This window comes from Flavobacterium psychraerolatum (assembly GCF_025960985.1).
Classification (GTDB): Bacteria; Bacteroidota; Bacteroidia; order Flavobacteriales; family Flavobacteriaceae; genus Flavobacterium.
Genome location: NZ_JAOQMX010000029.1, coordinates 1 through 57671, shown reverse-complemented (window position 1 = coordinate 57671; position 57671 = coordinate 1). Strand labels below are relative to the sequence as shown.

Below are 57671 nucleotides of genomic sequence, written 5' to 3'. Positions count from 1 at the left end.
GTATACTAGGTAGAGTACAAAAATAGTTTTATTTATTTGACTTTGGAAAAAAAATATATTTTGCATTTTAGATTTTCTTTTTTACTCAACCGTACTATTTGCCTCGATATATTTTTAATACTATAAACTAAAAGAAACTACCCTTTTGCATGTTTTTTGAGAAGCGCTCAAAAAAGTTTACAAAAGGGTAGTTGTAGTGTACAGTTATGCGAATAAATTTACTGCTTATTTATGCATGTTCTCTGCTTTCTCTGTTTTTCCGTTTACTGATTTTTCACCAGCTGCAACGTGCGTTGTTTTTCTTTCAGAAGTGAAACGCATGATACTTTGATAGTTACCGCTATTATAAACATGCGTTAATCCCCATCTCAAAATCTCAGTTGGCTCTTTTTCATTATCTGCTGTTCTGTTCAAACCAATTGCATGTGGTGCATCTTTGATAGACGCCATAATCTCAAAATTAATTCCATCAGGAGACCATTGAATAGTGTTTTTTTCAGGACCATCTGTAGTGATTAATGATGCGATTCCGCCGTTGTAAGGCCAAACGCAAATTTCGTGTCCACTATTACTAATTGGGTTATAAGGTGATTTTACATATGGTCCAAGTGGATTGTCTGCAATGGCAACACCATGACGGATCTGACGACCACCAAATGTCATCTCTTCACCCATTTGCTCTCCTTTGTAGTACAAATAGAATTTACCTTTGTATGGTAATATACATGGATCATGCGTTTTGTGGCTGTCAAAATCTCCTTTTTTCTCTACCATAAAACGGTTGTCCGTAGTACCTTTCCAAACACCATTTTGAGCAGGTGCGATAACGGGAGCATCCAATTTTGTCCAAGGACCATTTGGCGAGTTAGACCATGCCATTCCTACTTTTTCTTGAACTCGTATGTTGTAGATTCCTTCAACAGTTTGGTAGCATAAATAATATTTCTTATCCCATTTCATAATCTCAACTGTGAAAACAGAACGATCATCATAAGATCCTTTTTTACCTCTAGGAATTGCAATTCCTTCTTCTTTCCATGTCCAACCATCTTGAGAAGTTGCGTACCAAATATCGCAACGATCCCAAGGAAATACTTTTTCATTGGCCATATCTCCACCAAATCCTTGTGTTGGACCAGTACTTTTTGTGTACCAAACATAGTATTTTCCGTTTTCTTGGATGATAGCACTAGGATCTCTTCGTACAACACCTTCTTCGTAAGCCAAATCACCTTTAAGCGGTTGTAAGTTTCCAAACTCGATAAACCATTCGTTTCCTAAATCTTTAGGCCATTTTAAGGCTCTTTTTGAAGCGGCACTTAAGTGGTTGACATCCATAATACCTAACTTATCTTTAAGTTCGATAGCATCTTTTTTTAGTTGTTTTTCTTCCTCCATTTTGCATTTTGTTGACTGTGCAATTGCCGAGATTGGCATTGCTAGCGTTAATAATCCAAGGACGCTTTTGTTAATTATATTCATAGTTGTAGTTTGATTGGTATTACAATATTACTTAATTTAATTTTACTAGTGAGATTAGTTTTTTCTGTGAAATTTATTTTATTGTTTTCAAGAACAACTTTTTCAATTTGAACGGTAGCGTCTACTTTTGCTCCTTTTTTCGATTGAACAATAAGCAAACATCTTCCTTGTGAAGTGGTTATAGTATTTGATTGAAAATCCTGAACATTATCGACTGCTCCATTATCTACTCCAAGTAACTTTACGTTTCCATCAATCGAAAATGTGATTGTTGGATTCACTGTTTTTACAGGGTTATTGTCTTTATCAACTACTTGTGCTACGATGTGTGCGACATCATACCCATCTGCAGAAAGGCTAGTTTTGTCTGATGTCAATTGAACACGGTAAGCTTCTGTAGGAGTAACTCTTTCCGATGAGATCGTCTTACCTGATTTTGTTCCTCTTGCAGTTAATTTTCCAGCTTGAAAAGGTACGGCCCATTTGTAAATATGATCGTCAAAATCGTTTATCTTTTTCTTCCCTAATGATTTATCGTTCAAAAACAATTCGACTTCATCGCAGTTAGAGTAGATTTCGACAATTGTTTTGTCTCCAGATTGGTACTCCCAATGTTCGTTGACATCATGCCAAACCCAAAGCGCATTTTCCCATCCATTTTTTGTTTTTTCTACAGGCTCTCCTGTTTGTTCATCAATTTTATAGATTGATTTATCCAGTCTTTGTGTGGCAATATATAATTCAGGAGCATCATTCCATAATGATTTCATCATGTGGTAGGATGGTTTTTCGAATCCAGCATAATCTAATATCCCACTATCGATTCCTTTTTTGGGCCATTGTTTATTGGCTTCGCCCAAATAATCAATACCTGTCCATAAATACGTCCCCGAAATAAAAGGTCGCTCCATAATGGCTTTCCATTCGTGCCATTGCGGTAGATTTTCGGTACCCATTATGATTTTATTGGGATAGTTTTTATGCCCATAATCATACATTACGCGACGATAACTGAATCCAATAATGTCTAATGCATCTGCATATCCAGATTCATAACTTGATGACGGAAGGATACAGTTAGCAATTACATATCTAGTGGTGTCCATTTCTTTAGTCCACTTTGCCAGTTTTTTAGCAGTTTCACCAATATCGTATTTCTCCCTAGGTAGGGTGCGTAAGTTTTCCTTAATTGTCTCAATAGAATTTGGAGGAAGAGACCAGAAATAATTTCCGCTCCAATCCATATTATCAAAGAAACTAGTGGCTTGTGCGTTTCTTTCATATGTCCATTCAATTTCATTTCCAATACTCCATTGGATGATGCTTGGGTGGTTTCTATGTGCTAACATGGTATTTTTTAAATCACGTTCTGCCCATTCTTGAAAATGTTCACCGTAACCGCGAGTAATAGCGTCTACTGATTGTTCTTTCATGTTTTTACGCTTGTCTTTTGGATTGTCCCATTCATCAAAAAACTCATCTTGAACCATTATTCCCATTTCGTCACAAAGCGAAATAAATTCATCAGAACCTGGATTGTGAGAGATTCTGATCGCGTTAACTCCAGCTTCTTTTAGTTTTTCAAAGCGTCTTCTCCAAACTCCTTCTGGTACAGCAGCTCCTACAAGACCAGCGTCATGATGCAAACAAACCCCTTTGATTTTCATGTTTTGACCATTTAGGTAAAAACCAGTATTCGCATCAAATTTGATCGTGCGAATTCCAAATTTAGTCTGATTCTCATCGACTGTTTTTCCGTTTTGTACAATTTTAATTTGTGCCGTGTACCTATTCGGACTTACTACATCCCATAATTTTGGATTTTTTACAGTGGTATCGATGTTGAATTTTGTTTCTTTCTTGGAACTAACTTTTCCTTTTGTAGTTTGCTCGGCTACTTTTTTGCCTTTACCATCAAGTATAGTTGTGATGATGTCAAAAGTCTCATCCTTATCAAAGTTGTTTTTAACCTTAACTTCTAAGTGAACTTTGCTTTCTTGCAAAGACACTTGAGGAGTTGTGATATAAGTTCCCCAAATAGGAATATGTAGGTTGTTTTTGGTTACTAATTTTACATTTCTGTAAATACCAGATCCAGTGTACCAGCGGCTATCAGCATATCTTGAATGATCTACTTTGACCTTGATTTGATTGGAATTGTTGTTTAAATAGGAACTTAAATCATAGAAAAATGGTGAATACCCGTATGGATGATCTCCTAAATTTTTGTCGTTGAGCCATACTGTACTGTTATTGTAAATTCCGTCAAATAGAATATAGGTTGTTTGATTCGGATTGGGATTTTGAACAAAGTCTTTTTTGTACCATCCAATTCCGCCAAGTAGGTATCCAGTTGCTCCTTCACCTTTGTCTCCGTCAAAAGAGTTTTCGATACTCCAATCGTGCGGAAGATTTACTTTTTTCCAATCTTTTGAGACTGGAGATTCTAATTTAAAATTCCAATTAAAATTAAAATCTTGGTATTCGGATGGATTGGTTTGTCCGTACGAACAAAACGAAATCAAATTAAGGATTCCAATTTGAACTACTCTTTTAGTGGATAATTTGGTGGTTATCGATTTTGGTTTTATTTGCATTGTTATCCTAATTAATGAGTAGATGTTTAGTTTTTTAAAGGTGAAATGTTATTTATTTTTTTGATTTAAAACTGAATTATTGCAGTTGGTAAAAAAGGCTTTACATCTTGAAAATGAAACTCATTAGTTTTAATTATTTTTAGGTAAAATCTTTTGAAAAACATGTCGGCTTTGGGTAAACCATTTAGATTACTGTTTATTTATTAAGTATTAGTGATCGTTACTGTTGATAATGAAATAATTAGCACGAATATTTATGAAAGTAATTGTTTGGCAAATATCTTATAATTATAGGTAAAGGACGTTTTTTTGAACTAGACATTAACTGAACAATGGTGATAATTAGTATTTTGTTCCTTAGTTTTACTAGACTATAACTTAATTGTAACTTTAATTATAAATCATTTAAAGTTCAGTTTTGTTTTACCAACTAACAACCAAACTATTTAACCAAAATTGAAAATGCAAAAAATTATTTTAAAAAATAAGCTTTACCATTTATGGGAACACTCTTCAATAACTTATTTTTCTCCTACTATTTTTTCTACCATAGCTATGGTAGTGTTATTTATTTTTTCTAATGCAACATTTGCTCAGAATCATACGGTAACCAATCCGTACGTTGAGAAGGCAAATGAACTACGCTACTCGAATTATGGTAGTGCCGTTTATTATTATAAAAAAAGTATCGAGTACAATACAGAGCGAAAAGATACGGTAAACGTTATAGCTAACCTACGTGATATGTCTGACTTGTTTGCGCATCGTTTGGATTACGGAAAAGCATACGATGGATATTGGAAAGCCTTGTTTTTGGCAGTAGCTTCAAAAGACGATTATTCGAAAGCAATAATTTATCAAGCGCTTGGTTGGCTATTCAGTTTTTATGATCGCGATGTAGAGGCATTACGGTATTATGAAAATTCTTTAAATTTAACAAAAAATAATAAAAAACTGGATGACGTTAAAAAACTGGCATTACTTGAACAAGATTACTTTTCTATTTTAAACTTATATAGGGTAAAGGGGGATTATAAAAAAGCTAGAAAATATTTAGACAGTTGTCAAATCACTTCTAAAAAACTAAATAGTAAAACGCCTAATTATTTTATAAGTACCGAAACGGCTTTCATGAACGCTGTAGATAAAAAATATGAGGTAGCGATCGCAGGTTTGCAAGAGTCAAATACTTATTTCGAAAAGAAAGATCCTTCGTATTTAATCATTGTCAATTACTTGATAGGAGAGGTATATAGAATGAAAGGTGATCTTCCAAATAGTATCACTTATTATGAAAAATCATTTGCTTTTTCGAACAAATATAAGAGTCATGAAAATTATGTGATTATGGTTCATGAAGCACTTGCCGCTACATATGCTAAAATAGGAAACTTTCAAAAAGCATATAACCACTCCAACCTTGCTTTGAAGATTAACGCCAATGTGTTTGGAAAAGGAAGTAAAAATAGTCAACATCTATTTGAAATTAACGATAAATACCGCGTACAAAAGCAAAAAGAACGTGAAATTTTGAATAAGCAGCGTATAGAACAATTGGAAAGTGAAGAAAAAGTTTGGCTTTTAAAATCGGTTTTATTCTCGATTATACTCATTTCATTGCTCTCTTTTGGTTTCTTATTTGTCAAGAATATGAGGAGAAAACACAAAGATGAAAAATTAGCCATTGCAGAAAAGCAAGAAATGGAATTGCAAAAAGGCAAAGAAATATTGGAGTTAAAAAATAAAGAATTAACTACCTCGGCACTACAATTAATTGAGAAAGATGAATTTATAGAACGCTTAAAACTTAATTTAACCGATAATAAGGAAAATGTAGATGTGCGAACGATAAATAAAATGCTAAAAACCATTCAAGGTTCTCCTAGTAGTAACTGGAAAGAGTTTGAAGCACGTTTTACCGCTGTTAATCAAAGTTTTTACACCAATTTAAAAGATAAGTATCCTGATCTAGGCCAAACCGACTTAAAAATTTGTGCACTGATTAAGCTTAATTTTTCAAGTAAAGATATGGCTTCACTTTTGGGAATTTCCTTCGAGAGTGTACACACTTCTAGATATCGCCTTAGAAAAAAGTTTAAATTAGAAAGGAATGATAATTTGAATGAATTTATAAGTACCTTTTAATATAAAATTTAGACACTAACAACTTTATGAAAGAAAGTATTGACACTACTTTTTAAAGTAAAGAAAATATAACTCTGCATGTGTTTCAAAAAAAAAGACAATATCTTTGGCAAAATAAAAATACAAAAATGACAACTCACTTAGCATTACTTCGAGGAATAAACGTATCTGGCCATAACATGATAAAAATGGAGGCTTTGAAGAGTTGTTTGGAATCTGTTGGTTTTCAAAATGTAGTGACTTATGTTCAGTCAGGTAACGTTTTTGTTGATGCTGAAGAAGAAAATGCACCCAAAGTAGGCTTTCTTATTAAACAAGAAATTTTTAAGGTTTTTGGTCATGAAGTACCTGTAATTGTGATTAATAAAGCAGACTTGGTAGCTTGTTTTACTAATAATTCTTTCTTGAAAGAGAAAGATGCAGACATTAAAAAATTATATGTAGCTTTTATTTCGACCGCTTTACGAGCTGATAGTATTAATGATTTAAGAATTAGTCAATTCAAACCAGATGAAGCAAGTATTGATGAAAATCGTATTTTTATTAAATATGCAGTTGGTGCAGGAAAAACTCGTTTTGACCAAAAGTATATTGAGAAAAAATTAAATGTATCGGCTACGATTCGCAACTGGAATACAGTAACTCAGTTGTTGAAAATGTATGAAGAACGATTATAGAATAACCCAAACAGAAGTCAACTATAAGATTTTAAAGTAATTGTATAACACTACTTACTGACTGTGAAAAATATTTGGTCGTTGATTTTAAAGATCTTTACATAACTTAGTAGTAATTGTAATCAATATCATGCTGGGTATTTTTATGATAATTTTTTTGAAAATAGTAGTTTATATTAAGAAGTGATTTTGGAACAATAATCGTCTGTTATGTAGATTTTGCGTGAGGGATAGGTGTGGAAAGCCCGCAAACAAGTGTAGCGATAGCGGAACTTGTTGAGGACTTGTAGCGAATAGCCCGACCCGCTTTTTTTAGCGGGTCACGCCCAAACACTATTATTCTTTTTAGTAAAAATGGATTTATAAACCTATTCGAAACCTTCCATTATTCCTGGGTAAACGCATTCTCCATTTACTACATTCAATCCAAGTGCTAAAGAAGCATTTGTATCGCAAGCATTTTTCCAACCTTTGTTTGCAATTTGCAATACATACGGCAATGTTACGTTTGTCAAGGCCAAAGTAGAAGTATGTGGTACTGCTCCCGGCATGTTGGCTACGCAATAATGAACTACGTCATCAACGATGAAAATAGGGTCTTGATGAGTAGTTGCTTTTGTAGTTTCAAAACATCCACCTTGATCTACGGCTACATCTACAAGTACAGTACCTGGTCGCATTTCTTTTAGCATGTCACGAGTAATTAATTTGGGTGCTTTGGCACCTTTTACTAATACACCTCCAATGATTAAATCATGTGTCTGAATGTTTTTACGAATGTTATATTCGTTCGAATATTCTGTGATAACATTGTTTGCCATTACATCATTGATGTAACGAAGTCTCTTCATATTGACATCCATAACAGTAACTTGTGCTCCTAATCCTGCTGCTTTTTTGGCCGCTTGAATTCCAACAACTCCTGCTCCAAGGATTAATACTTTTGCCGGTGGTACACCTGGTACACCTCCTAATAATATTCCTAATCCGCCATATGTTTTTTCAAGGTATTTTGCACCTTCTTGAATAGACATTCTACCTGCAACTTCAGACATTGGAGTTAATAGTGGTAAGCTACCATCTGGATCCTCTACAGTTTCGTAGGCGATACAAATAGCATTACTTTTAAGCATGGCTCTAGTTAGCTTTTCGCTACCTGCAAAATGAAAGTAGGTAAAAATAATATGATTTGGTTTTATTAAATCATATTCAGACTCAATTGGTTCCTTTACTTTAACAATCATTTCACTTTTTGCATAAACATCTTCAATTGTAGGAAGAATTTGTGCTCCAACATCAGTAAAATCTTGATCCGTAAAACCACTTCCCATACCAGCGGTATGTTGTATGTAAACGGTATGTTTGTTTTTTACTAATTCAAAGACACCGGCAGGTGTCATTCCAACGCGATTTTCATTGTTTTTAATTTCCTTAGGAACACCTACTATCATATAGCTTCATTTAAAATGTTAATTTTTTTATGAGAAATAACCACTATAATTGTGGATAAGCTGATAAATTTACAAATTTATGGTAATAAAAACAATTTATTTTACGAAAAATGTATTTGAAATTTATGTAGTAAGGAATAGGGTATAATTTAATTCTCTTTATAATATTATAGTGAGATGCAAAACTCATTTCGTGACTTTAAACAAGTCAGTCTGTATTGGTAAGATTAATTTACTGTTTTGGAAAATAACAGAATCGTCATCTAAAATAAAACTATTTTTTCTTAGAAAAGTAAAAATTATTTAGTTGTAGTAATTTGTAAAATGTATCAGTATTTTTTATTTCATCTTTTGAAATTATATGTACCATAAAAAGGTTGATTTACTCAATTTTAGGCGTCTTTATCCTTTTTTGAAAATTTCAATCACTGCAGCATCATAATTTCTAAAACTTTGTGCTTTTTTTATTTGTTTAAGCACTTTGTGAGGGTTGGAGAAGGTAGTTGAGAAATATTCCCATAAGTGATACATTTTTAGTAAAATATGTGTTTGTCCTGATAAGGATTCGCTATAGATCTCATATAAAGTATCGTGAAATTCTTTAAAAACTTCAAGTTTATTAGTTGGGTATTCGTGCGTATTATTTTTGATCATTGTTGGTAAAAAAGGATCGGCTATCAACGCCCTACCAATCATCCAATGGTCGATAGAAGGAAAACGTTCTTGCATTTCATGAAACTTGGCTACCGAGGTGATGTCTCCGTTATAATACAATTTGTGTTTGCTGCTATCAATACAATTTTGAAAAGCATCCAAGTGAACACCCCCTTTGTACAGTTGCTTACCCAAACGAGCATGGATGGCAATATTTTTAAGTGGGTATTTATCAAGTATTGGCATTACATCAATAATTTCTTGAGCTGTTTCATATCCCAAACGCATTTTCATTGATACAATAATATCTGTTTCAGAATGAGCTCGGTCAAGTATAAGATTAATTTTTTCGGTATTGCTTATGAGTCCAGAACCCATTCCAGATTTGGTAACCATGGGGTAAGGACAGCCTAAATTCCAATTTAATTCTTTGTATCCTAATTCTTTGACATATTTTGCAACAAATAGAAATTCGTCTACATCATTGGTAATTACTTGCGGAATTACTTCTAATCCAACATTATTTTCAGGCAATAGATCACGTTCATAAGAAGGTTTTACTACCAATTTACCATTTAGTCGAATATAAGGAGAGTAAAAGGTGTCGATTCCTCCAAAAAATTTATTTTGTGCGTTTCTAAATCTAAAGTCTGTGAATCCTTGAAGCGGAGAAGATAATAGGGTGTAATCCATTTTATAGTTTAAGACTGCAAATATAATATTCTTTCAGGTTGTATGTTTTTTTATTTCAGCAACTTTCAAATTGAAACAATTGTTATATTCATTATAAAATTGAGTAGAAATAGAATGTAAGCTGTGACAACTTTGTATATTTGTTTTCTTCAAATGAATACAATGATATACCCAAAAATACCTTTGGCACAAAGCATCATCGAGTTGTGTTTGGCAAAAGGAGTTACACAAATAGTTATTTCTCCTGGATCTCGAAACGCCCCTTTAACGATTGGCTTTGTCAATAATCCAAATTTTACGTGTTATAGTATTGCTGATGAGCGTTGCGCTGCTTTTTTTGCTTTAGGAATAGCACAACAAACTAAGCAAGCAGTGGCGGTAGTTTGTACTTCTGGATCTGCTTTGTTGAATTATTACCCTGCATTTTCGGAGGCTTTTTATAGTCAAATTCCCTTTATTGTTATTTCTGCAGACCGGCCCCAATCAAAAATTGATATAGGAGACGGACAAACTGTTCGACAAGAAAATGTTTATGCCAATCACTCTCTTTACAATGCTAATCTCATTGAAAAAGTTTGTTTGGAAAATGATTTAAAAATAAATGCTGCGATCGATACTGCACTATTTCAAAAAGGACCAGTTCATATTAATGCTCCGTTTGAAGAACCATTGTATGAAATAGTTCAAGAGTTATCTGTTGCTGTAAAAGTAACTTCTTTCGAAAATGAACCTTCGGTAATAGATGAGGAGGTGCTCGATGAAAAAGCTACGATATGGAATAATTCAACCAAAAAGTTGGTCCTCGTAGGAGTGAATAGCCCTAATCAAATTGATGAGAAAATTATTGAGTTTTTAGCAAAAGATCCTTCAGTTGTTGTGATGACAGAAACGACCTCTAACTTGCATCATTCTAATTTTATTTCGAATATAGATACTATAATCACTCCTTTTACGGTTAATGATTTTGTTGACTTTCAGCCAGAAATATTAATTACTTTCGGCGGAATGATTGTTTCAAAGCGTATTAAGGCTTTTTTGCGAAAATACAAACCACAGCATCATTGGCATATTGATAGCTATAGAGCTTATGACACTTTCGGAAGTTTGACGCACCATTTTAAGGATGACCCAAATACCTTTTTCAATAATTTTATTCCGTTGATAATGAAAGTAGAGAGTACTTATTTTTCTAAAATTAGTAAAGTCGTGCTAGTACGAACACAAAGAACAGACGACTATTTGAGGAAAATTACGTTTTCTGATTTTGTTGCTTTCGATAAAATTATGGCTGGTCTACCTCATAATAGTCAGCTGCAAATAAGTAATAGCTCTGCAATTCGATACGCGCAATTGATCGCTATTGATGCGTCTATCGAAGTGTTTTGTAATCGAGGCACGAGTGGGATTGATGGTAGCACCTCGACAGCAATAGGAGCTGCACTGGCAAATGGCAAACAAACGACTTTGATTACTGGCGATATAAGTTTCCTATATGATAGCAATGCTTTGTGGAATAATTATATTCCGAAAAATTTTAAAATTATTATCATTAATAATGGAGGAGGAGGAATTTTCAGGATTTTACCAGGACATCAGGAGACGCCTGTGTTTAATACCTTTTTTGAAACCTCACATCAATTAACGGCAGTAAATTTGGCAAATATGTATGGTCTTGACTATTTTTCAGCAACTGATGTTGATACTTTAGAATCAAGATTAAAATCTTTATTTTTAAATAATGACAAACCATCCATTTTGGAGGTTTTTACACCGACATTAGAAAATGATACCATTTTGCTACAGTTTTTTAAAGAATTATTGTAGTACAATAGTATTGTCGAATAATGGTTATTAGTCAGGTTTACAGTGGTAATTTAGTTTTTTTTGTAAGTTAAAAATTGTTTTTATCAATACGATTTCCTAAATTTGGTATTATTAACTAAATAAAATTACTTTATGAGTGCAAGAGAAGAGCTGATTGTAAAATATGCGGCAGATTTAAAAGATAAATGTGGAGTAACTCCAGATATGGATTTATTAACAAAAGTAACAATCGGTTGTGGTCCATCAATCTATAATAAAGATTCTTCTACTGTTGCAGGTAGTCAACAGTCTGAATTAGATACTGTTAAGAATAATTTTTTGATTAAAAAATTAGGTTTGACAGACGGTCCAGAATTAGACGCAGGAATAGATGCAGTTATTGAAAAATACGGTCGTTCAAATTCTAATAAACACAGAGCAGTTGTATATTACCTATTAGCACTACATTTCAAAAAAGAAAGTATCTATAACTAATTGCAGCACAGAATATATATATTGAAAAGTACCTCATTGAGGTGCTTTTTTTTTGTAAAAAACACAAGGGATACGTGCTTAACTGTTAAGAATATAACAAAAAGTTTTAAATCTCCGTTTTACTTTTTTAGATTTGCTGTCCAAATTGTGACAGAATTAATTAATTTTGCGCACTAGATAAGAGATTATGCTGCGGAATTATTTAAAGGAGTTTTTGGTTAAAAGAAAAGTAAAAAATAGTTTGTTGACTGAAAGAACCCTTGCCTGCTCTGATGTTGTTGAGACAGTTGGTTTGTTAATTGATGAGGATTATTTCTTAGAAAAAAATAAATTAATTGAAGAAATAATATCAAAAGGGATTTTGAAAGAAAATATTAAAGTGCTGGTTTATAAAAACAGAGCAACTAGGAAGGAAGGAAAAGAGTATTCTGTTTGTACACCAAACAACTTGAACTGGAAAGCTGAAATTAATAATAAGGCAGTTGCTGATTTTGTCAATACTGATTTTGATCTATTAATTAATTATTATGATGTAGAAAAAGCAGTATTGTTAGTAATAACCCATCAATCAAAAGCACATTTCAAAGTAGGTTTCTCATCAATAGATAAAAGATTAAATGATTTAACGGTTACAATTAACGCCGATAATCATCAAGTTTTTATTCACGAAATGTTTCGATATTTAAAAATATTAAATAAAATATAACCTAACCATGCAATCATTAATAGGAACTGGAGCCGCACTTATAACGCCATTTAAAGCAGATTTATCAATTGACACAGAGGCTTTGGCTCAAATTGTCAATTTTTCTGTGGATGGAGGAGTAGAGTATTTAGTAGTTTTAGGAACTACTGCAGAGACAGCTACGCTTAGTCCAGCAGAAAAAGAAATAGTAATTAAAACTGTTGTTGACGCAAATAACGGAAGGTTGCCACTAGTTTTGGGGATAGGAGGTAACGACACGATGAAGGTAGCCGATGAATTAAGAACTAGAGATTTATCTAGTTTTGAAGCGATTTTATCTGTTTCTCCATTTTATAATAAACCAACACAAGAAGGGATTTATCAACATTACAAAGTTGTAGCAGAAGCTTGTCCGATTCCGGTTATCATCTACAATGTTCCAGGAAGGACAGCAAGTAATATGTTACCATCAACAGTGATACGATTAGCAAATGATTGCAAAAATATTGTAGCAGTAAAAGAGGCTGCCGGTGATTTGGTACAAGCTATGGAGATCATTAAGAATAAGCCAAAAGATTTTTTGGTAATCTCTGGTGATGATATGTTGGCTTTACCTATTGTTTTGGCGGGAGGAGTAGGGATTATTACCGTTATTGGACAATGTTTTCCAACTGCATTTTCACAAATGATCCGTTTGGGGTTGAATCGTAAGGTAGATGAAGCCTTTGAACTTCATTACCGATTAGCAAACTGTATAGATATGATTTTTGAACAAGGTAATCCAGCGGGTATTAAGCAAGTGTTTAAGGCACAAGGGATTGCTGAAAACTGTGTTCGTTTACCTTTAGTTCCTGTAGATGAGTCATTGGCTTCTAGAATTGATTCTTTTGTAGCTCAATTTGATAAATAAAGCCCACTTTTTTTTGATGTAAAGAAATATTTTGTAATGGCTAAATTAATACCTAAATTTGCACCGAATCTTCGGTGCTATTTTTTGTTTTATAACTAACAATTGAACCGATAAAATTACTAAATGAAAAAAATTGTATCAGTAATACTTCTTGTAGTTGTCTTTACTTCATGTAACGAGTACCAAAAAGCATTGAAAAGTGAAGATATTGGTGTTAAATATGAAATGGGGACTAAATTGTATGAAGCAGGTAAGTATTCAAAAGCAATTCGTTTGTTTGAACAAGTTGCAACAACTTATAGAGGAAAACCTCAAGCAGAAAAGTTATTTTATATGTTTTCACAAGCTTATTTTAAAACCAATCAGTTTTATTTAGCAGGATATCAATTTGAAAGTTTTACTTCTAGTTATCCAAAAAGTGAAAAAATAGAAGAAGCTGCTTTTTTGGGAGCTAAAAGCTATTCTAAATTATCACCAACGTATAGTTTAGATCAAACGGATACTAATAAAGCGATTGAAAAATTACAAATCTTTATTGATACCTATCCAAATTCGACTTACTTGCCAGAAGCTAATATGCTTGTGAAACAATTAGCCGAGAAAATAGAAAAAAAAGTTTTTGAAAATGCCAGAGGATATAATACTATCTCAGATTATAAATCAGCATTAGTCGCTTTGGATAACTTTATAAATGATTTCCCAGGAACCACCTATAAAGAAGAAGCTCTATATTACAGATTTGATTCGGCATACAAACTAGGTGTTAATAGTGTTCCAGACAAAATGGAAGAGCGTTTAATAGTAGCAAAAAAAGCGTATTCAAACTTAATTAATTTTAAAGCGGATACCAAATACAAAGAAAAAGCAGACGAAATGTTGGCTAGAGTGGAAAAAGATTTACAAAAATTTACTAAATAAAATAAAGTCATGGATTTAAAAAAGACAAATGCTCCAGTAAATACAATAACTTATAATAAAACAGTTATTGAAGAACCTACTGGGAATGTGTATGAAGCGATAACAATTATGGCTAAAAGAGCAAACCAAATCAACTCTGAAATAAAAAAAGAGCTGACTGAAAAACTAGAAGAGTTTGCAACATATAATGACAGTCTTGAAGAAGTTTTTGAAAACAAAGAGCAAATCGAGGTTTCAAAATTCTATGAAAAATTGCCTAAGCCACATGCTTTAGCAGTTCAAGAATGGTTAGATGGTAAAATATACCACAGAGATTCAAACAAATAATACGTAGAAAATGTCAGTTTTAAACGGTAAGAAAATTTTACTAGGTGTTTCTGGTGGGATTGCTGCCTATAAAACAGCCTCATTAGTACGACTCTTTATAAAAGCAGGTGCACATGTCCAAGTGATAATGACACCTGCTTCTAAGGATTTTGTAACGCCATTAACTTTGGCTACTCTTTCAAAAAATCCTGTTTTTTCAAGTTTTTATAATGATAGTGATCAAGAAGCCGAGTGGAATAATCATGTTGAATTGGGTCTTTGGGCCGATTTGATGCTTATCGCTCCAGCAACAGCGAACACCTTATCGAAAATGGCAAGTGGAAATTGTGATAATCTAGTTATTGCTACCTATTTGTCAGCCAAATGTTCTGTATATGTTGCACCCGCAATGGATTTGGATATGTACAAACATCCCTCAACAATTTATAGTTTAAAAGAGTTAAACTCTTTTGGTAATCATATTATTCCTGCAGAATCTGGGGAATTGGCTAGTGGACTTTCGGGAGAAGGTCGTATGGCAGAACCGGAAAATATTGTTTCTTTTATTGAAGCTGATTTGGAAAGTAAATTACCATTAAAGGGAAAGAAAATATTAATTACTGCTGGGCCAACTTATGAGGCGATAGATCCTGTTCGTTTTATAGGAAATCATTCTTCGGGTAAAATGGGATTTGATATTGCGCATAGTGCTGCTAATTTAGGTGCTGAGGTTGTTCTCGTTTCTGGTCCAACTCATTTCAAAACCAATCACTCTGCTATAAAATTAATTTCGGTTGTTTCTGCCCAAGAAATGTACGATGCATGTCATACTTATTTTTCTCAAATGGATGTAGCAATTGCGGCTGCAGCCGTAGCTGATTACAGACCTAAAATTGTAGCAACACAAAAAATAAAAAAAGCAGCTAGTACATTTACTATTGAATTAGAAAAAACAAAAGATATTTTGTTATCATTGGGTGAAATCAAAGAAAAACAATTTTTGATTGGTTTTGCTTTAGAAACAGAAAATGAAATTGAAAATGCGAAGTTAAAAATTCAGAAAAAAAACTTAGATTTGATAGTTCTTAATTCTTTACAAGATGAAGGAGCTGGATTTAAAAAAGCAACTAATAAAGTAACCTTTATTGATAAAGATTTCAATATTGAACCGATGGAATTAAAATCTAAGGAAGCAGTTGCAGACGATATTTTAAATAAAATAAAAGCCTATTTTTATGAATAAATGGATTCTCTTTTTTGGACTAGTTTTTTTTTCTACCGTACAAGGGCAACAATTAAATTGTACGGTGACTGTAAATACAGAAAAATTAGCCAATACCAACCAAACAGTCTATAAGACTTTGCAAACTTCGTTGACAGATTTTATTAATAAGACGGATTGGACAGGTAAAGCTTTGAAACAAAGTGAAAAGATTAATTGTTCGATGTATATTACCATTTCGGCCAACAGCTCGGATGATTTTATAGCAACTATTCAAGTACAATCGTCTAGACCGATCTATAATTCTTCTTATTCATCCCCGATTTTAAATTACAATGATAAAGATTTTAGTTTTAGATACATACAGTTTCAGAATTTGATTTTTAATCCAAATAGTTTTGAATCGAATTTAGTTTCTGTAATATCCTATTATGCTTATGTTATAATAGGACTCGATGAAGACTCTTTCGAAGCAAATTCGGGAACTGCCAATTTGGTAATGGCTCAGAATATTGCCAATATTGCCCAACAAGGTGGGTATAAGGGATGGAGTCAAGCAGATGGTTTTCAAAATCGCTATTTTTTAATTAATGATTTGTTATCACCAACATTTTCTGTAATTCGCTCTACCATTACAGGGTACCATACAGGTTTGGACATGATGACTAAAGATTTGAAAGGTTCTAAAGAAAAAATTAAGGAGGCATTGATTGATTTGAATAAATTGTATTCAGCAAAACCAAATGCTTTTTTGACAAGAGTTTTTTTTGATGCCAAATCAGATGAAATTGTTTCTATTTTCTCTGGGGGGCCAAGTATTAATATTACCGATTTGACAGAAAGTTTGAATAGAACCTCTCCATTAAATTCTAGTAAATGGTCTAATATCAAATACTAAAAAGTTTTATACTATTAATCCAAAGGTGCTAAAAATAGATTAGATGATTACCACACTATCCATAAAAAATTACGCATTAATTGAAAAATTGTCGATTGATTTCTCTAAAGGATTTTCGATAATTACAGGAGAAACAGGGGCAGGGAAGTCAATTATTTTGGGAGCATTAGGCTTGGTCCTTGGAAAAAGAGCCGATTTAACTTCGCTAAAAAATAAAGAAGAAAAATGTATTATCGAAGCACATTTTGAAATATCGAAGTACAACTTAAAACCCTTTTTTGAAGCAAATGATCTAGATTATGAGGATGATACTATTATAAGACGTGAAATTTTACCATCTGGAAAATCTCGTGCTTTTATCAATGATAGTCCAGCAAACCTTCAGGAATTACAAGAATTGAGTTTGTATCTGATTGACATTCATTCGCAGCAACAAACACAGGAATTGTCTGATGAGAATGTACAATTTAAGATTATTGATGCAATAGCTAATAATACAGATACGATTGTGACTTACCAAGGTGTATTGAAACAATACAAATCGGAGAAAACAAAATTGAATATGCTGCTTAAAAAACAAGCAGAGTCATATAAGGAACAAGAATACAATCAATTTCTACTAACAGAATTGTTGGATGCTAAACTAAAATCGGGTGACCAAGAAATACTCGAAGCTGATTTTGAAAAACTTAATAACGTTGAAATTATTAAAGAATCACTTGATAAATCATTGGCTATTACCAGTGTGGAATCGGTGGGTATTTTGTCAAATTTGAATGAAGTGAAATCGGCGTTACAAAAAATTGTTTCGTTTTCACCAGAATACCAAGTACTTCAAGAACGAGTGATGAGTGTTTTGATCGAAATGGATGATATTAGCAATGAACTAAATGATAGTGCAGAAAACTTGATAAGTGATCCAGCACAATTGGAATTGATCAATCAAAAGTTGCAGTTAATTTATAATTTACAAAAGAAACATCAAGTTGCAACTGTTGATGAATTAATAGAAATTCAAAATCAGCTAGATAATTCAGTTTTAGAATTAGGGAATTTAGGTGAAGATATTGAAATATTAAAGGTTTCTATTTTGGCAAAAGCAGCAGATTTGGATGTGTTTGCAACCACAATTTTAACCAATAGGCAAATTGCTATTCCAATTTTATCAGATAAATTGATTTCAATTCTTGCAACATTAGGGATGCCAAATGTACGTTTTGATATCAAGGTAACGCCAACAGCCAACTATTTTGAAAACGGAAAAGATGAATTGCAGTTCTTATTTGCTGCCAACAAAGGAACTGATTTTGGACTATTAAAAAAAGTTGCTTCTGGTGGAGAAATGTCAAGAATAATGCTGTCTGTCAAAGCGATTTTAGGTCAATATTCTAAATTGCCTACTTTAATTTTTGATGAAATCGATACGGGAGTTTCGGGAGAAATTGCTATACGAATGGGAGAAATTATGAAAGAAATGAGTCAAACGATGCAGATTTTTGCTATTACACATTTGCCTCAAATTGCAGCTAAAGGAAATGCACATTTCAAAGTATTCAAGTCTACTGTTGGAGAGGATACTCAATCGGCATTAGTTTTACTTACAGCTGAAGAACGTGTTGTCGAAATTGCGCAAATGCTTTCGGGAGCCGTAGTTTCAGATTCTGCTTTAATTCATGCCAAAGCCTTGTTGAACTAATTTATTACAATTATATTTGTACCTCAAAAAAAAAGATTTAAAACGCTTTACAGCTAATTATAAAAAACGATAAAAAGATAAAAATGATCATAGAACCAAGAATGAGAGGATTTATTTGTTTGACATCACAACCTAAAGGATGCGAGCAAAACGTAAAAAATCAAATTGAATATGTAAAATCTAAAGGAGCGATTGAAGGTGCTAAAAAAGTATTAGTTATCGGAGCTTCAACTGGTTTTGGTTTAGCGTCTCGTATTACTAGTGCGTTTGGTTCTAATGCTGCAACAATAGGAGTATTTTTTGAAAAACCACCAACAGCAGGTAAAACTGCTTCACCAGGTTGGTATAATTCTGCTGCGTTTGAAAAAGAAGCTGCTAAAGAAGGATTATATGCAAAAAGTATAAACGGAGATGCTTTTTCTAATGAGATCAAAACACAAACATTAGAATTAATAAAACATGATTTAGGTCAAGTAGATTTAGTTATCTACAGCTTGGCATCGCCAGTGCGTACCAATCCTAATACTGGTGTGATGCATCGTTCGGTCTTGAAACCAATAGGAGAAAAATTCACTAATAAGACTGTAGATTTTCACTCAGGAAAAGTATCTGAAGTATCTATTGAACCATGTAGTGGTGATGATATCGAAAATACAATTGCCGTAATGGGTGGTGAAGACTGGGCAATGTGGATGGATGCTTTAAAAGCAGACAACTTATTAGCTCCCGGTGCTACTACGGTTGCTTATTCCTATATTGGACCCTCATTGACTGAGGCTGTTTACCGCAAAGGAACAATTGGGCGTGCAAAAGATCATTTGGAAGCAACTGCTTTTGAGATTACAAAAAGCTTAGCTGATTTAGATGGTAAAGCCTATGTTTCTGTTAATAAAGCCTTGGTAACACAAGCAAGTTCAGCTATTCCTGTGATTCCGCTATATATATCATTATTGTATAAAATCATGAAAGCAGAAGGAATTCATGAAGGTTGTATCGAGCAAATTCAACGTTTGTATGCAGATCGTTTGTACAGTGGAAATGAAGTGCCTACAGATGAGCAAGGACGTATTCGTATTGACGATTGGGAAATGCGCGAAGATGTACAAGCAAAAGTAGCTGCATTATGGCAAGAAGCTGTTACAGAAAACCTAGAAGAAATTGGTGATTTGGAAGGATACCGTAAAGATTTTTATAACCTTTTTGGATTTAATGTTGCTGGTGTAGATTATACAGTAGAAACAGATGAAATGGTTGGAATTCCTAGTATTAGCGAATAGTTTCTTTTTTTTTAAAAATAGAGTGCACCTTATACGATGATAGATTTGTATAAGGTGTTTTTTTTTGGAATATTATTATACAGATGGAATCTGATCATTATTAACTTTAAATTTTGGAAGAAATTTTAAAAATTTTATAATACTTAGAATTTGCAGTTGACTTATCTTCGCAAATTAAAACCATATAGTTAGTAAGTATTCTGTAATTAAGGATGTTATACTATAAAATTTGTAATTTAAATGAGAAATGATTATTTTCTTCAAGAATATAATAATGCACTAATATAAAATCATCAAAATACCGATCAGCTTGAGCAGCTGTATTAAAAATTATAACCATATCTACATTGAATAAAGTCTTAAAAATTAGTTTAAAAATTGTTTTGGTTTTGGTGACTCTATTTTTATTAATAGTGCTTTCATTGCAGTTTTCTTTTGTTCAAAATAAAGTAAAGGATTTAGCAATACCTTATTTGGAAGGAAAGATAAAAACTAAAGTAGCGATCGGATCAATCGAAATTGGTCTGCCAAAAAAAGTAATTCTTAATAATTTTTATTTTGAAGACCAGTCAAGGGATACTTTGTTGGCGGGTAAATCGTTAAAAATTGACATCGATTTGTTTCAATTATTAAGTAGTAATGTCCAGATTAATTCCATAGAGCTAGATGATATTGTTGCAAATATTAAAGTGAGTAAAGATTCTATCTATAATTTTGATTACATCATCAAAGCATTCGCAACACCGGATGCACCAAAAAAGGAGAGTAGTCCGATGGAAATCGCTGTAAAGTCTATTGTCTTAAATAGAATAAAATTTAGGTACCAAGATGCTGTTTCAAAAAATGATGTAAATTTATTTGTTCATCATTTCGATACCAAAATTAAGAGCTTTGATTTGAATAATTTAGCCTTTGATATTCCTGATATAAACTTGAAAGGATTTAAATTAGACTTTAATCAAGATGTAGTTGATGCCACGCAAATAGTAACTAAGCAGATTGAGCAAAAGACAGACAATAAGTTGTTAAAACTGAATCTGAATAAGATTCAACTAGATGATATCGACATTAGCTACAAAAGTGCCCTTTCAAATATGGAAGCTAGTATTCTGTTGGAACACTTAGGAACAAAAATAAAATCGATTGATTTAGAGAAGCAAATAGTTGTGGTAAGTTCAATTGAATTGAATAAAACGAAAGGTCAGCTGAGTTTGACTAAATTGAAAAATAAACCAATTGAGACTGCAGAAAATGATAGTGCTTTACCGTGGAATATAAATGTTAATTCGATCGTTATTGCAGACTTGGACTTTTCTTTCGATAATAATAATTTTAGTAAAATAAAAAAAGGTTTAGATTATAATCATATAAAATTAAATGGATTACTCTTTAAAGGAAATGGTTTTGAAATAAAAAATAATTATTATAAAGGGGAGGTAGATTCCCTTCAATTTAAGGAGCAAAGTGGGCTACAGATAGAAGCTTTGAAAACTACTTTTGTATATGCAGACAAAGGAGCATCTTTGAAAAATCTATATTTAAAAACACCGCAAACTATCTTGCAACAATCAGTTGATGTTACCTATCCTTCCATCACTTCTTTGAGTGATCATTTAGAAGATTTAGTTATCGATGCCAATTTGATTGATAGTAAATTGGGTTTTAAGGATGTTTTGTTATTGGTTCCAACTTTAATTACAAATGATATTTTTAAAAATTATCCCAACGGAATTCTTAATTTTAATGCCTCTATAAAGGGGAGGTTAGATAAACTAAATGTTGCTAGATTTGATGCGAATGGTTTGGGTGATACAAAAGTAAATTTGAAAGGAAGTATTTCTGGATTACCTGAATTTGAAAAAAGTATTTTTAATATCAATTCCCTTTTCTTTCAATCTACGGCAAAAGATATTTACTCTTTTGTTCCTAATAATACAATTCCGTCAACAGTAGCATTACCAAAGGCCTTCAATGTTAAAGGAAATTTTAATGGAAGTAGTAATGTTTTTAAAACAAATTTGGATGTAAATAGCACAATGGGAAAAGCTATTCTAGTTGCTACTTTTGACCAAAGTCGAAAAGATAAAGAAAAATATATAGCTAATGCCAGCATTACAAACTTTGATCTTGGAAGTTTCATAAAAAATAAGCAAATAGGGAAAATTACTGCCAATGCAAAAATTAAAGGAATAAGTCTAGATCCTGCTCATGCTACCGCAGAATTTTCATCAAAAGTAGTTAAAGTAAATTTTAATGCTTATGATTACAATAGTATTAATTTGAATGGGACTCTCAACAATGGATTATTCGATATAAAAGCAGCTGCTACAGACCCAAATTTAACTTTCACACTTGCAGCTCAGGGTTCCTCGATTCCTACAAAGCCTACCGTAGATTTAAAATTAAATTTGGATATAATTGATTTAGAAAAACTAAACCTTCATGCTGGCCCATTAAAATTGAAAGGGAATTTTACAGCCAATTTCGATGATTTGCGAGTGGAAAACCTGAATGGTGTATTGCATGCAGATAATTTCTTAATTGCTTTAGAAAAAGAACAATTTCCACTAGATTCAATTACTATTCGCGCAATTTCTTCAATTCAAAAAGATTCTATTGTATTGAAATCACAGTTCGCCGACGGACTTATTAGTGGGAATTATAATTTAGCAATCCTTAGTGATGAATTGCTTAATTCAATTTCAAAATATTACCAAATTAATAACAAACATGTAGCAAGTAAAGAGGCTCATTCCTTAGATTTTGAATTTAAGATTAAAGATAATCTGATAGTAAAAAAACTAATTCCAGATATAAAGGAACTATCTGAGATTACTATAGATGGAAGTTATAACTCAGCAAACGATAGTATTGTAGTTAGTGCACTTTTACCAAGAATGAATTATGCTGGTAATGAAATTTCGAACGGTATCTTTAAAATGGAAACTAAAGGTTCAGAATTACAATATGATTTATCTATTGGGTTGATTAAAAGCGCACAATTTGAAGTTCCAAAAACAACAATTGTTGGTAAAATAGAAAACAATACAGTTGATTATCAATTGAAAGTAAAAGATCTTGAAGATAAAGAAAAATATGTAATAGCAGGAACTGTTAAGGATAGTTTAGGAGGCTCATTACTATCGTTTAATCCCGATAAATTACTTTTGAATTATGAAAATTGGGAGGTCGATCCTAGTAATTTTATTAGAATAGAACCAAAAGGAATTGTGTTTTCTAATTTTAAAATCCAAAATGGTTCAGAATCTTTTTCGATACAATCAGAAAAAAAAGTAGCTACTGCACCAGTTGTAGCAAAATTCGAGAATTTTAAAATAGAATCTTTAACTAGTATTGTCAAGTCAAATTTTGAAGTAGGTGGAACTATAAATGGAGAAACTACATTCAAAAACCTAACGACAAAACCTTTATTTGTGTCGGATTTGAATATTGAGAATTTGACCATCAAAAAAGACTCCATTGGTAACCTTCAATTAAAAGTTGACAATCAGAATCCCGATTCTTATACAGCAAATATAGCTTTGACAGGTGCAGGCAACCAATTAAATTTGGATGGAAATTATAATATTTCACAAGAAAGTTTGGATTTTGTATTAGATATTAAAAAACTTCAAATGACATCATTGCAAGCATTTGCCTTGGAATATTTAAAAGAGAGTGAAGGATTTATGAATGGTAAATTGGCCATTACAGGAAAGGCTACTAGTCCTGATATCAATGGGAATCTGAAGTTTAATTCGGTAGGGTTTATGGTGATTCCTTTAAGTTCAAAATTTAAATTGAATAATGATGAGATTGCATTTAAAGGAAATAATATCGTTTTTAACGATTTTAAAATGCAAGATGAAAATAAAAATCCATTGAAATTAGATGGGGTTATAGATGCAAAGGATTATAGTAATGTAGGTTTTAATTTGAATGTAGATGCCAAAAATTTTCGAGCTGTTAATTCAACAGCAAAAGATAACAAACTATTTTACGGAGAACTATTCTTGGATAATAATTTAGGAATTAAAGGAACTCTCAATAACCCAATAATTGATGGAACTGTAAAAATTAATGAAGATACAAAATTCACAATGGTTTTGCCACAATCAGATCCGTCGATAGCAGATAGAGAAGGTATTGTAGAATTTATAGATCAAGATCAACCCGTCTTATTTTCAGTTGAAGATCCGATGAAAAATATTGTTCAAACAGAATTGAAAGGAATCAATGCTTCGGTAAATATTGTAGTGGACAAAAAAGCAGAAATTTCAATTGTAATTGACGAAGCCAATGGAGACTATTTGAAACTACAAGGTGAGGCACAGTTAACTGGTGGAATAGATCCGTCGGGAAAAACTACATTGACAGGTAAATATGAATTTTCTGGTGGTGCTTACGAAATGAATTTTAATTTAATAAAAAGAAAGTTCGAAATTCAACCCAATAGTTACATTCTTTGGACTGGAGAGCCTACAACGGCAAATATTAATATTACTGCCATGTACAAAGTAGATGCAGCTCCACTTGATTTGGTTGACGACCAATTAACGGGAATAACAGACGAAACGAGAAATACATACAAACAAAAAATTCCTTTTGAAACCAATTTAATCATGAAAGGGGAACTTTTACAGCCTCAAATTTCATTTGATATAGTTTTACCAGACGGAAATAACAATGTTTCCACAGACATAATTAATACAACCCAAGCAAAGTTAACAGCTCTTAGAAATGATGAAGATGCACTTAATAAACAAGTTTTCGCTCTATTATTATTGAATCGATTTATTGGTGAAAACCCTTTTGAGAGTGAATCAGGAGGTAGTAGTGGTGCTTATCTAGCCAAACAAAGTGTGAGTAAAATATTATCTCAACAATTGAATAATTTAGCTGGTGATTTGATAAAAGGGATACAAATCGATTTTGATTTACAGGCATCAGAAGACTACACTACAGGTGAACGACAAGAAAGAACGGATTTGAATGTTGGGTTGTCCAAAAAGCTTTTCAATGATCGATTGAAGGTTACATTAGGGAGTAGTTTTGGAGTAGAAGGATCGCAAAATACTAACGAACAAGCAAACAATATTGCTGGTGATTTAACGGCAGATTATCTTTTAACTACAGATGGACGTTATAAAGTGAGAGCCTATCGCAAAAATAATTATCAGGTGGCGCTACAAGGTCAAGTTGTAGAGACTGGGGTTGCCTTTATCATCACGATGAACTATAATAAGTTTAAAGAGTTATTTCAATCAAAGGGTAAGCCTAGCAAAAAAAGTAGTAATAAGACGAAGAAGAATGATAAAAATAAGTAGCTATATTATAGTGTTTTTTCTAGTAACCATATTCTTAGGATGCAGCGGAACTGGTAAAATCCCAGAAGGTGATCTTTTATATGTGGGACATGAGATCACGATTGCGAAAGGAGATGTTCCTAAAGGGAAAAGAAAAATAATTAAAACAGCATTAAACGATTTAATACGACCTATTCCCAATAAATCTTTACTAGGAATTCGTCCTGGAATATTTTTTTACAATTTGGCAGGAAAAGTGACCAAAGAGAAAGGTTTTTGGTATTGGCTAAAGTATAAAATAGGAGAAGCACCTGTCTTAATGAGTACCGTAAATTTGGAACACAACAAAGATGTTGTTCAAAATTATGTTGAAAATAATGGTTATTTTAATTCCGAAACAAAAGCCGATTCTATAAAAAAAGATAAGAAAGCTACTGCTACTTATGACATCAATTTACACAATCTTTATAAAGTGAGATCGGTCATATTTCCCAAGGATTCAACTGTGTTGAGCAACGAAATTAATTTACTTAAAAAAAGTAGTGTACTTAAAACTGGTAAAGCTTACAATTTGGATATTATCAAAACCGAACGTAGCCGAATAGATGCCAAATTAAAAGAACGTGGTTTTTATTATTTTAGTGAAGACTATCTCTTAGTTCAAGTGGATAGTACCGTGGCGACGCATGAGGTTGATTTATTATTAAAAATTAAAAATGAGACTCCTGCTAAGGCAAGGATTCAATACAAAATTAATGATGTTTTTGTTTACCCTAGCTATAATTTAAAAAGAGATACTATCTCAAAAAATAAACAAGATACATTACACCATAAAAACTTTACGATTATAGACAATAGAACCGTTTTTAAACCTATTATTTTTGATAAAACATTATTGTTCAAAAAAGGTGAATTGTATAATAGAACCACGCATAATTTATCTTTAAATAGGTTAATTACTCTAGGAACATTTAAGTTTGTTAATAATGAATTTAAAGTCAATAACTCCTTTAAAGACCAATTGGATGCCTATTATTACTTGACTCCATTACCCAAAAAATCTATTCAGGTAGAAGCTTTGGCCAAAACCAATACAGCCAATTATTCAGGAACCGAGTTAAATATTAATTGGAGTAATCGCAATACTTTCAAGGGAGCAGAACTGCTTAGTGTTTCGGCATTTACAGGAGTAGAAGTTCAGGTTTCTGGTCAAAATAATGGATTTAACGTCTATCGTTTTGGGGGAGATGCTAGTCTAGTTTGGCCTCGATTTATTTCTCCAATTCGTATGAATTCCGGAGGTGGTTTTGTTCCCAATACCAAAGCCTCGATTGGATATGAATACCAACTTCGTACAAAGTTGTACTCTTTGAAAACATTCAATAGTTCATTTGGATATTCATGGAAAGAAAACGAAAGGAAAGAACATAATCTTAATGTCGTTAATATTGCTTACACTTCATCCAATAATGTGTCTGATTTGTATTTATCTCAAATTGCAGAAAGTCCTTCGTTACAAAGTATTATTGACAAACAACTTATTTTTGGAACCAACTATTCCTATACGTACACCAATACGATGTTGAAAAACAAAAAAAACAACATCTATTTTAAAGGAAGTTTGGACTTCTCGGGTAACGCTTTGGGGTTATTAATGGGAGCAAATAATAACGCTGATCCCAAAAGTATTTTTGGTGTTCCCTTTAGCCAATATTCAAAAGTAGAAATGGAATTTCGTCATTATTACAACTTTAATAGTGAGACCAAATTAGCGAGTAGAATTATAGTAGGTGCAGGGCTCCCGTATGGGAACTCAAAGAACCTTCCTTATATTAAACAGTTTTTTATTGGTGGGACCAGTAGTATCCGTGCTTTTAGAGCAAGATCTATCGGTCCAGGAACCTTCAATGGTTCGACAGTTGCAAGTTCTTTTTTGCCTGATCAATCTGGAGATTTAAAGTTGGAATTTAGCACCGAGCTGCGCGCCAAAATTTATAGTTTTGTCAAAGGAGCTGTTTTTGTAGATGCCGGAAATATTTGGTTATTAAATAAATCAGACGAAAAACCAGGAGGACAATTTACAAGTGATTTTCTCAATCAATTGGCTGTAGGAACTGGAGTAGGACTCCGTTTTGATTTTAGTTTTTTGATTCTTAGAACAGATTTAGCTTTTCCATTACGAACGCCCTATGCAACCAACGGAAAAAATTGGGTGTTAGAAAAAATTGATTTTTCAGACAAATCATGGCGTTCCAACAACCTCATATTCAATATTGCTATTGGATATCCTTTTTAATATTTACATTAAAAGTAATATTAGTAGCAGAAAATATTGACTTTATTAATAAATTTTGGTTCCGCTATCCGCATTAATCTTTTTTGTGGCTTTCCCAAAATTAGGAGAGCCACAAAAAAGGATTTTCTTTACTATCAGGGCTAAAGAAAGAAAATTGGTTTATTAGTAATTATTTGTAATCATGTATTTAAAAAATATATAATACTTTATTAGTAAGTGTTATTTTTTATAAGACTGTGTTTCTTTACGAATTATTTTTAATAACGAATTAATTTCAAACGGTTTTGTAACAAAATCATTCATCCCAGCATTTAAGCATTCAGATAATTCTTTTTCTCCAACATTAGCTGTTAATGCAATAATAGGAATGTCTTTTTTATTTTCATCCAATAGATTTCGAACGTGAATCGATGCCGTAATACCATTCATTATAGGCATAATTACGTCCATTAATACTATATCGTAATGGTTGTTCTTTATTTTGTTTAGTGCTTCATAACCATTGTTGGCAGTGGTGATTTGGCTGTTCTTTAGTTTGTTTTTTAATTGTTTTTCCAAAACTAATAGATTGATCTTATTATCATCAACTAGAAGTATTTTTAAGGCCGTATTTTCAAAAAAACTTTCAATATAATAAGAATTGTTAGTACTGTTTTCTATAATGGGTAATGGAATAGTAATATAAAACGTTGTACCCTGATTTACCTCTGATTCATATGATATACTACCAATCATTAGATCAATTAGCCCTTTTGAGATAGTTAATCCTAGCCCAACACTATTCTTGGAAGTGTTTGAAGTTGCATATTTTTGAAAAAGCTTTTCTCCTAATTCTTTTTTAATTCCTTTTCCTGTATCAGATATAGTAATATGAAGCTGAAATTCCTTTTGATTGGTAGCTGATATATTACCACCTATAACCATTTTTACAGTTCCGCTATCAGTATATTCAATAGCATTATTCAAAATATTCAAAACAATTTGATTGATTCTATTTTTATCACCATATACAGTATCCGGAATATTTTTTGAAGTCTTTATTTTAAATTTTAATCCTTTTTCCAAAGCCAATCTTTCGTTCATTTTAAATAAAGAATTTAAGGAGCTACTCAAATTAAATTCTGAGTATTGTAATGAAAAAGCACCATCATTTAATTTGGTAAAATCTAGTATGTTGTTAACTAATGCTAATAGATGATTAGTAGAATAATCCATCAACTCTAAAAGACTTTGGTCTTCTTTGTTTTCTATTTTTGTTTTCAAAATATCTGAAATTCCTTTTATAGCATTTAAAGGAGTCCTAATTTCATGGCTCATTATAGCAAAAAAGGATTCTTTATTAATTTGTAATTTCTTCAATTCAATTCGAGATTCTTCCAATTCAAGATTTTTTGTTTTTAAATCTTTGATAACATCGTTTACTAATTTTGTCCTAGCTGTTAGTAGTACAATCAAATAGAGCGTTATCATTAGGACAATAAAGTAAAACAAACTATTAAAAATATCATTTTCATAGTACATTTTATTACCGTAATCAAAATCAAAAAAATCAAAATAAATAGTAATCCCAACAACAACTAATATAATCGTGGTGAAAAGAAGCATTAATTTATTATACTGTAGCATTATAAGCAATACAATAGGAGTAAGATAGGTTAAAGCTAAAAAATTACAGGATTTGCCGTATAATATAAATGCATATGTATAATATACTGTTATGAAAGAGATGGCAGTAACAACTTTAACAGGGAAACTTAATTTTTTTGAAATTGCAAAGTAGATGAATAAAAAAATAATGGGTAGAGTTCCCCATGCTACATATGTCATTTTTAAGTAAAAAAGAAATAACATAATAATTAAATACTGTATAGAAAAAAAATTGAAACTAAAATTATCAATTTTACTAAACTTATGGATGCTCTTAAGACTAGTAGAGGGGGTACCGTTGTCCATTTATAAAATATTTATAGTTGTAGGTTTTGTAAAAGTATAAATATAGTGAATTGTGAGGTAAAGACCATGTAGAATGATGTCAGATTTGACTTAGTTGATTGATATTATAACAAATACTTACCATATTAATTAAAAATTAAATTTTTTATTTATGTTTAAATAATGATAATTATAAAAATAAAACAAGAAATATCGAGTATTAAACTATTTGTTTATTGAAAGGATTATTGCAAATTAAGCCATTTACAGCAAAGTTTACAATTATAATAGTTTTCAAAGATAAGTGATAGTTGCTCATCAAGAATTTATCTTACTTTTTGCTATGATATATTTCCGTATCTCAAAATACCAGAACTATATTGGTTCAGTTCAACCGCAGTTCAAAGATGTATTAAATCTTTACTCTATAATATATCCGCTGTAGAAAAGCTGCATTCCCAAAATAATAATTGTATGCTTTATAAATTTTCTATTTATTGGGAGCAAATAAAACAAAAAAATCTCCACGAGGGAGATTTTTTGTATTGTGAAAAAGTAATATTATTTAGCTAGAAGTTCTACTATTTTTGCTCTTAAAGCATCACCTCTTAAATCTTTTGCAACTATATTTCCTGATGCATCAAGAATAAATGTTGCAGGTATTGATTCCACATTATATTGTCTTGCTATTGGTTCATCCCAAAATTTTAAATTGGAAACATGTATCCAAGTTAATTTGTCTTTTGCGATAGCTTCTTTCCATTTTGATTTGTCTTTATCTAGTGACACTCCAACGATGTTAAGTCCTTTAGCATGTAAATCTTTGTAAATTGCAACTACGTTTGGATTTTCTTGTCTACATGGTCCACACCATGAAGCCCAAAAATCAACGATAGTTACTTTTCCTAAGCTTTCTTTCAGTGAGATAACTTTTCCCTCTGGATTAGGCGCAGAAAAATCGGTCCTTCATTTACCTGCTTCTGGAGCACCTGGTGCTACAGGAGGAGTTGCTCCAACTCCAGGATTTTTCATTTCACCAAGTTTGGTTTTAATTGCTTTTCCTGGTTTAGTGTTTTTTATTGATTCATCAAATCCGTCATAGATTCCTTCTGCTTTTTTAATATCAGCAGTTGGATCATTTAACATTCCTTGGATAATTAAAGCACTAATTAAAGATTTTGGATGTGTTTCAGCATATCCAATGTATTTTGTTTTAGATGCATTTCCAACTTCTTCTTGAAGTTTAGAAAATTCTTGCATTAAACTATTAATAGCTGCAGTATCTTTTGATTGCTGAGCAGCATTCATTTTTTCCATGTTTGTAGATTGGAAATCCATTAATTTCTTTTGGATAACTTTAATTTCTTCATTGAATTTAACATACTCATCATTGTTGTATGATCCTGATACTTTCGCATTTTGAATACTATCTTTATTAATGACGATTTTAATATCTCCATTTTCTAAGATAAAAGGAACTTTACCTTGAACACCTTCAATTTGTAAAGTGTGGAAAGCTGGCTCTAAAGCTTTACCTTCAAATACGAATTTACCATTTTCTACTTTTACAGTATCAATAGATTTTAATCCCATTCCACTTTCGTCTTGTGTTTCAAGGATGATTGTTTTTCCGTTTTCAATACCTGTGATAGTTCCTGAAACGGTGTACTTGTCTTTGTTACATGAAAATAATAAAAGAGAAGCAGAAAGTAAAAAAAATATTTTTTTCATTACAATTAAATTAGTTATTATGTTAAGCGAACAAAAGTATTATAAAAATATAGAACTCTAATAATATTATACTCTAAATTTTTGTTATAGTTTGTTAAATTTAATGATTTACTGAAAGTTTTGTTAATTTAATGGTTTTTGTTGGGTTATAAAACCTTTTTTGAAAAGGATTTATAGGGATAGTTAAAGTGATTTCATAAAAAAGGTTCCTTCAAATACTATGAAGGAACCTTTTTTTACCCGTATATTAAATTTTTATACTTTTCCTAGAGTGTATAATTGTTCCATTGTAGGAGTTAAGCTTCCACCAGCTGGTTCTAGTGTGATCCCAAAAGCTTCAGCATCAGCCGTTCCATCAACAGCAAAAATACGTTGATTGTTGGCGACAAAATTATCCAGTAAACCAATACTTGTTGGTGTCAATGGGGTTAATTTTAAAGCCCAAACTTGGTAAACCATTCCTTTTGGAGGTTCAGGTAATCCGCTAGCATCTACAAATACCTTTTGAGAGGACTTATTCCAATATATTTTTGCAGATGATTCTGGAGCTATTGTTTGACCTCCAAGTGCCACAACAGTGTTATTGGTATCTCTTATGATTGCCAGACTAGACTCAATTGCTTTGTTTTCTAATGTTAGTGTATTAAGTTCTTTTTCAATTTTACCTTTTTCGATAGTTGCATTTACCATTTCTGTATTGGTAGTATTAAGTTGACTATATTGATAACCAACACCAATTAATAATAGTAATGCTGCAGCCCATCCGATATAAGGTGAAATACTACTTCTAGGCTCTAATTCGATAACTTTTACTTCCTGATTAATGTTTAACTTTTCCTTAATTTTAGAAAAGTTTGCAATTGAATTAAAAGGTGCAAAGCTAGAAGATAGTGCTACTATAGCTTTCTCAATAGCAATTATTTCTGCATTTATATCTTGGTCATTCTTAGCTTTAGAAGCAATCTCTTCGTTCTCTGCTTCACTAAGTAAGCCATAGACGTAAAGTTCTAAAATTCCTGATTCTATATATTCTTTATTTTCCATTATACTTTCAAATAGGTTCTTAAATCATTTATACAATTCCTATTGTGTGTTTTTACTGTTCCTAAAGGGATCGCAAGTTCTTCTGCAGCTTCTTGTTGCGTATAGCCTTTAAAAAATAGTAAATCTATTATTTGGATGCACTTTGGTTTTAATCTTTTTACAAATTCTTGGATTCCAATAGTATCCACTTTGTTACCCAATTTAGTGCTGTCCTCTAATTGATTTACGAAATTATCAGTAGAAAGGTTTTTTTGACTGTTGTTAAAGTTTTTAGAACGCAGTTTATCAATGGAAGTATTTCGAGCAATATTAAGGATCCAAGTATAGAATCGTCCTTTACTTTCATTATAAGAATCCATATTTTTCCAAATCTTTACAAATACATCTTGGAGGACATCTTCTGCTTCTTCGGTATTTCGAACGAGAACATTTATAACGGCAAACAAACTTTTGGAATACATGTCATATAGATGTGTAAAAGCTTTGTCGTCTTTTTTATAAATTAAAACTAATAACTCTTCTTGTGTCATAATAATTTATTTTTTTCAATTACAAACTTATGCAAACTATTTAAGAAAAAGATTATTTTTCCAAAATATCAAGCATAAATAATTTTTATTTTCCAATAAATTTCACTTTTGTACTATTACAACCAATTTTGATAAGTAGCTTGTTGTTTATGTGTATAGTAGAAATATGTATATTAAAAGATTTATTTCTATTAACTAAAATGAGCTACAAGAACTTGTGTAAAGTTGAGTAGCTCATTTTCTATTTGCACTAGTTAATTTGTTTCCAATTACAGCTTTTTATAATGTATTTACTTCTGGTATTTCTTATTCTTTAAGATGTCCGAAGCCGTTTGATAGTACGATATTGTTTCGTTAATCAAATCAGTACGTTCTTTGGCTAGCGGTTTTTGATCGTAATACAATTGAAAATCTAGTTCAACACCAACCTTTGGTTGTAGTACCAAACCAAATTGTTTCACCTGCTGTTTTGGTGAAATAATGGTCAAAACATTATCTTTCAATAAACCTAAATCTTGATAAGTTGCAATCAAAGCTCTTGGTTGGTAATTTGGGTTCATTACATCTTGACCGAAAAACTTAGATTGATAGTTGAAATGTAATAAACCAAATAAAGTGGGCATAATATCAATTTGCGACATCACCTTTGTATAGTGTTGTGGTTGTACGTATCCAGGACTGTAAATCATTGCTGGAATTCTATATTTATCAACAGGTAATTCGGTCTTTCCTGCACTAGATGCACAGTGATCGGCTAGAATTACAAAGACAGTATTCTTGAACCAAGGTTGCTTTTGCGCCATGGTGAAGAATTTCTTAATAGCATAATCGGTATATTTTACACCACCTTCACGAGATTTTGCATCTCCCGGAATATCAATTTTCCCATTAGGATATGTAAAAGGTCTATGATTAGAAACGGTCATCCAGTGGTTGAAAAATGGTTTCCCAGTCTGCGCTTCTGCATTCATAGTTTTAATAGCTTTGTTTACCATATCTTCATCACAAACACCCCATACATTAGAAAAAGTGATTTCCTCTGGTTTGAAATTCTTCTTATCTACTATGTCATAGCCATTTCCGGAGAAGAAATCTTCCATATTATCAAAAAATGAATCTCCACCATATAAGTATTTTACTTGGTAGCCTTTCGATTTAAAAACACTTCCAGTTGTAAATTTATTTTTGTTGTCTTTGCGTTTAACGACACTTTCTCCTGCAGTAGGGGGTAAACATAAGGTTACTGCTTCCAACCCACGAACTGTTCTATTTCCAGATGCATAAAAATTCGTAAACAATAGACTTTTAGTAGCCAAATCATCGAGAAAAGGCGTGATATTTTGATCGTTACCATAGATTTTCATGAAATCGGCACTGTAACTTTCGATCGTAATTAAAACAACATTTTTATGTACTTCAGTACTGTCTGATGTAATTATTCTTGTTGAAGAGGATTTTTGAAGTCCAGGAATTTGCTTGTCTAATAAAGCGTACGCTTCGTTTTCGGGTAAAGTTTTGTAGAATTTAAAGTAATCCAACTCACTGTTCATAAATGCCAAATAAAAACGGTACATTCCGTTGGCTTGTAGCTCATTGGTAAATACATTGGTTGCATTTTCAGTTTTAGCTAGATTAGGAATACTCCAAAGTGCTAATCCAAACATTAGGAAATAAAGCACTGTAATTTTTATTTTTTCGAAAATTGATGGAATTTTTTCGATATAAATTTTTGATCTCTTTACAACGAAATACGTAATAGTACCAGCAACTAGAAATAATGCCGAAAAGATAGGGACTACTGGATATGATTCCATAATATTACCAATCACCTCATTGGTATACACTAAATAATTTACGGCGATAAAGTTGTATTTTACACCAAATTCATTCCAGAAAAAGTATTCACTAATGGCATTTTGAAGAATTAAAATTACAAAAAGAAACATCACAAAAGAAAATAACCAAAATCTGATTTTGTCTCGTTTTTTTGGTAAAAATAATAATAAGCCAAACAAAAAAGTTTTGATTCCTACGAAGGCCAGTCCAATTTCGGGAAGAGCACCACCATATTCTGTCAAAATAGATTTTCCGGAGTAAATATATAAAAAGAGACCAATCAATAAACCAAAATGGATATATCCAAAAGGTTTTTGGTATTTGCCATTAGAAATAAAAATAAGGTATAACCATAGAAAACCACTGGCCAAAATGAACACAAACACATCTGAAACAAGCCCCAAAGAAAAAATCTTGGCAGTATCTATAAACGAAAAAGATGATTGTGTGATGGGGTGAAAAAGCAACACCAATCTAAGAATTACACTTATAACGACATAAAAAATGGTAAGCGTGTAAAACGGCGCTAATTTTTTGGAGAAATTCATACTTATTGTTTTATTTGGCTGCAAAATTAATCTTTTTAAAGAAAATCTATTACTATAAAAGAAATCCTTTTCTTAAATTTAACTTAAGATGAGATATAATTTAGACCTTTTAGTTAGTTTTCTTTAAGTTTGTTGTGCAATGTTCTCTTAAAAAAGTACAATAAAATGACTATGGAAATTTTAATAGTAGAAGATGAGTTGGGAATCATGCAATTTTTGCAGCAAGGTCTAGAGGAAGAAGGCTTTATAGTAACGACTGCTTCTGATGGGCTGATAGGTCTAGATTTGGCGCAAAAAGGACATTTTGATTTGTTACTTTTGGATTGGATGTTGCCAAAAATGTCGGGTTTAGATTTGTGTAAAACCTTTCGAATGACTAACAAAGGAACACCTATTTTGTTTTTGACCGCCAAAGATACAACTCAAGAAACCATTCAAGGTTTGCAAGCAGGAGGGAATGATTATATCAAAAAACCATTTGATTTTTCTGAATTATTAGAACGTATCAATATTCATTTTCGAAATAAAAAAATTGAAACCCGATTGCATTTGGGCGAAATTATCATCAATATTGATGAGTATACCGTGACCAATTGTGGCCAAGAAGTGGGATTAACACAGAGAGAATTTGAATTATTAAAATTTTTAGTACTCAATAAAGGTAAAGTGTGCACTCGCAAACAGATTATTGAAGAAGTTTGGGATATCCATTTCAATTATGACACTGGAGTAATAGATGTTTTCATCAATGCTATTCGGAAAAAACTTAAACTAAAAGTTGAACAAGATTATATCAAAACCATACGTGGAGTAGGGTATATGGTATCTGATTTGACGTAATTGATAGAAACGGATTTTGTGAATTACTACAAATTTATTTCTGTTTTGCTATTCGTGTAATTATTATTTTAAGTTCAAAAAATGCGTATATATCTGTAATAGTTATGTCATTTTTTCACATTATACATCTCATAACCATGTAAAGTGAAAATATTCCTAAGAATCACTATTAATATTGTAAAAATTTATCATGAAACCACTTTCATTCAAAAATAAAATTGCATTTTACTATATCATTACCACAGCAATCCTTGTATTTGTGGTTTTTTTTTCAATTTATACTATAGTTAAAACCAATGTAAATGCGCATTTGAACAATGATATTCTTAAAGAAGTCAAAAATCACTTGAATGAAATCACAATTAAAAACGGTAGATATTATCTAATTCATCTCGAAGAATGGACAGAAAGAGAACACAATACTGTCGATGTGAATCCTGTTTTTATTGAATTTCTTAATCAAGATAAACAATTACTCGCAAAATCACCCAACCTAAAAAAACACAAATTAGTTTTCAATACCAACAAACCAGATAATGATTTATTTGATGCTGAATTAGTACGTGCAAAAATCCGTCAAATTCAAGTTCCAATTTTAGAAGGTCAACGAACCATCGGTTATTTGGTTATCGCCATGTCCCTAGAAGGAACATCTGTTGTATTGAATGATTTATCGCATATTTTAATCGTTTCCTACCCGTTAATTTTATTGGTCTTATTTCTCATTGCACGATTAATTGCGGGTCGTAGCATTCAACCCATCAATGCCATCATCAAAACCTCAGACAAAATCACTAAAGACAATCTGTCGGCACGAATCCCATTGCCACATACCAAAGATGAACTGTTTGTCCTTTCAGATACTATTAATAATTTATTGAACCGAATCGAAAATGCCGTTGACCGTGAAAAACAATTCACTTCTGATGCTTCTCATGAACTTCGTACACCATTGACAGTAATTAAGGGAACACTTGAAGTATTAGTTAGAAAACCTAGAACAGAAGCTGAGTATTACGATAAAATAAAGTACTGTATCAACGAAGTAAATCGTCTCAACCGGCTTGTAGATGAACTTTTACTCTTGGCTCGTTTCGAAGACCAAAAGCAATCTATTATTATTCAGCCACTCAATCTCCTTCCCGTTGTAGAGGATATTGTCAATAGAAAAAATAGAGAAAGTCAGTCCTCTAGATTACGTATTAAGAACTATACCACCACACCTGCAACCATTGCATCTGATGCGTATTTGCTATCCATTATCCTGAATAATATCATTTCAAACGCCCTTAAATATTCGCATACAAATCAAGAGGTAGTAATTGAAATTCATTCGATAAATCAAAAAATAGAATGTCACATTATTGATTCAGGAATTGGAATTCCGCCAGCCGATTTAGATAAAGTGTTCCATCCTTTCTACCGTGCCAAAAATCATAACGATATTACCAGCAAAGGCATCGGTTTGGGGTTATCTATCGTTAAAAGACTTAGTGATTTATTACCTCTTACACTTATTGTAAAAAGCATAGAAAACAAAGGGACAGTGGTAAAGTTACTATTTAAGTAATTTACAGTAGTGTTTTTAAAATAATTATGAGGTATCATTAAGTAGTTCCAATAACTATAGTACTTACAGATAGGACCCAAAAAATTACAGCCGAAGGTCATGGAATTCCAATTAAATAAAATTAAGTGAAGTAATCTTTTATATAGCAGAAAATGCCCCATAAAAAGATTTACACTGCAATTATTTATGCAGAATTTCCAGTAATTACTAGTGATTACTAGTGATTTTCCTAAATATTTAAGCCTAATCTATACAATACTTAAGCCAATCTTAAGTCTCTTTTATAATTTATAAATTAGTTTTGTAATTCTAAATTAGAATTGAAATGTTAGAAAAAATTATTGATTTTAGTCTCAAAAACAAACTAATCATAGGCTTAATAGTGATGGGTTTAGTTATTTTGGGAGTTTATTCTATTCGGATTTTACCTATTGATGCTGTTCCAGACATTACAAACAATCAAGTTCAAATTATCACCACATCTCCAAGCAATGGTGCTGAAGATATCGAAAGGTTTGTAACATTTCCTGTGGAACAAACTATGGCAACTATCAAAGGTATTGAAGAAGTACGCTCCTTTAGTCGTTTTGGACTGTCGGTTGTTACAGTAGTTTTTGAGGAAGATATCGATGTATATTGGGCAAGACAACAAGTAAGTGAACGACTAAACGAAGCCATGGACCAAATTCCAAAAGGAATGGGAACACCACATATGTCACCTGTTTCTACTGGATTAGGAGAAATATATCAATATGTAATCCATACTCAAAAAGGGTATGAGTCCAAATACAATGCAACCAAGTTACGTACCATGCAAGATTGGATTGTACGTCGTCAATTGTTAGGTGTAGAAGGAATTGCTGATGTGAGTAGTTTTGGAGGGTTTCTAAAGCAATATGAAATAGCATTGAATCCAGATAAATTACGAAGCATGAACATTAGCATCAAAGATGTTTTTGATGCTTTGTCCAAAAATAATCAAAACACAGGCGGTGCTTATATTGATAAAAATCCGAACGCTTATTTCATTCGGTCAGAAGGATTAATAAAGAGTATCGATGACATCGAAAATATTGTTGTTAAAACCAATACTAATAGTGTACCAGTCCTGATTCGTAATGTTGCCGAGGTAAAAATTGGGGCAGCTACACGCTATGGGGCCATGACTAGAAACGATGAAGGAGAAGTCGTGGGAGGTCTAGTATTGATGTTAAAAGGAGCAAATGCCTCAAAAGTAATCGAAAATGTAAAAATTCGAATTGAACAAATTCAAAAAACCTTGCCAGAAGGAGTTACGATAGAGCCTTTCTTGGACCGAACAAAATTAGTGGATAGTGCCATAAAAACGGTGTCTACTAACTTATTAGAAGGAGCTTTAATTGTTATTTTTATTTTAGTTTTATTTTTAGGAAATTTAAGAGCTGGTTTGATAGTAGCTTCGGTAATTCCCTTGGCAATGTTGTTTGCTATTTGTCTTATGGTTTTATTTGGTGTAGAAGGGAATTTAATGAGTCTTGGCGCACTGGATTTTGGGTTAATTGTCGATGGAGCCGTTATTATCATTGAAGCAACTATGCATTATTTGTACTATAAGCACAAAGGACAAATTTTAACGCAAACCCAAATGGACCAAAGCGTATTGAGCAATGCGCGCAAAATGATGAGTTCGGCAGCCTTTGGACAAATTGTAATCTTAATAGTGTATTTGCCAATTTTGGCTCTCGTTGGTATTGAGGGAAAAATGTTTCGTCCTATGGCCCAAACCGTTTCCTTTGCTATTCTGGGAGCATTTCTACTTTCGTTAACGTACGTTCCTGTGATGAGTTCATTATTTTTGAGTAAGAAGATAGCCGATAAAGAAAATATTTCGGACAGAATCATTCATTCGATTCAAAAAGTGTATACACCAATGCTAAATTTCGCATTACAATTCAAAATACTAATTGTCAGTGTTGCTCTTGGTTTATTGGTAATTAGCGGTATTGTTTTTACTTTTTTGGGAGCAGAGTTTATTCCAACCTTAGATGAAGGAGATTTTGCCGTTGAAACTAGAACCTTAACAGGAAGTAGTTTGTCATATACTGTTGAGCAAGCTCAAAAAGCAGCAAAAGTTTTGAAAGATAATTTTCCTGAAGTAAAAGAAGTAATCGGGAAAATAGGTTCGTCAGAGATTCCGACAGACCCAATGGGCGTAGAGGCTTGTGACTTGATAATTATTCTAAAAGATAAAAGCGAGTGGACAACCACGGATAATAGAATAGATTTGGCTGAGAAAATGCATGCAAAATTAGAGCAACATATTGCAGGAACAACCTTTGGTTTTCAACAACCAATTCAAATGCGTTTCAACGAATTGATTTCGGGCGTAAAACAAGATGTTGCAGTCAAAATTTATGGTGAAGATTTAACTAATCTAGCAAAATATGCCAAACTTATTGGTAAAATAGCAAGTAAAATTGAAGGTGCTTCAGATATATATGTGGAGCAAGTTTCGGGCTTACCTCAAGTGGTGATTAAATTTCATAGAGATAAAATTGCGCAATTTGGTTTGAATATTCAAGATGTGAATACCGTTATTCGTTCAGGATTTGCCGGTGAGACTGCAGGATTAGTTTTTGAAGGCGAAAAGAAATTTGACTTAGTAGTTCGTTTAGATAATACCAATCGCCAGAGTTTGGATGATGTTAAAAACCTGTTTGTGACTGCTCCAAACGGAAATCAAATTCCGTTAGAACAAGTTGCAAGTATTAATTTTAAAGAAGGACCAAACCAAATTCAGCGAGAAGATGCTAAACGTAGAATTATAGTGGGTTTCAATGTTCGTGGTCGGGATGTAGAAAGTACTGTTAAAGAAATACAACAAAAAATTAACCAACAAGTAAAATTTGATGTGGGCTACTATGCAACTTATGGAGGTGCTTTCGAGAATTTAATTGCTGCCAAAGAACGTTTGGCCGTGGCGGTTCCTGCTTCATTACTATTAATTTTTTTATTATTATTTTTTGCTTTTAATTCTATTAAGCAAGCCACTTTGATATTTACTGCAATTCCGCTTTCTGCAATTGGTGGGATATTTGCACTTTGGATTCGAGGAATGCCTTTCAGTATTTCGGCCGGGGTAGGATTTATAGCCTTGTTTGGAGTGGCTGTTTTGAACGGTATTGTTCTTATAGCCGAATTTAATTCTCTTAAAAAAGAAGGAATTACCGATTTGAAACAAATAGTGATTAAAGGAACTGCGGTGCGATTGCGTCCTGTAATTATGACGGCATTGGTAGCATCATTAGGTTTTTTGCCAATGGCAATGTCTCATGGTGCAGGTGGTGAAGTACAAAAACCATTGGCAACAGTAGTAATTGGAGGATTGTTTACAGCTACTTTATTAACACTCTTAATATTGCCAATTCTTTATATTTGGTTCGAAAAATTTAATAAAAAAACGATGAAAACAAATGCAACCGTTGTTATTATAATTTTGTTACTTACAGCCAATTTTGCTTCAGCTCAAACAAATCCTTTAAGCTTAAATCAAGCAATTGAACAAGGATTGTTAAATAATAAGGAAATTATCACTTCACAATTGGATATTAAATACCAACAGCAACTAAAAAGGGCAAGTATAGAGATTCCAAAAACGTATCTTTCTAGCCAATTAGGACAATACAATAGTGATTTTAATGATAATAGTTTTACTATATCACAAACAATACCATTTCCAACGATTTTTTCTGCGAATGCTTCCTTAGGAAGTGCATTGGTAAAAAGTAGTGAACTAAAGGCGAACATAACAAAAAGTGAATTGGTTTATCGTATTAAGCAAACCTATTCCAATTTGCAATATTTATATACAAGAGAAACTCTTTTGGAAAAACAAGATAGTATTTACAAAGGTTTTGTAAAATCAGCATCGTTACGTTATAAAACAGGTGAAAGTAGTATACTTGAAAAAAGCACAGCCGAAACCCAATTATACGAAACGCAAAATACTTTAAAAGAAAATAAGGCAAATATTAATGTCTATTTATCGCAATTACAAACACTTTTAGGAAGTCAAGAAGCCATTTTATTAGCTGATAAAATGCTTGTAGAAAACTCTTTTTTAGAAACAAATAAGGATAAAACAATAACTCAAAACCCTATTTTGGCCTACTTTAATCAACAGGTAAATGTAGCTGAAAAGCAGAAAAAAGTAGAAGCTGCCAAAACATTACCAGATATTACTGTTGGTTATTTTAATCAATCCCTTATTGGTTCACAAATAAGTGCAACAAATATTAATTTAGCCACTGGGAGCAATCGTTTTCAAGGGGTTAATTTAGGATTATCAATTCCAATATTCTATGGTTCTTATACTGCTAAAATAAAATCAGAAAATACAAAGCAAGATATTGCTAAAACTGCGGTAGTTAGTAACGAAATGAGTTTGAAAGGGCAATACACACAAGCCAAAATGGAGTTTCAAAAAAGTAAAGCCAGTTTGGAATATTATAAAACATCGGGCATACCCAACGCCAATTTAATTTCATCAAAAAGTCAAATAGCTTACCAAAAGGGTGAAATTAGTTATTCAGAAAATCTTTTAAACTTAAGAACGGCCAACGGTATTCAGGAAAATTATTTATCAGCCATCTTACAATATAACCAAAGTATAGCACTTTTAGAACATCTTTCAGGAAAAACGAAATAACAAAACAAAGACTTATGAAATCAAAATATAAAATAATAACCTTACTATTAATTACGACCTTCTTCGTGGGTTGTGGAAATAAGAATAAGGATGAAACTCCAGCGAAAGAAGAATCAACAGTTGCCACTGACGTTGTTGCAGTTACTGAGGATCAGTTTAAAATGTCAGCTATTCAACTCGGAAAAATTGAAGAAAAGGAATTAAGCGGTACCATCAAAGTGAATGGAATGCTTGACGTACCTCCACAAAATTTGGTTTCTATTTCTGCCCCTTTTGGAGGATTTGTAATTAGTACAGAAATGCTTCAAGGATTTAAGGTAAAAAAAGGTCAAGTGGTAGCTTTGATGCAAAATCCTGATTATGTGCAGCCACAACAAGACTATATTGATTATAAAAGCCAATTAAACTATTTGAAATTAGAATATGAGCGTCAGCAAGAATTGGCAAAAGAAAATGTAAATGCCCAAAAGACAGTGCAGAAATCGAAATCGGATTACGAAAGTATGAAAGTTAGAGTGTTGGGGTTGAAAACCAAACTTCATTTGATGAATGTAGGAATAGAAAGTTTAGAAAAAGGAAATATTCAAACAGTTCTACCATTATTTTCTTCTATCAACGGGTATGTTACAAAGGTAAACACCAATGTAGGGGCTTTTGTAACACCTACAGATGTATTGTTTAAAATTGCTGATACAGAACATTTACACGCCGAGTTGACTGTTTTTGAAAAAGATGTTCCTAAACTTAAAATTGGTCAAAAAGTTCGTTTTACCTTAGCAAATGAAACAAAGGAAAGAATGGCAACGGTACATTTAGTTGGGAAAGAAATAAGTCAGGAAAGAACCGTACAGATTCATTGTCATTTGGATCAAGAGGATACTCATCTTTTACCGGGAATGTATTTGAAAGCCTTAGTTGAAAGCGGTAGTAGTAATGTGCCTGCTGTAACTTCAAAAGCTATTGTAGAATTTGAAGGAAATAAATATATTTTTATTGCTGATAAAAACACATCAAAAGAAAGAGGCATTACACATTATAAAATGGTGCAGATTAAAGTAGGTGTTTCAGAATTAAATTATACAGAACTTATTTTTGATACTCCAACAAATTGGCAAAATTGGAAAGTAGTCACTAATGGAGCTTATGATTTGCTTTCGAAAATGAAAAATAGTGAAGAAGAGGAATAAATAATAGAATAATTACTATGGAAAATAAAACTTCAATTCAAAATTGTTCTCCAAAAGATGAAAAAGGAAACAGCTGTTGCTCAACTGATATAAAAATATCTTTCGATAAAAAACAGCATCACAATCATAATGAACATGATAACGGACATAATCATGGGGATAGTGATGAAAATGAATCTATTTTTAAAAAATATTTACCCGCAATCATTAGTTTTATGCTTTTGGTTTCAGGAATTATTTTTGAACAAACTAATACTGATTTTTTTACGTTTCCAATTAACCTAATTTGGTATGCAATTGCATATGTTTTTGTAGGACTTCCTGTGAATATTCAAGCGTTAAAACAAATCAAACAAGGGAATTTTTTCTCCGAATTCTTTCTGATGTCTATCGCTACCATTGGAGCTTTTTGCATAAATCAATATTCCGAAGGGGTTGCCGTTATGTTGTTTTATGCTGTTGGTGAATTATTTCAAGATGCTGCCGTAAACAATGCAAAACGCAGTATCAAAGCCTTGCTAGACGTACGTCCAGATACGGTAAATGTGTTGCGGAATGACGAAGTGGTAACCGTAGACCCTGCTGAGGTATCTATTGATGAAATTATTCAAGTACGCCCGGGAGAAAAGGTGGCCTTAGATGGATTATTGATTTCGGATCGTGCTTCCTTCAATACTGCTGCACTTACAGGCGAAAGCAAACCAGATACCAAGAAAAAAGAAGAAGTGGTTTTGGCAGGAATGATTAACTTAAATTCAGTTGCCGAGATTCAAGTAACTACACTTTTCAAAGACAGTAAACTTTCCAAAATTTTAGAAATGGTGCAAGACGCCACTGCCAGAAAATCAAAAACACAATTGTTTATTACCAAATTTGCTAAGGTATATACGCCAATTATAGTGTATTTGGCCATTGCAATTGTATTTTTACCGTATCTATTTGTTTCCAATTATGTGTTTTCAAATTGGTTGTATCGTGCTTTGGTATTCTTGGTGATATCTTGCCCATGCGCTTTGGTTATTTCTGTTCCCTTAGGTTATTTTGGTGGAATAGGTTTGGCTTCTCGAAACGGAATTCTGTTCAAAGGGAGTAATTTTCTTGACGTAATGACCAAAGTTACAGCAGTTGTTATGGATAAAACGGGCACGATAACCAAAGGTGTTTTTAAAGTGCAAAGCGTGATAACAAATCGATTGAAGAAAGAGGAATTCCTACTACTAACTGCAGCATTAGAAAGTAAATCTACACATCCAATTGCTGTGGCTATTGTAGATTACGCACTAGATATCTATAAAAACGCGACAATTGAGGCTGTGGAAGAGATTCCAGGTTATGGATTAAAGGGAGTTATAAACGGTAAAGAAGTTTTAGCTGGTAATGCTAAATTATTGAAAAAGTTTGGTATCGATTATGATAAAGTAATTGAAACAATTGCTGATACGATTGTAGTAGTAGCTGTAAATAGGTCTTATGCAGGATATATCACTATTGCTGACGAAATCAAAGAAGATGCTGCACAAACAATAAAAGCTTTGCACAAATTAGGTATCAAAACCATAATGTTATCTGGAGACAAGCAGAGCGTGGTAGATATGGTAGCCAAAAAAATAGGTATAGTAACTGCTTTTGGAAATCTATTACCAGAGGATAAAGTTGCCAAAGTACAAGAACTGAAAGCTCAAAATTATAAAATTGCCTTCGTGGGTGATGGTGTTAATGATGCTCCTGTGATTGCATTGGCAGATGCTGGTATTGCCATGGGTGGTTTGGGTAGCGATGCCACTATAGAAACAGCAGATATTGTGATACAGAATGATCATCCTAGTAAAATTCCAACCGCCATACAAATAGGTAGAGAAACACGTAAAATTGTAATGCAGAATATTGGTCTGGCCTTTGGTGTAAAATTAGTAGTTCTTATCCTCGGGGCTGGTGGACTTGCGACCTTATGGGAAGCTGTTTTTGCAGATGTTGGTGTAGCACTGCTGGCAATTCTAAATGCAGTTAGAATTCAAAAAATGAAGCTTTGATACTTTAGAAGTGGTATTTTGAGATAAAAAACTCATAAAATATTTTTTTGTTTTCGATACCCGAAAAAACTGTCTTATCTTTGATATTAAAAGAAAATATTAAAAACACTTTACAAATTTTTAAAAATCATGAACGACGCTCATTTGCATTTAATGGTCAATCATTTTCCAATCGTTGGATTAATTTTTGGTTTCGGAATTTTAATTTCAGGACTGTATTTTCGAAATAATGGAATAAAAAACACGGCCTATTCTGTATTTTTAGTGGCTGCTATTGCGGCTTTTTTGAGTATGTATACAGGAGAAGGAGCAGAAGAATTAGTTGAAGATATGCCAAGTATTGGACATCAAATTATTCACGAGCATGAGGAATATGCAGAGAAACTTGCTTTAATACTATACGCAATGGGGCTTTTGTCAGTTTATGGTTTTTATTTGAATATCAAAACGCATACAAGAGCACGTTTGATTTCCATCATTGTTTTGGTAATTGCGGGGATCGCACTAGTTTTTGCCTTAAAAACGGGAGAGACAGGTGGAGAAGTGAGACATACCGAAATTCGCGAAACTTCAGTAAAGATAATTCCGATCGAAAAAGAATACGAAAAATAGTTTTGTAACAATTTGTTGTTTATAAGTGTAATAAAAATTGCTGCATATTTAAAATAAAAAGTATATTTGCATTGCAACAAAAAAGTTAAACATTATATATCATGTTATCAAATCAAGTACATCATCATCATTTTCATTATTGCTCTCAAGCGATGTGTTAATGGTATGCATGTAGTTCATCATATTAATAAACCCGTTTGAGCACATCAAACGGGTTTTTCATTGTGTGTTAAGTCCTTTGTGCTCAAACACATTCAATAAATATAAAAAAAAACAAAAAAAATGAGTACGTTAAAAATTGCAATTCAAAAATCAGGTAGATTAAACGAAGAAAGTATTCAAATTCTTAAAGATGCGGGTATTTCAATCAATAATGGTATAGATCAATTAAAAGCAGAAGCTTCTAATTTTCCGTTAGAAGTATTGTATTTAAGAAATTCAGATATTCCACAATATTTGATTGATGGAGTTGTAGATATTGCCATTGTCGGAGATAATTTATTGGTCGAAAAAGGGAAAAATATTGAAGTAATTCAAAAATTAGGTTTTTCGAAATGTAAAGTTTCTATTGCTGTACCTAAAGCATTTGAATACAATTCAATTCAAGATTTAAACGGTTTACGTGTGGCGACTTCATACCCAAATACTGTTATAGACTATTGTAATTCAAAAGGAGTTTCTGTAGATATTCACCAGATTTCTGGTTCTGTCGAAATTGCACCAAATATAGGATTAGCAGATGCAATTGTAGATATCGTTTCTAGCGGAAGTACTTTATTTAAAAACAATTTGAAAGAGGTTGAAGTAATTTTTAAAAGTGAAGCAGTATTAGCAGTTTCTCCAAAAGTTTCTCCTGAAGCCCAGAGAATTATCAACACATTAAAATTTAGAATCGAATCGGTTTTAAGAGCTCGAAAATCGAAATACATTTTAATGAATGTACCAAACGATAAAATCGAAGCAATCAGCGGTATTCTTCCAGTGTTGAAAAGTCCAACAGTAATGCCATTAGCGCAAGAAGGTTGGAGTAGTGTACACACAGTAATTGATAAAGATACTTTCTGGGAAGTAATCGACCAATTGAAAGAAGCTGGTGCCGAAGGGATTCTGGTTTGCCCAATTGAGAAAATGGTGCTTTAATTTTTTTTAACTTAGAATGAATACTAAATTTTCATTTTATAAATTAAGTTATAATAAAAAGAGGTGTTTGTTAATTTAAGAGAAAAACATGGGTAACTACGTAAATAACCATTTAATCAAAGAGGAGCATGTTGAATTTGAAACAACATATCACTGGATTATTTTTTGTAATCTAAAAGCAATTCTAACCCTATTTATTTATCCATTAATTCATAAATATACTGACGAATTTGCTATCACAAATCGACGTGTAATTATAAAAACAGGATTAATTAGTAGGTATTCATTTGAAATGAATCTATCAAAAATTGAAAGTATCAATGTTGATCAAGGAATATTAGGAAGGATTCTCGGTTATGGATCAATTCGAATTGTTGGATCTGGTGGGACAAAAGAAATATTTCCAAATATTTTGAATCCATTAGAATTTAGAAAAAAATTTCAAGAATTATCATAGTGAAAATCGTATGTAATTATATCAAAGTCTATAAGTTAATAGGTAAAAGATAGTAAGTACGAATTATTAAAAGTTTGTTTTTAAATAAATAAAACAATGAACAAAATATACAACCCCGCTAAGGAAACTTGGGCTTCTATTTTAGAAAGACCCACCAAAACGGTAAACGATATAGAACAAACGGTAAAAGAAATTTTTGCGGCTGTTCAAAAAGACGGAGATGCGGCTGTGGCCAAATATACCACGCAGTTTGATGGAGTATACTTTGAAAATAGTGAAGTGACTGTAGCTGAAATTGAAACTGCTGTAGCTTCAATTCCAAATGATTTAAAAGAGGCTATTGCATTAGCGAAGGCAAATATAGAAGCCTTTCATCAAGCACAAAAAACATCTCGTGTATCGGTAGAGACAGCACCTGGTGTACAATGCTGGCAAGAAAAAAGACCAATCCAGAAAGTAGGTTTGTACATTCCTGGAGGGACAGCACCTTTGTTTTCGACGGTTCTAATGTTGGCAGTTCCCGCTAAAATTGCTGGTTGTAACGAAATTGTTTTGTGTTCTCCACCAGATAAAAACGGAAATATAAATCCTGCTATTTTGTATGCTGCAAACTTATGCGGTGTAACAAAAATTATCAAAGTTGGCGGAATCCAAGCCATCGCTGGAATGACGTTTGGAACGAAAGCGATTCCGAAAGTGTACAAGATTTTCGGACCTGGAAACCAATACGTGACTGTTGCTAAACAATTGGCAACACAGTTTGGTGTAGCGATTGATATGCCAGCTGGACCATCAGAATTATTGGTGGTTGCAGATGATACTGCAGTTCCTGCTTTTGTAGCTTCGGATTTACTTTCTCAAGCAGAGCATGGTGTTGATAGTCAGGTTGTTTTGGTTGCAACATCTAAAGAGATGATTGATGCCGTTGAAAAAGAAATTGAACTGCAATTAGAGCAATTACCGCGAAAAGCTATTGCCGAAAAGGCCATTGCAAATTCTAAATTAATCTATCTCAAAAATGATAAAATCGCATTGGAATTAATAGATGAATATGGTCCAGAACATTTTATTGTTTGCGTGAAAAACGAAAATTTTTATGTGAATAATATTGGGAATGCAGGTTCGGTTTTTATTGGAAATTACACACCCGAAAGTGCAGGTGATTATGCTTCGGGAACGAATCATACCTTACCAACCAATGGTTACGCAAAGAATTATAGCGGTGTAAACTTGGATAGTTTTATGAAATCGATGACCTTCCAAAAAATATCAGCAACTGGAATTCAAAATATCGGAACTGCTATTGAATTAATGGCAGAAGCCGAAGGTTTGCAAGCACATAAAAATGCAGTTAGTTTGCGTTTGGCTTTGATTGAGAATAACAAAAAGGCATTGTAGTTTTTTAGGAAAATAAAGAGGGAATAATGGAAAAATTGGAGCAACAGTTAAGTAGATTGGAAAGTAAAATTCCAGAAATAGATATAATTAATACCGCTATTTCTTCTAGTACTGTTGGCTGGCAAATTGCTCATACATTATTAACTTTTAATTTTATTGTTAGTACTCTTGAAAAATCAAAAGAAGAGAATTATAAGTGGAAATTTAATTTTATGCGGACGTTGGTTTTTACTTTAAATAAATTACCTAGAGGAAAAGCCAAAGCGCCAAAAATGGTGCAGCCTGAAAATAGTATTACAATAGAAAGCTTGAAAGAGAACTTGATTTTAGCAAAAAATAATTTAGAAATTATGAAGAATTTGAAATCAAATAATCATATTCCGCATCCTTATTTTGGTGAATTAAATTTAAAGCAAACAATTCGGTTTTTGCGAATTCATAACAACCATCATTTGAACATTATTGAGGATATTATTAAATAGTTTTTTAAAACAAAAGATGAAAAATTTTAACATACAAAATATAACCAGAGACAACGTCAAGTCATTAAAGCCTTATTCATCTGCAAGAGATGAGTTTAAGGATTTTGATGTTGCTCAGATGATCTTTTTGGATGCGAATGAAAATCCGTATCAAAATGGGGTGAATCGTTATCCAGACCCGCAGCAAATATCAGTAAAAGAAGTTTTAGCAAAAATGAAGAATGTAAATCCAAATCAGATTTTGCTAGGAAACGGAAGTGATGAAGTACTAGATTTGCTATTTAGAGCATTTTGTGAGCCTAAGGTTGATAACGTAATCAGTTTACCACCAACCTACGGTATGTATGGGGTTTTGGCAAACATCAATAATGTTGAGAATAAAGAGATTGTATTGTCGAACGATTTTCAGCCACAAGTAGAACAAATTCTAGATGCGGTTACGTCAAACACAAAAATCATCTTTTTGTGTTCGCCAAACAACCCAACGGGAAATTCATTTTCTACAGAAAGTGTGATTACCATACTAGAGAAATTTAATGGTTTAGTTGTAATTGATGAAGCGTATATCGACTTTTCAGATAAAGCAAGTTGGTTAGAGAAATTGGAACAATATCCTAATTTGATAATCACCCAAACCTTATCAAAAGCGTATGGTTTGGCAGGAATTCGTTTAGGAATATGTTATGCCTCTACAGAAGTTATAGCGGTTATCAACAAAATAAAGCCTCCGTATAACGTAAACGAATTAACGCAACAAAGAGCACTAGAGCGTTTGAGTGATCCAGTTAAAATTCAAAACGAAATAGACTCAATCATAGCACAAAGGACTGTATTACTGCAAGTATTAGGTACGGTCTCTTTTGTAGAAAAAATTTACGCTACCGAAGCCAATTTTATCTTGATTAAAGTAGATAATGCAAACCAGCGTTACGCAGAGTTGATCGCCAAAGGAATTGTTATTCGAAATAGAACGACCCAAGCACTTTGCGAAAACACCTTACGATTGACTATCGGAACAGAAGAAGAAAATAATAAGCTGATGGAGGCATTGACAACGATTTAAAATAACCCTATCAGGGTTTTAAACCCTGATAGGGTTATTTGTATAATAGAATTAGTTTTTTTAATTTAATAATTTAAAAAAATGGAAGTAAAGCAACCTATAGAATATGGCAATTATTATCATATTTATAACAGAGGTAATAACGGAATTGATATTTTTTTATCAATCGAAAATTACAACCATTTTTTAAAATTATATGCTAAATATATTGAGCCGATTGCTGAAACTTTTGCTTGGTGTTTATTGAAAAATCATTTTCATATATTGGTACGCATCAAAGAAGAGAATGAAATTATAAATGAAGAGTTGAGTTATACAACAACCGAGATTCCGAAAGTGATTAATCCTTCGAGGCAGTTTTCGCATTTGTTTAATGCTTATACACAATCAGTCAATAAGAGGCATAATAGGACTGGGAGTTTATTTGAAGCAACTTTTGAAAGAAAGCTTGTTACATCAGAGCATTATTTTAAACAATTGATTTTTTATATTCATAACAATCCTGTTCATCATGGTTTTGTAACGGATATGAAATTATATCCTTGGTCGTCTTACGGGACAATCATTTCAGATAAGTCAACCAAGCTTAAAAGAAACGAAACAATTGAATTTTATGGTGATATTGAAAATTTTATTTTTTATCATAATGAAAATCAAAATATGAACGAAATTAATAATTTGATTATTGAATAGAACTATTATAATTATTTTTACTACCCTGTCAGGGTTTAGAACCCTGACAGGGTAGTAAAAATAGTGTAGTTTTGCGTGAGGGATAGTAGTGGAGCTCTTTTTAATCTTGCTATTTTTGCAAGAATAAAAAAGCGGGAACGTCCCGAGGCTTCGGGAGCTCGACCCGTAGGGACACGCCCTAATAATGATATTGAATAAGTAATTAAAGTTAGCTAAAGTTCAAAACCTAGCCGCTAAAAGCAATAAAAATAATGAAAAAAGTACTTTTTATCGATCGTGACGGAACGATTGTTTTGGAACCAGAAGGATACCAATTAGATAGTTTAGAGAAATTGGAGTTTTATCCAAAATCATTTCAGTATTTGGCTAAAATAGCCACCGAATTGGATTTTGAATTGGTAATGGTGACCAATCAAGACGGATTGGGAACGGATAGTTTTCCGGAAGATACGTTTTGGCCAACGCAAAACTTCATATTAAAAGCCTTTCAAAATGAAGGAGTACTATTTGATGATATTTTTGTAGACCGCTCTTTTCCTGAAGACAATGCGCCTACACGCAAGCCTCGTACAGGTATGTTGACTAAATATATTGATAATCCAAATTACGATTTGGTAAATTCATTTGTATTAGGTGACCGTTTGACTGATGTGGAATTGGCGAAAAATCTAGGAGCCAAAGCGATCTTTATGAATGATTCTGATGGAGCGGGTAGCGAAGAAATTAGTGCCAAAAGAGAAGAATTAGACGAAACTATCGTATTGCAATCTATGGATTGGAAAAAGATATATGAGTTTTTAAAATTAGAAGAGCGTACTGCGACTATTTCAAGAAAAACACACGAAACAGATATTTACATCAAACTAAATTTGGACGGAACGGGTCAAAGTAAAATTGATACCGGAATTGCCTTTTTTGACCATATGCTAGACCAAATTTCGCGTCATGGACAGATGGATTTGGAGATAAAAGTGGTGGGTGACCTAGAAGTTGATGAGCACCATACTATTGAAGATACTGCGATTGCATTGGGTGAAGTCTATGCAAAAGCGCTCGGAAATAAATTAGGAATTGAAAGATACGGTTTCTGTTTACCGATGGATGATTGTTTGGCGCAAGTAGCCATTGATTTTGGTGGAAGAAATTGGTTGATTTGGGAAACGGAATTCAAACGTGAGATGGTAGGTAAAATGCCGACTGAGATGTTTTTTCACTTTTTCAAATCGTTCTCTGATGGTGCAAAAGCAAACATTAATATCAAAGCAGAAGGCGATAATGAGCACCACAAGATCGAAGCCATTTTTAAAGCTTTCGCGAAAGCGATAAAAGTAGCGGTGAAACGTGATACAGAGAAAATGATTTTGCCGAGTACGAAGGGAATGCTTTAAAAAGGCTTTTAGCTATTAGCTTCTGGCTTTTGGCAAAATGCAAATTTTAAATTTAGTTATTGTGCTTGCAAAAAGCTAGCAGCCAATAGCCAAAAGCTTAACAAAAAATGAAAATAGTAATCATAAATTACGGAGCAGGAAATATTCAAAGTATTATGTTTGCCATCGAAAGATTGGGATATACTGCAGATTTGAGTAATGATCCTGACGAAATAAGAGCAGCGGATAAAGTGATTTTTCCTGGAGTAGGAGAGGCAAGTTATGCCATGAATATGTTACGCCAAAGTGGGTTGGACAGTTTGATTCCGACTTTGACACAACCTGTTTTAGGAATTTGTTTGGGTATGCAATTGATGTGTCACCACTCGGAAGAAGGCGATACAACAGGTTTGGGTATTTTTGATGTAAATGTGTATAAATATTCAAATAAGGTAAAAGTACCTCAAATGGGATGGAATACGATTTACAATTTAAAATCGGACTTGTTTAAAGGTATTGCCGAAAAAGAATATATGTATTTGGTACACAGTTTTTATGCACCATTGTGCAAAGAAACGATTTCGACTACTAATTATGAATTGGAATATTCATCGGCTCTAGAAAATAAAAACTTCTTTGGAACGCAATTTCACCCAGAAAAAAGTGGTGATGTTGGGGAACAAATTTTGAAAAACTTTCTACTTCTAACCTCTAATTTCTAACCTAGACTTTAACTATGAGAATAATACCAGCTATAGACATCATCGACGGAAAATGTGTACGTTTGTCAAAAGGAGATTACAATACAAAGATTATCTACAATGAAAACCCGCTTGAAGTAGCCAAAGAATTTGAGGCGCACGGAATAGAATATTTGCATTTAGTGGATTTGGATGGTGCGAAATCAAGCCGCATTATCAATCACAAAATATTAGAGCAAATTGCTACACAAACTAAATTAAAAATTGATTTTGGTGGTGGTTTGAAATCAGATGAAGATTTGAAAATTGCTTTCGAATCTGGTGCTAACCAAATTACGGGTGGAAGCATTGCTGTGAAAAACCGAGAAGTTTTTGAAAAATGGATCGCTAAATTTGGAGCAGACAAAATTATTTTGGGTGCAGATGCTAATAATGAAAAAGTAGCTGTTTCTGGATGGTTGGAAGAATCAGACCAAGAGTTAGTTCCTTTTATCCAAGGGTATCAATCGAAAGGGATTCAGTATGTGATTTGTACTGACATTGCCAAAGACGGAATGCTTGAAGGACCAAGTTTTGATCTCTACGAAAAGATTTTAAAGTCATGTAATATCAAATCGAGCGGAGTCGAGATTAAACTAATTGCCTCGGGTGGAATTTCAACTTTCGACGAATTACCAAAATTAGCCGAATTGGGTTGTGAAGGAACCATCATTGGTAAGGCGATTTACGAAGGAAGAATATCGTTGAAGCAATTGGAACAGTATATCATATCGTAGAGACGTTGAACTGCAACGTCTCTGTAGGAAAATAAAAAAACAACATGCTAACAAAAAGAATCATACCCTGTCTAGATATTAAAAACGGTCGAACGGTAAAAGGCGTAAATTTTGTAGATTTGCGTGATGCTGGTGACCCTGTAGAATTGGCCAAAATTTATTCTGACGAAGGTGCAGATGAATTAGTTTTTCTAGATATCTCAGCAACCGAAGAAAGAAGGCGTACATTATTTGATTTAGTTCGAAAAGTAGCCGCTACGATAAATATTCCGTTTACTGTTGGTGGTGGAATATCAGCTGTAGAAGATGTAGAAGTATTGTTGCAAAATGGTGCTGATAAGGTTTCTATCAACTCTTCTGCCGTAAAAAATCCGCAATTGATCAACGATTTGGCTCAGAAATTTGGAAGCCAATGTGTGGTAGTTGCCATTGATGCCAAACAAATTGATGGTCAATGGATTGTTCATTTGGTGGGCGGAAAAGTGCCAACAGAATTAAATTTATTCGATTGGGCGAAAGAAGTGGAACAACGTGGGGCAGGAGAAATCCTTTTTACCTCGATGAATAACGACGGAACCAAAAGCGGATTTGCAAATGAAGCTTTGGCTAAATTGTCAAGTTTAGTTAATATTCCGATTATCGCTTCTGGTGGTGCAGGAAATGTGCAGCATTTTATCGATACCTTTGTGGACGGAAAATCTGATGCCGCTTTGGCAGCAAGTGTTTTCCATTTTAAGGAAATCGAAATCAAAGCATTAAAACAAGAATTAAAAAATAATAATATTGAAGTAAGACTTTAGAAATAAGAGGTAGGAAGTAAGATGTTTGAAGTGTGAACAACGAACTCGAACTACTGATATTTAATTTCTAAATTCTAATTTCAAAATTTCAAAAATTACATAATGGAGATAGATTTTTCAAAAAGCGCACACGGATTAATTCCAGCAATTATACAAGACAGTGAAACTAAAAATGTTTTGATGTTGGGGTACATGAATGCCGAAGCATATCAAAAAACAGTTGAAACAGGAAAAGTAACGTTTTATAGCCGTTCTAAGCAAAGGCTTTGGACAAAAGGCGAAGAGAGTGGTAACTTCTTGAACTTGGTAGATATCAAAAACGATTGCGACGGTGATACTTTGTTAATTCAGGCGCAACCAGTCGGACCAACTTGTCATACAGGTGCCGATACCTGCTGGCAAACGCCAAACGTTGAGAGTTATGGTTTTATTTCCAAATTAGAAAATACTATCGAGTCTAGAATCAAAAATGCTGATTCAGAGAAAAGTTATGTAGCCTCCTTATTCAAATTGGGAATTAATAAAATTATTCAGAAAGTAGGTGAGGAAGCTGTTGAAGTTGTAATTGAAGCTAAAGACACTAATGATGATTTATTCTTAGGTGAAAGTGCTGATTTATTGTTTCATTACTTGATTTTGTTGCAAGCTAAAGGATTTAAATTAGACGATGTAGTTTCTGTTTTAAAAAGCCGTCAGAAGTAGATTTAATTTGTAAGAATATAGTATAAAAGCCCAATGGTTTTAATTTAACTGTTGGGCTTTTTTTTTAATTTCAAAAAAGTACCTTTGTCACTATAAGATATTTCCAAAATAGTGATAGAATGAAAGTGAATAATACCACAATTGATTTTCAAAACAAAAAAGTACCGAATACAAACAGTCTAATCATCGAATTAAAAACAGATGATATTGACGGTAGGCCAATTTACATTGCAGGTAATTTTAATAATTGGAGTACCCAAGATGAAAATTATAAATTAGAGCAGATTTCTGAAAATACGTATCAGTTTAAATTTAATATTGATCATACTTTTCCGGACTTACTTTTGTACAAATTTACAAAAGGGGATTGGAGTGCAGTTGAGATTGGAGAGAACGAAGAGATTACAGAAAATCGTTCGACTGCATTGAAATCGGGTATTCAAAAAGAGTATGTTCCAAAATGGAGACGTAATTGGCTTCCTTATAAACCGAATTTTCTACCCCAAGTAGTCTTGCTGTCTGATGAATTTGAGATTCCGCAACTTAATACTACTCGAAAAGTTTGGGCTTTGCTACCTCACGATTATGATCATACAACCGAGCATTATCCTGTATTGTATTTGCAAGATGCTCAAAATCTATTTCATGGTAATGCGGCCTACGGTAATTGGGAAATCGACAAAAAATTGGCTGTTATGGCAGAGTACAAAATTGGAAAAATTATTGTTGTAGCCGTAGAGCATGCTGATGGTGATAGATTAACAGAGTACAGTGTCGGAAAAACAGTTTTGGGTAAAGGGCAAGGAAAAAAATACATTCGATTTTTGACCGAAACGTTGAAACCTTATGTTGATCAAAATTTTAGAACTAAAAAAGATCGTAAGCACACCGGAATAGGTGGTAGTGCGATGGGAGCCTTGATTAGCATTTTTAGTGGTTTACGCAATCCAGAAGTTTTTGGGCGATTGATGATTTTTTCTCCCTCTCTTTGGGTAGCGCCTCAACTCAAAATTGATGTAGAAGTTGAAAATACAGATGATACAAAAATTTACCTTTATGCAGGCGCAGAAGAGCGTGAGAATATGGTCGATCATGTTCAAAAATTTAGAGAACGTTTGTTGCAAAGCGAATTTGTAAAAAGTAAAATGGAAATCAATTTGAGCATTAATAAAAACGGCGAGCACAATGAAAGTTATTGGAGTGATGAATTTCCAAAAGCTATTGAGTGGTTGTTTTTTAGATAATAATTCTAAAGTTGTGAGACACTTTCGAGCAACAGAAAACTGAAAATAAACCTAAAAAACGAATAAATATAGTGATTTCAGAGAATAAAAGTGACAAAATATTTTACGGGTTAGACCATTTAAGAGCATTAGCAATTTTTATAGTTTTCTTTTTTCATTATTTTATATTGAGTGGTGGAGAACCAAACTGGCTACCAGATTATGCAGGATTTGGTTGGACAGGAGTTGATTTATTTTTTGTATTGAGTGGTTTTCTAATTTCATCACAATTATTTTTAAAAATTAAACAAGAAAAAAAAATTTCATACAAAGATTTTTTTTTAAAACGAATTTTTAGAATTATTCCAGCATATTTAACTGTTGTAGTAATTTATTTTGTTTTCCCTGTCTTTAGGGAAAAAGAAAGTTTACCTTCAATTTGGAAATTTTTGACATTTACTCAAAACTTTGGACTGACTTAAAATATTATGGAACTTTTTCTCACGCATGGTCATTATGTGTGGAAGAACATTTTTACTTTTTCTTACCAATTTTCTTAATCATATTGCAAACTAAAAATATTTTTAAGAAATCATATTGGCTATTACTATTTCTATTTATTGAGGTAAGCAGTTAGCTACATATAATCTCCTTTTGACAAATATTATCTGCTTTTACCATTCTTTTGATTAAATTATTGAATATTGTGTCTTTGCTTTGTGAGCGGTTAATTCGGTAGCAGAACTCATCAAAGTATCGATTAATGTTTTTTTCGCTTACCCAAGAATAGGTTGTTCTAATCCAAGATTTA

General features: G+C 32.6%; 43 protein-coding genes and 2 pseudogenes (1 of these 45 running past the window's edge). 33 read left to right on the top strand and 12 right to left on the bottom strand.

Annotation, left to right across the window (positions count from 1 at the left end; all coding sequences use genetic code 11):
* The 3 genes from M2326_RS11660 to M2326_RS11650 form a co-directional block, all read right to left on the bottom strand.
* Positions 1-66, bottom strand: the beginning of a protein-coding gene (locus M2326_RS11660; RefSeq protein WP_264619735.1) for an IclR family transcriptional regulator. It extends 798 nt beyond the left edge of the window; only the first 66 of its 864 coding nucleotides appear in the window; it begins with the start codon at positions 64-66; its stop codon lies off the left edge, out of view.
* Positions 67-225: 159 nt separating this feature from the next.
* Entirely contained in the window at positions 226-1398 is a 1173-nt protein-coding gene (locus tag M2326_RS11655; protein WP_264619737.1) for a glycoside hydrolase family 117 protein, read from the bottom strand.
* Positions 1399-1478: 80 nt separating this feature from the next.
* Positions 1479-4079 carry a glycoside hydrolase family 2 TIM barrel-domain containing protein gene (locus M2326_RS11650; protein ID WP_264619734.1) on the bottom strand — a complete coding sequence of 867 codons (2601 nt, stop codon included), beginning with the start codon at positions 4077-4079 and terminating at the stop codon, positions 1479-1481.
* Positions 4080-4541: 462 nt separating this feature from the next.
* Between M2326_RS11650 and M2326_RS11645 the strand changes: the two genes are divergently transcribed.
* Both M2326_RS11645 and M2326_RS11640 read left to right on the top strand, forming a co-directional pair.
* Positions 4542-6224, top strand: a complete 1683-nt coding sequence (locus M2326_RS11645) for a tetratricopeptide repeat protein (RefSeq protein WP_264619733.1) — start codon at positions 4542-4544, stop codon at positions 6222-6224.
* 128 nt (positions 6225-6352) lie between these two features.
* Positions 6353-6901 (top strand): DUF1697 domain-containing protein, encoded by a 549-nt coding sequence (locus tag M2326_RS11640; RefSeq protein WP_264619732.1) that lies wholly within the window; start codon positions 6353-6355, stop codon positions 6899-6901.
* 368 nt (positions 6902-7269) lie between these two features.
* Here the strand turns inward: M2326_RS11640 and ald are convergent, their stop codons facing one another.
* Together ald and M2326_RS11630 are read right to left on the bottom strand one after the other, a co-directional pair.
* On the bottom strand, positions 7270-8352 hold the full coding sequence (gene ald / locus M2326_RS11635; protein WP_264619731.1) for an alanine dehydrogenase: 1083 nt from the start codon (positions 8350-8352) through the stop codon (positions 7270-7272).
* Between the two features lie 402 nt (positions 8353-8754).
* A complete protein-coding gene (locus tag M2326_RS11630) occupies positions 8755-9699 on the bottom strand; it encodes a tRNA dihydrouridine synthase (RefSeq protein WP_264619730.1) in 945 nt (314 codons plus the stop codon).
* Positions 9700-9861: 162 nt separating this feature from the next.
* Between M2326_RS11630 and menD the strand changes: the two genes are divergently transcribed.
* The 12 genes from menD to tamL all read left to right on the top strand — a co-directional run bounded on the left by menD (position 9862) and on the right by tamL (position 27511).
* Entirely contained in the window at positions 9862-11523 is a 1662-nt protein-coding gene (gene menD, locus M2326_RS11625; protein WP_264619729.1) for a 2-succinyl-5-enolpyruvyl-6-hydroxy-3-cyclohexene-1-carboxylic-acid synthase, read from the top strand.
* Between the two features lie 132 nt (positions 11524-11655).
* Entirely contained in the window at positions 11656-11997 is a 342-nt protein-coding gene (locus M2326_RS11620) for a DUF2853 family protein (protein ID WP_264619728.1), read from the top strand.
* Between the two features lie 187 nt (positions 11998-12184).
* On the top strand, positions 12185-12703 hold the full coding sequence (locus M2326_RS11615) for a DUF6913 domain-containing protein (protein ID WP_413603270.1): 519 nt from the start codon (positions 12185-12187) through the stop codon (positions 12701-12703).
* 7 nt (positions 12704-12710) lie between these two features.
* A complete protein-coding gene (gene dapA, locus M2326_RS11610; RefSeq protein ID WP_264619726.1) occupies positions 12711-13592 on the top strand; it encodes a 4-hydroxy-tetrahydrodipicolinate synthase in 882 nt (293 codons plus the stop codon).
* Between the two features lie 123 nt (positions 13593-13715).
* Positions 13716-14510: an outer membrane protein assembly factor BamD gene (locus tag M2326_RS11605; protein WP_264619725.1), complete on the top strand. Its 795-nt coding sequence runs from the start codon at positions 13716-13718 to the stop codon at positions 14508-14510.
* A gap of 9 nt (positions 14511-14519) precedes the next feature.
* The gene (locus tag M2326_RS11600; RefSeq protein ID WP_026709525.1) at positions 14520-14837 is read left to right on the top strand and encodes a DNA-directed RNA polymerase subunit omega; all 318 of its coding nucleotides are present in this window, start codon (positions 14520-14522) and stop codon (positions 14835-14837) included.
* A gap of 10 nt (positions 14838-14847) precedes the next feature.
* Positions 14848-16059: a bifunctional phosphopantothenoylcysteine decarboxylase/phosphopantothenate--cysteine ligase CoaBC gene (gene coaBC / locus M2326_RS11595; RefSeq protein WP_264619724.1), complete on the top strand. Its 1212-nt coding sequence runs from the start codon at positions 14848-14850 to the stop codon at positions 16057-16059.
* Positions 16052-16936, top strand: a complete 885-nt coding sequence (gene porD / locus M2326_RS11590; RefSeq protein ID WP_264619723.1) for a type IX secretion system protein PorD — start codon at positions 16052-16054, stop codon at positions 16934-16936. Before coaBC ends, porD begins: the two co-directional genes overlap by 8 nt.
* 43 nt (positions 16937-16979) lie before the next feature.
* Positions 16980-18632 carry a DNA repair protein RecN gene (gene recN / locus M2326_RS11585; RefSeq protein WP_264619722.1) on the top strand — a complete coding sequence of 551 codons (1653 nt, stop codon included), beginning with the start codon at positions 16980-16982 and terminating at the stop codon, positions 18630-18632.
* Between the two features lie 83 nt (positions 18633-18715).
* Positions 18716-19909 carry an enoyl-ACP reductase FabV gene (gene fabV / locus M2326_RS11580; protein WP_264619721.1) on the top strand — a complete coding sequence of 398 codons (1194 nt, stop codon included), beginning with the start codon at positions 18716-18718 and terminating at the stop codon, positions 19907-19909.
* 347 nt (positions 19910-20256) lie between these two features.
* Positions 20257-25236 (top strand): translocation/assembly module TamB domain-containing protein, encoded by a 4980-nt coding sequence (locus M2326_RS11575; RefSeq protein ID WP_264619720.1) that lies wholly within the window; start codon positions 20257-20259, stop codon positions 25234-25236.
* Complete coding sequence (gene tamL, locus M2326_RS11570; protein WP_264619719.1) at positions 25220-27511, top strand: translocation and assembly module lipoprotein TamL; 2292 nt, start codon at positions 25220-25222, stop codon at positions 27509-27511. The genes M2326_RS11575 and tamL overlap by 17 nt, the downstream gene beginning before the upstream one ends.
* A 219-nt stretch (positions 27512-27730) precedes the next feature.
* Here tamL and M2326_RS11565 read toward each other — a convergent pair whose 3' ends face one another.
* The 6 genes and pseudogenes from M2326_RS11565 to M2326_RS11540 all read right to left on the bottom strand — a co-directional run bounded on the left by M2326_RS11565 (position 27731) and on the right by M2326_RS11540 (position 35132).
* On the bottom strand, positions 27731-29338 hold the full coding sequence (locus M2326_RS11565) for a response regulator (RefSeq protein WP_264619718.1): 1608 nt from the start codon (positions 29336-29338) through the stop codon (positions 27731-27733).
* A gap of 666 nt (positions 29339-30004) precedes the next feature.
* A pseudogene (locus M2326_RS11560) lies at positions 30005-30391 on the bottom strand (TlpA family protein disulfide reductase); the annotation flags it as partial.
* Positions 30392-30409: 18 nt separating this feature from the next.
* The gene (locus tag M2326_RS11555; RefSeq protein WP_264619717.1) at positions 30410-31174 is read right to left on the bottom strand and encodes a DUF4369 domain-containing protein; all 765 of its coding nucleotides are present in this window, start codon (positions 31172-31174) and stop codon (positions 30410-30412) included.
* Between the two features lie 255 nt (positions 31175-31429).
* Entirely contained in the window at positions 31430-32218 is a 789-nt protein-coding gene (locus M2326_RS11550) for an anti-sigma factor (RefSeq protein ID WP_264619716.1), read from the bottom strand.
* Positions 32218-32748: an RNA polymerase sigma factor gene (locus M2326_RS11545; protein ID WP_264619715.1), complete on the bottom strand. Its 531-nt coding sequence runs from the start codon at positions 32746-32748 to the stop codon at positions 32218-32220. Before M2326_RS11545 ends, M2326_RS11550 begins: the two co-directional genes overlap by 1 nt.
* Before the next feature lie 290 nt (positions 32749-33038).
* Positions 33039-35132 (bottom strand): LTA synthase family protein, encoded by a 2094-nt coding sequence (locus tag M2326_RS11540; protein ID WP_264619714.1) that lies wholly within the window; start codon positions 35130-35132, stop codon positions 33039-33041.
* Positions 35133-35303: 171 nt separating this feature from the next.
* On the opposite strand from M2326_RS11540, the gene M2326_RS11535 reads away from it, so the two are divergent.
* From M2326_RS11535 to M2326_RS11445, 19 genes are all read left to right on the top strand, one after another.
* Entirely contained in the window at positions 35304-35972 is a 669-nt protein-coding gene (locus tag M2326_RS11535; RefSeq protein ID WP_264619713.1) for a response regulator transcription factor, read from the top strand.
* 190 nt (positions 35973-36162) lie between these two features.
* A complete protein-coding gene (locus M2326_RS11530) occupies positions 36163-37542 on the top strand; it encodes a sensor histidine kinase (RefSeq protein ID WP_264619712.1) in 1380 nt (459 codons plus the stop codon).
* Positions 37543-37867: 325 nt separating this feature from the next.
* Positions 37868-42229, top strand: a complete 4362-nt coding sequence (locus M2326_RS11525; protein WP_264619711.1) for a CusA/CzcA family heavy metal efflux RND transporter — start codon at positions 37868-37870, stop codon at positions 42227-42229.
* A 14-nt stretch (positions 42230-42243) separates the two neighbouring features.
* Positions 42244-43416 carry an efflux RND transporter periplasmic adaptor subunit gene (locus M2326_RS11520; RefSeq protein ID WP_264619710.1) on the top strand — a complete coding sequence of 391 codons (1173 nt, stop codon included), beginning with the start codon at positions 42244-42246 and terminating at the stop codon, positions 43414-43416.
* Between the two features lie 17 nt (positions 43417-43433).
* The gene (locus M2326_RS11515) at positions 43434-45446 is read left to right on the top strand and encodes a heavy metal translocating P-type ATPase (protein WP_264619709.1); all 2013 of its coding nucleotides are present in this window, start codon (positions 43434-43436) and stop codon (positions 45444-45446) included.
* Between the two features lie 129 nt (positions 45447-45575).
* A complete protein-coding gene (locus M2326_RS11510) occupies positions 45576-46058 on the top strand; it encodes a DUF2231 domain-containing protein (RefSeq protein ID WP_264619708.1) in 483 nt (160 codons plus the stop codon).
* A 282-nt stretch (positions 46059-46340) separates the two neighbouring features.
* The gene (hisG, locus tag M2326_RS11505; protein WP_264619707.1) at positions 46341-47198 is read left to right on the top strand and encodes an ATP phosphoribosyltransferase; all 858 of its coding nucleotides are present in this window, start codon (positions 46341-46343) and stop codon (positions 47196-47198) included.
* An 88-nt stretch (positions 47199-47286) separates the two neighbouring features.
* Positions 47287-47655, top strand: a complete 369-nt coding sequence (locus M2326_RS11500) for a PH domain-containing protein (protein WP_264619706.1) — start codon at positions 47287-47289, stop codon at positions 47653-47655.
* A gap of 96 nt (positions 47656-47751) precedes the next feature.
* Complete coding sequence (gene hisD / locus M2326_RS11495; protein ID WP_264619705.1) at positions 47752-49053, top strand: histidinol dehydrogenase; 1302 nt, start codon at positions 47752-47754, stop codon at positions 49051-49053.
* 26 nt (positions 49054-49079) lie between these two features.
* The gene (locus M2326_RS11490) at positions 49080-49535 is read left to right on the top strand and encodes a DUF1569 domain-containing protein (protein WP_264619704.1); all 456 of its coding nucleotides are present in this window, start codon (positions 49080-49082) and stop codon (positions 49533-49535) included.
* A 16-nt stretch (positions 49536-49551) separates the two neighbouring features.
* Positions 49552-50598: a histidinol-phosphate transaminase gene (gene hisC / locus M2326_RS11485; protein ID WP_264619703.1), complete on the top strand. Its 1047-nt coding sequence runs from the start codon at positions 49552-49554 to the stop codon at positions 50596-50598.
* An 81-nt stretch (positions 50599-50679) separates the two neighbouring features.
* The gene (locus M2326_RS11480) at positions 50680-51291 is read left to right on the top strand and encodes a hypothetical protein (protein WP_264619702.1); all 612 of its coding nucleotides are present in this window, start codon (positions 50680-50682) and stop codon (positions 51289-51291) included.
* A gap of 251 nt (positions 51292-51542) precedes the next feature.
* Positions 51543-52679 carry a bifunctional histidinol-phosphatase/imidazoleglycerol-phosphate dehydratase HisB gene (gene hisB / locus M2326_RS11475; RefSeq protein WP_264619701.1) on the top strand — a complete coding sequence of 379 codons (1137 nt, stop codon included), beginning with the start codon at positions 51543-51545 and terminating at the stop codon, positions 52677-52679.
* A 107-nt stretch (positions 52680-52786) separates the two neighbouring features.
* On the top strand, positions 52787-53380 hold the full coding sequence (gene hisH / locus M2326_RS11470; RefSeq protein WP_264619700.1) for an imidazole glycerol phosphate synthase subunit HisH: 594 nt from the start codon (positions 52787-52789) through the stop codon (positions 53378-53380).
* Positions 53381-53394: 14 nt separating this feature from the next.
* Entirely contained in the window at positions 53395-54135 is a 741-nt protein-coding gene (hisA, locus tag M2326_RS11465) for a 1-(5-phosphoribosyl)-5-[(5-phosphoribosylamino)methylideneamino]imidazole-4-carboxamide isomerase (protein WP_264619699.1), read from the top strand.
* A gap of 44 nt (positions 54136-54179) precedes the next feature.
* On the top strand, positions 54180-54935 hold the full coding sequence (gene hisF, locus M2326_RS11460; RefSeq protein ID WP_108741389.1) for an imidazole glycerol phosphate synthase subunit HisF: 756 nt from the start codon (positions 54180-54182) through the stop codon (positions 54933-54935).
* 102 nt (positions 54936-55037) lie between these two features.
* Entirely contained in the window at positions 55038-55637 is a 600-nt protein-coding gene (gene hisIE, locus M2326_RS11455) for a bifunctional phosphoribosyl-AMP cyclohydrolase/phosphoribosyl-ATP diphosphatase HisIE (RefSeq protein WP_264619698.1), read from the top strand.
* Between the two features lie 119 nt (positions 55638-55756).
* Entirely contained in the window at positions 55757-56881 is a 1125-nt protein-coding gene (locus M2326_RS11450) for an alpha/beta hydrolase (RefSeq protein ID WP_264619697.1), read from the top strand.
* 71 nt (positions 56882-56952) lie between these two features.
* Positions 56953-57342 (top strand): acyltransferase family protein, encoded by a 390-nt coding sequence (locus tag M2326_RS11445; RefSeq protein WP_264619696.1) that lies wholly within the window; start codon positions 56953-56955, stop codon positions 57340-57342.
* Between the two features lie 151 nt (positions 57343-57493).
* Here the strand turns inward: M2326_RS11445 and M2326_RS11440 are convergent.
* Positions 57494-57671: pseudogene (locus M2326_RS11440) on the bottom strand (IS1595 family transposase); the annotation flags it as partial.

Excerpts from the sequence above, each read along its gene's own strand:
- M2326_RS11655 (WP_264619737.1), bottom strand. The coding sequence starts at position 1,398 with ATGGAGGAAGAAAAACAACTAAAAAAAGATGCTATCGAACTTAAAGAT.
- M2326_RS11650 (WP_264619734.1), bottom strand. The coding sequence starts at position 4,079 with ATGCAAATAAAACCAAAATCGATAACCACCAAATTATCCACTAAAAGA.
- M2326_RS11645 (WP_264619733.1), top strand. The coding sequence starts at position 4,542 with ATGCAAAAAATTATTTTAAAAAATAAGCTTTACCATTTATGGGAACAC.
- M2326_RS11640 (WP_264619732.1), top strand. The coding sequence starts at position 6,353 with ATGACAACTCACTTAGCATTACTTCGAGGAATAAACGTATCTGGCCAT.
- ald (WP_264619731.1), bottom strand. The coding sequence starts at position 8,352 with ATGATAGTAGGTGTTCCTAAGGAAATTAAAAACAATGAAAATCGCGTT.
- M2326_RS11630 (WP_264619730.1), bottom strand. The coding sequence starts at position 9,699 with ATGGATTACACCCTATTATCTTCTCCGCTTCAAGGATTCACAGACTTT.
- menD (WP_264619729.1), top strand. The coding sequence starts at position 9,862 with ATGATATACCCAAAAATACCTTTGGCACAAAGCATCATCGAGTTGTGT.
- M2326_RS11620 (WP_264619728.1), top strand. The coding sequence starts at position 11,656 with ATGAGTGCAAGAGAAGAGCTGATTGTAAAATATGCGGCAGATTTAAAA.
- M2326_RS11615 (WP_413603270.1), top strand. The coding sequence starts at position 12,185 with ATGCTGCGGAATTATTTAAAGGAGTTTTTGGTTAAAAGAAAAGTAAAA.
- dapA (WP_264619726.1), top strand. The coding sequence starts at position 12,711 with ATGCAATCATTAATAGGAACTGGAGCCGCACTTATAACGCCATTTAAA.
- M2326_RS11605 (WP_264619725.1), top strand. The coding sequence starts at position 13,716 with ATGAAAAAAATTGTATCAGTAATACTTCTTGTAGTTGTCTTTACTTCA.
- M2326_RS11600 (WP_026709525.1), top strand. The coding sequence starts at position 14,520 with ATGGATTTAAAAAAGACAAATGCTCCAGTAAATACAATAACTTATAAT.
- coaBC (WP_264619724.1), top strand. The coding sequence starts at position 14,848 with ATGTCAGTTTTAAACGGTAAGAAAATTTTACTAGGTGTTTCTGGTGGG.
- porD (WP_264619723.1), top strand. The coding sequence starts at position 16,052 with ATGAATAAATGGATTCTCTTTTTTGGACTAGTTTTTTTTTCTACCGTA.
- recN (WP_264619722.1), top strand. The coding sequence starts at position 16,980 with ATGATTACCACACTATCCATAAAAAATTACGCATTAATTGAAAAATTG.
- fabV (WP_264619721.1), top strand. The coding sequence starts at position 18,716 with ATGATCATAGAACCAAGAATGAGAGGATTTATTTGTTTGACATCACAA.
- tamL (WP_264619719.1), top strand. The coding sequence starts at position 25,220 with ATGATAAAAATAAGTAGCTATATTATAGTGTTTTTTCTAGTAACCATA.
- M2326_RS11565 (WP_264619718.1), bottom strand. The coding sequence starts at position 29,338 with ATGACATATGTAGCATGGGGAACTCTACCCATTATTTTTTTATTCATC.
- M2326_RS11555 (WP_264619717.1), bottom strand. The coding sequence starts at position 31,174 with ATGAAAAAAATATTTTTTTTACTTTCTGCTTCTCTTTTATTATTTTCA.
- M2326_RS11550 (WP_264619716.1), bottom strand. The coding sequence starts at position 32,218 with ATGGAAAATAAAGAATATATAGAATCAGGAATTTTAGAACTTTACGTC.
- M2326_RS11545 (WP_264619715.1), bottom strand. The coding sequence starts at position 32,748 with ATGACACAAGAAGAGTTATTAGTTTTAATTTATAAAAAAGACGACAAA.
- M2326_RS11540 (WP_264619714.1), bottom strand. The coding sequence starts at position 35,132 with ATGAATTTCTCCAAAAAATTAGCGCCGTTTTACACGCTTACCATTTTT.
- M2326_RS11535 (WP_264619713.1), top strand. The coding sequence starts at position 35,304 with ATGGAAATTTTAATAGTAGAAGATGAGTTGGGAATCATGCAATTTTTG.
- M2326_RS11530 (WP_264619712.1), top strand. The coding sequence starts at position 36,163 with ATGAAACCACTTTCATTCAAAAATAAAATTGCATTTTACTATATCATT.
- M2326_RS11525 (WP_264619711.1), top strand. The coding sequence starts at position 37,868 with ATGTTAGAAAAAATTATTGATTTTAGTCTCAAAAACAAACTAATCATA.
- M2326_RS11520 (WP_264619710.1), top strand. The coding sequence starts at position 42,244 with ATGAAATCAAAATATAAAATAATAACCTTACTATTAATTACGACCTTC.
- M2326_RS11515 (WP_264619709.1), top strand. The coding sequence starts at position 43,434 with ATGGAAAATAAAACTTCAATTCAAAATTGTTCTCCAAAAGATGAAAAA.
- M2326_RS11510 (WP_264619708.1), top strand. The coding sequence starts at position 45,576 with ATGAACGACGCTCATTTGCATTTAATGGTCAATCATTTTCCAATCGTT.
- hisG (WP_264619707.1), top strand. The coding sequence starts at position 46,341 with ATGAGTACGTTAAAAATTGCAATTCAAAAATCAGGTAGATTAAACGAA.
- M2326_RS11500 (WP_264619706.1), top strand. The coding sequence starts at position 47,287 with ATGGGTAACTACGTAAATAACCATTTAATCAAAGAGGAGCATGTTGAA.
- hisD (WP_264619705.1), top strand. The coding sequence starts at position 47,752 with ATGAACAAAATATACAACCCCGCTAAGGAAACTTGGGCTTCTATTTTA.
- M2326_RS11490 (WP_264619704.1), top strand. The coding sequence starts at position 49,080 with ATGGAAAAATTGGAGCAACAGTTAAGTAGATTGGAAAGTAAAATTCCA.
- hisC (WP_264619703.1), top strand. The coding sequence starts at position 49,552 with ATGAAAAATTTTAACATACAAAATATAACCAGAGACAACGTCAAGTCA.
- M2326_RS11480 (WP_264619702.1), top strand. The coding sequence starts at position 50,680 with ATGGAAGTAAAGCAACCTATAGAATATGGCAATTATTATCATATTTAT.
- hisB (WP_264619701.1), top strand. The coding sequence starts at position 51,543 with ATGAAAAAAGTACTTTTTATCGATCGTGACGGAACGATTGTTTTGGAA.
- hisH (WP_264619700.1), top strand. The coding sequence starts at position 52,787 with ATGAAAATAGTAATCATAAATTACGGAGCAGGAAATATTCAAAGTATT.
- hisA (WP_264619699.1), top strand. The coding sequence starts at position 53,395 with ATGAGAATAATACCAGCTATAGACATCATCGACGGAAAATGTGTACGT.
- hisF (WP_108741389.1), top strand. The coding sequence starts at position 54,180 with ATGCTAACAAAAAGAATCATACCCTGTCTAGATATTAAAAACGGTCGA.
- hisIE (WP_264619698.1), top strand. The coding sequence starts at position 55,038 with ATGGAGATAGATTTTTCAAAAAGCGCACACGGATTAATTCCAGCAATT.
- M2326_RS11450 (WP_264619697.1), top strand. The coding sequence starts at position 55,757 with ATGAAAGTGAATAATACCACAATTGATTTTCAAAACAAAAAAGTACCG.